Origin of the sequence: Enterococcus sp. SMC-9 (assembly GCF_021011285.1) — a bacterium.
In the GTDB taxonomy this organism is placed as follows: Bacteria; Bacillota; Bacilli; order Lactobacillales; family Enterococcaceae; genus Enterococcus_C; species Enterococcus_C montenegrensis.
Map to the genome: position 1 here is coordinate 1 of NZ_JAILYE010000004.1, position 57,069 is coordinate 57,069.

Sequence of the window (57,069 nt, forward strand, 5' to 3'; positions counted from 1 at the left end):
AGCAACTTCGTTAGTTTAACAGTCGTTGTAGCAACTGTCAACAACTTTTTTCAAAAATGTTTCAAGTTGTTTTCAATTATGTGACTGCCTTGCCAACGTTGATTAATTTACCACTTTAAGAAGTTCAGGTCAACCAAAAAGTTTAGTAAAATAAAGGAAGACTAACATACAATTTTCATCAAACGATTCAATCATTCGTATTTCAAATATCAAAAAGTGAATTTCACAAAAAAAATTATTATATTGATATTATTTACGAATTAAAATCCACCCTATTACTATTTTATCCGTTAAATATTTTTTTGAGTATTTATTTTTTTGTACAAAAAAAGGAGATTTTGATAATCTCCTTTTGGTCATTTAAAAATAAGGTACACCTTCAATATCATAATGCCTAATAATTTCCCGAAATCTTTGTGGTTCTTCCCAACGAAAATCTTCAGGTAAATCACCAACTAACTTTTCTTCACTCGTTTCAAAAACAAACAGTGGAACGTTCTCTTTTTCAATTTGACCATTCGTCAATTCTACTAAGTCAATATTTTTCACATCGAGCTTAACGCTTTCTTTTAATAAGCTCAAAATATTAGCCAAACCAGTACGTTCGTTTGAAAAATCAGTAGACGCCAACTCCATTGTATCTCCTACAGTATGAACTAAAAATCGTTTAGAGCCATTTTGTAAATGCAACATTACTGTTCCAGCAACTTTTTTATTAGTCACGATACCACCTCGGCTGTTTTATCTGCTTTTATGATAGCACATTTTCAGAAAACATGCATAATTATTTCGCGCGATTTTCAGAATGCAAATAGGCTACAGCCTCATCAATCCAGTCTGGTAATACTTTTTTAATTGAGGTAAAACCAATTTTTTTATTTTTATTTGTAAAGTAACGTTTTTTGTAATTGCGATTTGGAACATAATTTTTTTCTAGCGTTCGTTTAGATAAACTGATTTTTTGTGAATATTCATCAATATCAATAATTTGGACCTTTACTTTTTCCCCAACGGACAAAATATCATGGATATTTTTAGTATAACCAGACTGTACTTCAGAAATATGTATCAGTCCTTGGGTTTTATCATCCAAAGAAACGAAGGCACCATAAGGCTGAATACCTGTAACTTGACCTTCAAGAATATCGCCGATTTTATAAGACATTTGGTTTCCACTCCTTGCTTTATTCATTATACTGTAATTAGAGTTAAAAAAGAAGTTTAGAAATTTAGGAGGTCTTTTTATGTCAAGTTTTGATCAACGCAACGAACGCCGTCACACAAATAGCGTCAAATGGGATAGTATTGCAACAACTTACCACAAAGATGATCTATTGCCGTTGTGGGTAGCAGATATGGATTTTACTGCACCACCTTCTGTTAAACAAGCACTGCTTTCTTATGTAGAACAGGGAATTTACGGCTATACACTTTTTGGAGATGATCTATATGCTGCTATTATAAATTGGCAAAAAAAACGTCATAATTATGATATAAAAAAAGAGGATATCTTATTTTCCCCTGGTGTCGTACCAAGTATTGCTGTCAGTATTGAGGCTTTCACATCCAAAGGTGACAGCGTGATGATACACGATCCTGTCTATCCCCCTTTTGCCCAAATGGTAGAAGAAAACAAACGAAAATTAGTTCGAAGTCCACTTAAAGTAGTCAATGGGCACTTTGAAATGGACTTTATCACAATGGAAGCGCAAATGATTAAAGAAGATGTCAAACTCTTTATTTTATGTAATCCCCATAATCCAGGTGGACGCGTTTGGAGCAAGACCGAATTAAAACAATTAGGTGACTTATGTAAAAAACATCATTGTTTGGTTGTAAGTGATGAAATTCATCAAGATCTGATATTTGCGCCTTATCAACATGAAACTTTCCATAATATCGATCCAAGTTTTGCTGATTTTTCTATTGTGTTAACTGCTGCTACCAAAACTTTTAATTTGGCCGGCATTAAAAACTCGATGATTTTTGTGAAAAACCCCAAATTAAAAGCCGCTTTTACCGCTGTTCAAGCAAAAAGTGAACAAGATACGATTAATACATTTGGACTGATTGGTACTAAAGCTGCCTATGAAGGTGGCGAAACATGGTTAACTGAACTGTTAGACTATTTACAAAAAAACAGCGCCTTTACCATTGAATTTCTCCAAAAAAATCTGCCGCAAGTAAAGATCATGCCCCCAGAAGGTACTTATCTTTTCTGGTTAGACTTTTCTGCTTATAATTTAACGGATACTGCGTTAAACAAGAAGATGATTGATGAGGCTGGTGTTGTTTTAAATGGAGGTTTTACATTTGGACCTAATGGAAAACAACACATGCGTCTAAACATTGCTTGTCCTAAATCCACATTACAACAAGGATTAGAGCAAATAGCACGGGCATTTAAATAATAAAAACATTTTGACCGTATCTTTTGATGCGGTCTTTTCTTTTTCTTTCTTGTTTTTATTACATTTGCCATGAAAATTTTGTTACACTAAAATAAGACAATGATTAAAAATAGTATTTTACAGACTTTTTTTTAAAAAATTTCTCTGTAAAATAAAAAAGGAGGACAAAGATGCCTGATTTTGCAAAACGTTTCATTCAATATGTCCCTGGGATTTTCATTTTAGCCTTGGGAACTGTGCTTTTTTCAAGTTGCCAACTAGGTGTCAGTTCTTTAGTTTCAGTACCTTTTACGACAGCGACCATTACCGGTCTATCCCTAGGTAATGCCACGAGTTTAGTCTTTGGCTTATTGGTTATCGTTGAGATTATCCTGGTCAAAAGTTTGCCATTAAAAATTCTTTTGCAATTACCTTTTTCATTTCTTTTTGGTGCAGTGGTAGATTTTTACAATGTCGATTTAGGTTTGAAAGATTTTGTCGTGACAAGTCTAATTGGCAAAATTGCACTTTTAATTGCAGCCGTAATCGCTACTAGTGTGGGAGCCTTTTTGATGGTGAACTCCAAACTGATCTTAAACCCACCTGATGGTTTAGTAGAAATTATTGCGTTAAAAAAAGAAAAGCGCTTTGGTCAAGTCAAGTTCTATTTTGATTTAACGATGATTACCCTCGCCTTTTTATTGGGAATGATTTTTTTGGGCCAACCAAACGGGATTGGCTTTGGGACACTCACAGCTCTATTATGTGTTGGACGTCTCATTCATTTTATCGAAGTAAAAACCTCCAAACATCCAATTGAAGAAACCGACGAATATGCGCAAATGGTAGCCCCCGATGACCCAAGTGATGTTAAAACGCCTTAACAGACAAACAAATACCCGAATAAGACACTGTTAAAAAAAAACATTGGCTTATTCGGGTATTGTTTTAACTATTTTAAATTAGTCGGCTAAAATTTCAACCGTTTCAATGACCACATCATGAACTGGTTTATCTTGCGGGCCTCTTTGAACATTCGCAATTTCATCTACGACATCCATGCCTTCAACCACATGACCAAAGACAGTATGACGGAAGTCTAACCACGGTGTGCCACCTTGTTTATATGCTTCAATAATTTCAGAAGGATAACCCGCACCTTCTAATTGTCCCAGCATATTCCCTGGAACATTTTGGTTATTCACAATAAAGAATTGGCTACCATTGGTATTTGGTCCGGCATTGGCCATAGACAACGCTCCCCGAACGTTAAACAATTCTTTTGAAAATTCGTCTTCAAAATTCCCACCAAAACTGCTTTCACCCCCCATACCAGTACCGGTTGGATCGCCGCCTTGAATCATGAAATCTGGAATGACACGGTGGAAAATAACACCATCATAATAGCCTTTATTGGCTAATGCTTCAAAGTTTTGGACTGTTTTTGGGGCTAATTCTGGAAATAGTTGTACTAAAATGTTGCCACGGTTTGTTTTGATTAGTGCTTTGTGGCCAGTTTGGTTTTCTAATGTTAATTGTGGAAAATCGCTCACGATAATTCCTCCTTCTATTTAATGGATTAATTTCATGATAGCAGACTTCGCCTATTTTGCCACGTATTCTTGATTTTATTTTGCGATATTTGCTATACTTGCTGGAAACTAAACGCTCTACTAGGGGGTGCATCAATGAAAATTCGTCTAATCGAAAAAACAGATGATAAAACAATCGCTAAGATTATTCGTACAAGTCTTGAAGACTGCAACTTAGCAATCCCAGGAACTGCTTATTTTGATTCCGAACTAGACCAACTATCTACTTACTATGCTGCTTCACCTAAACGAAATTATTTTGTTATCACAGAAAAGGATGAAATTCTCGGAGGTATCGGGATTGCCGAATTTTATCCTGAAAAAAATATTTGCGAGCTGCAAAAGTTATACTTAACCAAAAAAGCACAAGGAAAAGGCTACAGCAATGAATTAATGGTTGCCGCTTTAGCCTTTGCAACAAAGGCTGGGTATCGAGCAATCTATTTAGAGAGCCACCACAGTTTACAAGCAGCATTAAGCCTCTATCAAAAATTTGATTTCAAAATGCTTAAAACACCCTTACTTCCCACTGCTCACAATGCAATGGATTGCTTTTTACTAAGAGAACTTTAAAAGATTTAAAGGTGTGAACGCTATAATGCCTTTTAATAGAAAAAACAACTCTTTGCCCTTATACTAGGAGCTATTGCAGTGGTTTACTGCGACAACATGCAAGGAGGAAACAAGATGGAAGTCTATGATATTACCATTATCGGTGCTGGTCCAGCGGGGATGTTCGCGGGTTTTTATGCAGGGATGCGCAATGCAAAAACAAAAATTATCGACAGTCTCCCCCAATTAGGCGGCCAGTTATCCACGCTTTATCCTGAAAAAAATATATACGATATTCCCGGTTACGTTCAAATAAAGGCCAATGACTTGGTGCAAGTTTTAGAAAAGAAGTTACAAACATTTCCCCATACTTATTGTTTGGGTGAAGAAGTGATTCACCTTGAAAAACAAGACGATGTCATTGTCATTACAACAGATAAAGATACCCACTACACCAAAGCCGCTATTTTAGCATTAGGAAACGGATCATTTCAGCCTCGTAAACTAACCGTGCCAAATGCCAAGACCTTTGAAAAGCGTGGTTTGGATTATTATGTCAATGATTTAATGAAATATGCTGGTAAAAAAGTCGCGTTAGCCGGCGGTGGCGATTCTGCCATTGACTGGGCCTTAATGTTAGAACCCATTGCCGCTGAAGTTCATTTGATTCATCGCCGCGACAATTTTCGTGCTTTAGAACACAGTGTTGAAAATCTTTACCAATCATCGGTTAATATTATGACGCCTTATGTGATTAACGACGTACACGGCACCGACTTTTTAGATGGCGTAAGTCTGCAACACGTTAAGACTAAAGAAAAAATTGAGCTAGCGGTGGATCACCTCCTGGTAAACTACGGCTTTACTTCTAACCTAAATGTGAAAGATTGGAATTTGGCTGGAACAAGACAAACCATCACAGTCAATTCTGACATGAGTACTTCTATTCCGGGAATTTACGCCTGTGGTGATATTGCCGGTTATGAAGGCAAAGTAAAACTGATCGCAACCGGTTTTGGCGAAGCCCCAACTGCTGTGAACAACGCTTTGCATTTTATCGACCCTAAAAATCGAACCCAACCTGCTCATAGTACAAGTTTATTTTAAAATCAAAAGACCTAAAAATTTTACTGCTTTTATACTAGTTGCTAAGCTAGTATAAAGCAGTAAAAATTTTTAGGTCTCATTTATATCAGAAAGTACAAATTTTGGACTTATGCCTTAGAGCTGAAGGTTTCCTTTAGCTTTTCTTATTTAGCTATTTAAAAATCATCCCACTCCGAAATAGCACCTTTGACTTTACTTAAAAGCTCTGACATCGTATCAGCTACAATGACTTCTCCTTCAACTATAACAAATAATTTTTTGGCACATAATTCACACATACTTAAACAACTGGTAATTAAAAAATCTACCTTTTCCTTTAGTTCTTCATCTTCTAATAAAAGGTTGCCCTGCCGGCTTAGGTTTTGTTCACAAAATTCGATTAAAGGTTTCATGACGGTCTTCCTTTTCTTTGCTTGATGCTTTCAGATAGTATAACATAAAAGATGAGCTAACCTTAGCAAGAAGAATTGGAGGGATTTGAATGGTAATTGAAACAAAAACACTCGAAGAAAAAGCCCGTGAATTATTGACAACTCGTGGTGTTTCCCTAGATGAAATTGGCGAGTTGGTAATGTTTTTACAAAAAGATTATATCAAAGATATCACCTTGGAAAAATGTGTTGAAAGCGTCAATAGTGTCTTAACCAAACGAGAAGTCCACAATGCGATTATCACAGGTATTCAATTGGATATTTTAGCTGAAGAAGGAAAATTACTTGATCCTCTACAAGAAATTGTGGCAGATGACGAAGGCCTTTATGGTATTGATGAAATCTTGGCGCTGTCGATTGTTAACGTCTATGGTTCCATCGGTTTCACGAATTACGGCTATATCGACAAAGTAAAGCCTGGCATTTTAAAAGAATTAAACAGCCACGATGGCAAACATGTCCATACCTTTTTAGATGATATTGTCGGAGCTATTGCGGCTTCTGCTGCTAGTCGTTTAGCTCACCAAAATCCCGGTAAGTCCCATTACATCACTCAATAAGAAAAACTAAAAGAATCCTTCAGCTCTAAAACATAAGGCAAAAAGCTTGATGAATTGTGCTTCAAATTTCTTAAGATTTTTGCCTTATTGTCACAAAGAGTTAGTGCATGAAGCTAGACAATATGAAAAGCTAAAGGCACTTGATCAACTCGCCAGCAATAAGGCAAGTTAGTTTGGAAAATCAGGCGTGGATACTCTTACTATCAGGCGTTTATTTCGCTGAAAAATTTATTCTTTTCTTATAGTCAAAAAAAACAACGACCCCTAGCTAGGATCGTTGTTTTTTTGCTTGAAACTTGTCCGTCCCCATAAAACGAAAGCTAAAAAGCACAATTCCAATAAAACAAACGCTAAAATAAAGCAGTGCATAAAAAAGCTTTCCGGTAAAACATTAATGATTGGATCTGTTCTGGGGTCAAATAACCAGTCATCATTTTGGAAAAACAATTTGTGAAATGTCACAAAAAAACGATCAAACCCGGTTGCCATCACAAAGCCAAAAACCACTGGAATTACCATCCCCAGTTCAAAGGGCAAGATTAAGCGCCATAAACTTTGTTGTCTTTTCAACTTTACTAAAAAGATCAAAGAAGGAATGAAGGTTACAAGTAAAACAGCATAATTTAGCATAAATAACTTTTTAACATCGATAAAATGTCCCCGACCAGCTTCAGACATCGGAAAGTCCGGCAAAGCCAATTGACTTGCAAAGGGATTGTTTAAAAAAGCCATTAGTTTGTCAAAATTTTTTAACAATGTCGTTTTATCAACAACTGTATAATCGAGGATATTCAAATAATGAATATCAAAGACATATAAAGGCCGAAAGTTAATCGCTACTGTGATAACCAACGTGATAATCGTTAAAAAAAGGCTGAAAAAACCTAACCGTCTTTGCCAAGCTGTCATCATCTTTTTTGAACCTCAAAATCCCACTCATCTAATGAATCCAATACAAAAGTCGGTGCCTCAGGTAAGGTAGCAACCTCTGCTTTTTGAGTAAAACCTGACAGCACCAACAAGGTATCGATGCCATTATTTAACCCAGAGCAAATATCCGTTTCGTAATTGTCGCCAACCATAATCACATCTTTTTTAGCTAAGCCAATTTTTTCCAGCGCTTTATCCATAATAATCGCTTCTGGTTTTCCAATGTAAATTGGTTTTGTTTGCGTGGCTGTTTCAACTAATGAAATCAATGAGCCCGCTCCAGGTAACAAACCGCGTTCAGTCGGAATGTTTTTATCTGGATTAGTTCCAATAAAAGTAGCACCTTTTTGAATGGCTAAAGTTGCCAATACAAATTTTTCATACGTTACATGATTATCCAACCCTACCACAACATAATCTGGGTTTTCTTCCTCCCAAGTAAAACCGGCCGCTAGTATTAAGTCAATCAGGCCTGCTTCACCAATGACAAAGACTTTATTACCGGCATTATCAGCTTTCATAAAATCAATGGTAGCCAAACTTGCTGTATAAATTGTTGCGGGCGCGACTTTGATATCAAATTCATTTTCCAAGCGCTCTGAAACTGTCTCAGGGCTACGGGTTGTATTATTTGTGACAAATAAAAACGGTAAATTACGGCGTTTTAATTCATCTACAAAGCGTTTTCCTGCTGGAATTGGTTCTTGACCACGATAAATCGTGCCATCTAAATCAATTAAGTATCCTTTGTACATTAATCTTCTCGCTTCCTAATGGTAAAGCCGCCTTTTCTTCCATCTTTTTTGACAGGTTTTGCAGCAGCTTCTGTTTTCTTAGTCGGCTGTTTTTCAACTTTTTTCTTTAATACCGGCTTTGTTTTTTTCTTTACCTCTGTTTTCTTTTCGGCAATATGTGCTTGTGCCGGCTGATTTGTGTAATTTTTCTTACGGCGTTTACGATTTTGTGTTTTCTCTCGCTTATTTCCTACGCGCTGGATCACAAAATAGGCACAGCCAAAATTACAGTATTCATATAAATAATCTTCTAAAGTATCAATGCGTTGTTCTGGTTGTGCTTTTTTATCATCAGCACTGAAAAAGCCTTTTAAGCGTAGCTGCTCATAGCCCCAATCGCCAACAATATAATCATAACGAGCCAAAACCTCGCTGAAACGTTCTCCTAATTTTTCTGCGTCAAAGCCTTCCCGGTGGTCATAAACAAGCTTATACTGACGTTGTCCGATCATAAAATCAGTCTCATTAATCGGTGTCACAAGCTCACCTTTTTGCGGTTTTGCCACTTCTTCGGTTGCGACTTCCTCTAAAACCGTCGTTAATTCTTCGGTTAGATTTTTGTTCTCTTTTGTCATTCTTTCACCACCTGTTTTTCATTATACCTTGTTTTTATTTGCTTGGATAGTGAGTTTGCAAATACGTCCCTAACACGCTACGGATAAACTCTGGAAATAAAAATTCGTATTTACCAGCAATCTCAATTGTAGGAAAAAACGGGACAAACATAAAATGATCCACTGTCGTAAATGTGTAGTCTTTATCATCTTGCAGTTTTTCTTTTAACCAATAAACTTCATGGTTCACACTGTCATAAAAAATACCATCATACGTGATTACACCAAAGATCTTCCCGCGAAATCCCATCCCCAGCATGGGAAAATTCCGTAAAAAGTTACGATTTTTTTCCATCTCTAAAACTAAACGGCGGACGTCAGCACCTTTTAACGTGACCTTTAAAAGATGCATTGGGTGGGGCAAAGTCGTATGGAGTTGATCTTGATTCACTTCACCTTTTGGCAATTCTTGCAAAAATAAACCACTATTTAAAATAGCCACATCTGTCTGCCCTCTTTTTTCTACCGCTTTTAAAGTTGCATCGATTAGGCGGTGCTCACCATTTAAATCCAGCGTTAAATCATAAGGTAAGTTCGCGACCTTTTGCGCTTTTAGTAAGTCATGCCCTTTTTGCAAATAGCCCTTAATTTCTTCTTCATCTTCTGGAAACGTCGTTAAAGTTGCAGTTTCAATGGTACGCGCCATTTTGGAAATAATTTTATGATTTTCGTCCAATTCCAGCCGAACCTCTCCAATATAATAGCCAAACTTTCCAGCGGCAGCTAATTGCACGCCATTGACCACTTTACCGGCTGGAAATAAATGGTGGGTATGGGACCCTAAAATCACATCGATTTCCGGCATTTCGCTGGCAATTAACTGATCGTCTTCAATTCCCAAATGACTCATTAATACCAAAACATCAACTTGCGGTCTTAAATGGGCAACTAAATTAGGCAAAATTTCTAATGGGTACCGAATATCCCAACCATTAGGACTATAGGTAAGGGGAAATGGTGCTGTCAGTGCAATTAGGCCAACTTTACTCCCAGCTTTTGTGGTGATAATTTTATACTCTTTGCTCCATTTGGGTGGTTGTAAAGTTTTTTTATCAAATAAATTGGCTAACAAAACATCAAAATTGGCTTCATCATACAGGTGATTTAAATCGTATTGGGAATTTCCGACCCCTTCATTATTTCCGATTGTAGCCGCATCATAATGAACGGCATTCATTAAAGCAACGTTTGCTTTGCCATTTGTCGCTTCTGACAAAGGATGCCAACGATCAATGAAATCACCTAAATCAACTGTAATAGCCCCATGACCTTTTTGGGCTAATTCTCGCTGGCGTTGTTCCAAATAGCGTCTGATTTTCGGCCAGTTTTCTAAATGGGAGTGTAAATCATTGGTATGCATAATGGTAATTTTTTCCATAATGAGGCCTCATTTCTAAAGGTAGGTAAATAAGCTAAACTTAGACTAGCACATTTTTTTCACAGCGTCTTATTTTGATACCCGGGTTTGAAATCTTTTACCCAATCACATGCATTTGCTAAAATAAAGCTAGCAGTAAAAAAGGAGGAACGCAGATGAAACACGCATTAAAAACTGAATGGGAAAAATTATTTAACAAAAAACACGACTTATCCCAATTAAAAAACCTTAATAAAAATGAAAAAGGACACTTTATTACACCAGATGGCGTCAAAACCGAAGTCTGGGAAAAGCATGATGAAGACGGTCTAAATGAATTAATGACTTCTGATTGGGAATCCTTCTTAGATGGCAATGACGTTTTCAGCGAACTAAGTTTAGGCGAACAAAACGAATTAAAAGCTAACGCCCCTCGTTACGAAGACTACCACGAATAATTCTTTGCGCTAGTAAAAAAGCTATGCTTGTAGATTCAAAACATCTACAAGCATAGCTTTTTTATTCTTCAAAATCAGTCTCTTCATATTTCCCATACTCACCATAAAAGCGATTATACCGCCCTTTTAGTTTGCGGAAGAAATAAATACATAAAACCTTTATCACAGCGTAAATAGGAATCCCAAAAATCAGACCAAACATCCCCATTAAATCTCCCATTACCAATAAGACTAAAACAATCGTAATTGGATGTACTAAAAGATGTTTGCCCATCACTGCTGGTTCAATCAGATGCCCATTGGACATTTGGACAATTACCCAAACCAGACACATTTTTACTAACATGCCAAAAGAAGACATCAATGCAACAATAAAAGCTGGGATAAAGGCAATAAATGGCCCAATATATGGAATGATAGCCGTCACACCAGTTAGTAAGGATAACGACCCGGCAAATGGCATACCAATAATTAAAAAACCAATAAAGGTCAACAAGCCAATCGCAATACTAACTAAAACTTGTCCTTTCAAATATGCTCCTACTTGCGTATTCATGCTCCCTGCAATCGCTTTGGCATCTTTACGAAAACGAGGAGGAATCAACTTGGTAACATAACTAAAAAATTTGCGATCATCTTTTAATAAGAAAAAAGTAATGATTGGTGCCGTCCCAATAATTAATACTGTGCTGGTAATAGTTGAAACAACATTGGAAGCCCCTTTAATAACCCCTGATAAATAATCGGTTACTTGGCTAGAAAGTCCCTCAGACCAATTCTGCAACTTTTCCATTGTTTGATCCAACGGTTCTTCAAATGGTGAATTATCAAAAAGCTTCGTGATCATTTTTATCGTCTTATCCATGTAATCTGGAAATGAAGAGACTAAAGAGAGAACTTGTTTTTGAATAATTGGACTAATTAAAACAACAGCAACTACGACTAAGCTAATCAAAACAATAAATAAAGCTGCTACACTAATTACCCGCTTCACCCCTTTACCTTCCAGCCAATCAATAATGGGATTAAATAAATAATATAAGACCATTGTTAGAATAAGCGGGCCACTAATGGCTTTAAAAATTGTCACAAACGGATCAAATAAGAAATCTAACTGGGCAAAGAGCCACAAAACAGCGCCTAATAAAAGTAACGCTACTAAAGTAAAAATTAAATTTTTACCACCTAAAAATTTTATCCAGCGACTGGTTTTTTTCTCCATCGTCACCACCTCCTACTTTGATTGTAGCTGACTTCAAAAACGGTGTAAAAGAATACGGTACTTTAAGCTGTTATTAAGCTTGCAGAATTATAGTTTTGCCATACCCAATAATTTTTTCATTTCTTCTTTTTCGATACCCTAGTAAAACTGCCAATTTTACTAGGGTACCTCTTTTGTCTCTTGTCAAAAAATGCTAAAATTTGGCGAGGTGAAAAATGTGGAAAAAAGCAGTAGCTTGGATACTTTAACAAAAGAAAAATATATGCTCTTGGCCTTAGAACAGGCAAAAAAAGCGCAAGCTATCGGAGAAGTACCGATTGGTGCCGTAGTTGTTTTAGACGGTAAAGTTATCGGTTATGGATACAACCGCCGCGAGGCAGATCAAGATGCAACTGCACATGCAGAAATGTTTGCCATTCGCGAGGCGTGTCAAAATATCGACAGTTGGCGTTTAGAGCGCAGTCAACTATTTGTCACATTAGAACCCTGCCCCATGTGTAGCGGGGCGATGCAATTAGCCCGCGTGGAAGAAGTTTATTTTGGTGCTTATGATCCAAAAGGTGGCGCAGCTGGTTCATTATTGACAATTTTAACTGATGAACGCTTTAACCATTGGTCTTATGTTGAAGGTGGCATTTTACAAGCGGACTGTGGTCGGATCTTAACTGACTTTTTCCGGGCATTACGGGCAAAAAACAAAGCCGAGAAAAAAATGCGTAAACTTACATTAGATCTTCCGACGGAATAAAACTTTAGAAAAAGACTAGCCAAATTTGACGAAATACGCTATACTAGTTCTTGCCGCAAGGCTAGGACAATGGCAGGCTTGTGAATTGTGTCAGATCTGGAAGGAAGCAGCACTAAGCGGGATCTGCCATGTGTCTGATTAAAAAGACCTTAAACGAGACTTCGGTTTCGTTTTTTTATTCCAAAAATTTACCAAAAGAAAGGCACGTCATTCTGACGTGCCTTTCTTTTTACTTTTTAGACAATTTGATCAATCAAACCACTTAATTTGTCTTTTAAACTTTCAGTTGTTTCCTTTAAAGAATCGCCATAGACAGAAATTTGTTTGCGACCGGATTTAATTTTTTTCATAACATTCATCAATGAATCCAATTCATCGTCTGACAAATTATCCACCACTGACATTAACTTTTCGTTGCCGTCAAACTTATCATCAACAAATCGTTTTACCTTGCAGCGATCTTTTTTATGGCGAATTTTATTAATTACCGCATCCGAAGCAATTACAGCTGTTGTAATACCAGCCACCGCCGCAATACTTAGTCCAATCGTTACTTTTGTCTTATTTTTCATCCTTTTTCAGCCCCTCTTTTAAGAACTTTTTCTACTACTTCATCATAGCACAGAGAAAAAAATAGCAAAACCAAAAGGGCTTTCACCCTTGTAAAAGTTAGGTGCCTTAACTAGATACATAAAAGCCAAAACACCTCGGGCAACTTTTCAAAAATAATACAAAGACTGACAAGGTAGCTCTTTTACCTTTTCTGTCTCTTGTTTATTTCTTGTAAAAGTTAGGTGCTTTGACTAGATACATAAAAGCCAAAAACGAGAAAGACTTAAACAATATTTTTTTGAAAAATGATTGCAAAAGCTAGTCTCCTTTGTTTACCTTCTTATTTTTTGGTTAAAGAATTGACGATGGGATGGGTGATTTTTTGGTCAAAGAAACTGATAAACGGACCTGTTAAAAAGGCACTGATAAATGTTCCAATACCAATTGGTCCGCCAAAAACAAAGGCTACTACACTGAACGTAACATCTTGGATCACTCGAATAACCCGGTAAGGGGCTCCTGTTTTGTCCACAATTACTGGTGCAATTGCATCGTATGGCGCATTGCCTAATTCTGCCCCCATATATAATGATGCACCAAAACTAAAAAGCAAAATACCAATTACCAAAAAGAGCAATTGCATCAAAATATTGTGGGCAACTAAATTTAGACTGGTAAAAATTTCCGTGTAAAAATCAATGAAAAAACCTGCCAGCACCATATTGATGACGGTACCGATGCCGATGTATTTTTTTTCGAAAATAAAGATCAATACCAAAATGATAATATTTACCATCAGTTGATAGACGCCTAGTGATAAACCAAGTTTGCCCCCGAGTGCAATATTTGTGGACGTATAAGGATCTAAACCAACTTTTCCCATGCGTAAAGTGGTCGCCCCTAATGCTAGTATCGCAACACCTATTAGCGCTACAAGAGAGCGGATACCAATTTCCTTTTTATTCATGTCGTGCCTCCAGCCTGATTTTAAAATAGCAATCGTTTCATTTAGTTATTATTTTGTCAAAATTATCGCAAAAGTGCAAAGATTTGCCTTATATCAAGTATCTTATCGGGTAAAAGCGCATAAAAAATACGCAACCAATCAAATTCGGTTACGCATTTAAATTTAGCAATCTTAATCCCGCCGATTACCACCAAAAATTAAAATCAAGCGCAAGAGTTGCAAGAACGTTGCTACAGCGGCAGCAACATACGTTAAAGCAGCGGCAAATAAAACTTTCCGCGCCATCGGCAGCTCTTCTTCTGTTAACAAATTCCCGTTACTCAAAATTTTCAATGCTCGAGCTGAAGCATTGAATTCTACTGGTAATGTTACCAATTGGAAAAGTAGTGCCAACGAAAAAGCCCAAAGTCCAATCGTAACCAGTTTTGGCGCACTTAAGAAAAAGCCAATTAAAATAATCGGAAATGCCAAAGTTGAACCAAAATTTGCTACTGGTACAATGGCAGCGCGTAAACGCAACGGTACATAACTTTTTGCATCTTGAACCGCATGCCCACATTCATGGGCGGCTACAGCAATCGCGGCTACCGAGGTAGATTGCGCCGTCGCTTCTGATAGACTTAACATTTTTGTTTGAGAATTATAATTATCGGTCAAATTCCCGGCAATTTTTTGCACCCCGACGTCGTTAATGCCTTGATCATTCAAAATATACTGGGCAGCTTGTGTCCCTGTAACATTATTGCGGCTTTTCACTTCATCGTACTTTCTAAAGGTACTATTTACATAAGCTGATGCAATCCCTGATAACACCAACCCGATAATCACTAAAATCATTGTTGGATCAAAAAACGGCATAAAGCCATAACCCATTCCATACATCGTCGTTTCCTCCCTCACAGAATCAAATAAGACTTGTCTATCTTTATTTTACCATTTTACTCATGAAAATATTGTGAAGAGAATCAGAAGGAATTTTATAATTTTTTGACGAATTCTGACTTTAATTTCATTGGACCAAAACCATCCACTTTACAGTCAATATTATGATCCCCTTCAACTAAGCGGATATTTTTTACTTTTGTACCTTGTTTAATGGGATTTGAAGCCCCTTTGACTTTTAAATCTTTAATAACAGTGACACTGTCGCCATCTTGTAATAAATTGCCGTTTGCATCTTTTGCAACTACGCCCTCTGCTGGTGACTGTGTTTCTTTTGCTGCGCTCCATTCATGACCACATTCAGGACAAACAAATAGGCCGCGATCTTCATAGGTATACTCAGACCCGCATTCTGGACATTTCGGTAATTGTGACATTTCATTTCTCCTTTAAAATTTTTTCGTAGCTTTCATTTTACCTAAAAAAACTGGTGGTGAAAAGACTTCATGAAAATTATCTCATCTGGAAAACATCACCTCATTTGAGCGTATAAGTTTTTTATCGATCAGGATCATATAAACTTTAGTTTTTTTTCGCACTGGCAAAGCGCTGCACTTTTCTTTTATTTCTTTTAGTAATCTTCTAATTTGAGGCCCCGTATTTTTATAGCAACACTAGCCGCCTAGAGCAATTCTTTATTAAAAAAACACTGAATAAGGGGAAAATTCAGCCCCTTTTATTCAGTGTTTTATTTCATATTAATAAGTAAACAACTTTAGAAACAATTTTTTAAAAGCACCTGCTTACTTTTAAAATTATCTATCATGACCTAGCTTTTTTTATAAGTCTTCTAATCCGTCTTTATTCAAAAGCTTAATCTGATAGCCTTTTCGCAAAATCAGCTGTCTTTTTTCAAGCAACTTCATTTTGCGGGAAAGAGTTTCTGGCGTAGTTCCCAAAAAAGCCGCCAATTCTTTCATTTTCATAGGAATTGTAACCTCATCACTATTTTCGGCAACGCTCAAATCCAACAAGTAGATAGCCAAGCGTTCTTCAATTTTCTCCATCGTTAAAAATTGACTTTGCTGTTCTACTTTTGTCATTTTCTTGGCATTAATTTCTAAAAGTTTCAAGCTGAGCTTTGGATAATCTATCAGTAACTGTTTAAAATCAGCTTGTTTCAAGATGCAAACTTCTGTTTCTTGCAGTGCTTCGCTAAACAAGTTGTCATTGCTAGCTCCAAAAAGCAGGTTCTCACCTTCATAGCCCCCAGGTTCTACCACGCGCAATAATTGTTCTCTTCCAGCTGCTGATAGTTGATAAACTTTTAAATTACCACTGGCAACAATCACCAGTTGCGCTTCACCAGTCGGTGTCGTGATTTGTTCGCCTTTTTGAAAAACTTGATGATGCAGGAGTTGATTAATTCTAGCCTGATCTTCTTTATCTAAATGATTAAATAAAGGCACCAGTGTAACACATAAGTGATCAAAAACCACGAGCTCTCCTCCTTTTTGGAGCTAATTAAACGTTAGTCGTCGTCATCGTCATCTTCTAGCAGTAAACCTTCTAATGCGTCATGACCGATAAAACTTTGAAAAAGACGACTCTGTCCTTTTAACCAACCGTATAAATCTTGCAAAAATTGCATTAAAGCAAATTTTTCTTCTTTTTCAGCCAATTTTATCCCACGTACCACAAATAAATTTTGCGTATTAAAATCTTGCACTGCGGAAAATAAAATGGAATCTATTTCTTCATATTTTAATTGTCCGCTTTCTTCTAACATCGTATATTGCGTAAATTCGGCTGTTGTCGTGGGAATAACTTGACCTTCATCTAACAACAATTGATTTAAACGGTCAAATAATTCGTCTTCTTTTTTGATAACAGCGGCAATTTCAACACTAAAAGCTTTGCCAGGCCCTTTTAAATAGTAATTTATTTGACGTAATTTATTACGTTGGATAAACAAGTTAGCTAAGATGTGGCCACTCATGGCCCCCGCTGTTGGTGTATGGTGATCTTTTTCACTTTGAATTAATTCTGCTTGATATTTTTCTGCTGCATTCATAATTTAGTCTTCCTTCACTTTAATAGATTGCACTTCATAGCCTAATTTTTCGATTGTATCTGCTAGTGCTTTGCCACTTACTGCTTTTGGATCAATTACTGCTTTAACTTTGCTGGCGTTAAATAAAACTTTTACTTTTTTTACTCCTGCCTTTTGACTGACCGCACTTTCGATTTTTTGTAGACAAGAGGGGCAAGTTAGCGCCCCTAATTGAATAATTACTTTTTCCATCAGACATTCTCCTTTTTATGTTTTATGGTACTTATTGTAAAACTTCTGTTGGATTAGAAACTTGATAGCTATCAAGTTTCCCCACTTTAAATGGTAATAGGCGCATACCATTTGCAATCACGACTAAAATACTTAATTCGTGAGCCAACATACCACTGGCCATGTAAATGTACCCAAAGATTAAACCGACTAATAAAAAAGCTACCGTTCCAATCGCAATGGCAATATTTTCCTTCATATTCCAAACTGTTTTTTTCGTTAAAGCATACGCATGAACTAGTTTGGTAAAATCAGAGTTCATTAAAACCACATCCGAAGTTTCAACAGCAACATCGGTCCCATTCCCCATTGCAATTCCAATATCTGCTAGGGCGATAGAAGGACTGTCATTAACCCCGTCCCCAACAAACGCCACCTTATGACCATTTTTTTGCAATTTGGTGATAAAATCTGCTTTTTCGGCTGGTAAGAGCTCGCCGTGAACTTCAGTGATTCCCAATTGTCTTCCGACAATCTCAGCCGCTTTTTTATTATCACCGGTCAACATGACTAAATTTTTTACCCCCATTTGCGTTAGCTGTGCAAGTGTTTTTTGGGCTTTCGGACGCACTTGATCTTTAATACCTAATAGCTGTGATAACTTTCCATCTTGTGCCAAATAAACTAATGAATGGCCACTTTCTTGTAAATAACTTTGATCTTTTGCGGCTGCGTCAATCCTTATCCCTGCTTCTTGTAGTAGTTGGGCGTTGCCGACTAACACCTCATGATTGTTTATCCTAGCTTTAATACCACGACCCTTTAAGACAACTGTTTTTTCCACCGGTAAATAACTTGCAAGAGCTGCAAACTGAATAACAGCTTGTCCTAGCGGGTGATCTGATTGTCTTTCAACGCTAGCTAATAGGCGCAAATTTTCTGCTTTATCACCATAATAGTTGTAAATCCCACTAACTGTGGGTTTTTCTGCCGTTAACGTGCCGGTTTTATCAAAAACAAAAGTATCTACTTTGCTAAAGGTATCTAAAACTTCGCCGCCTTTTAACAAGACCCCAAATTTGGCCCCATTGCCAATTCCAGCCACATTGGAAACGGGTACGCCAATGACTAATGCTCCCGGGCAGCCGAGTACTAAAATGGTAATAGCCAAGGATAGATTCCAGCTAATCAGTCCTACAACTAGAGCCAAAAGTAAAACAAATGGTGTATAAAACTTCGCAAAACGATCAATAAAGCGTTCGGCCTTTGACTTGGAATCTTGGGCTTCTTCGACTAATTCAATAATTTTGCCAAAGGTCGTATCTTCACCAATTTTTTGTGCTTCTATTTGCAACGTACCATTTTCTAAAAAGGTGCCGGCAAAAACAGTAGCTCCAGCTTCTTTGTGCACAAATTTAGCTTCGCCGGTGACACTGGCTTCATTTAAATAGCCCTCTCCTGAAGTGATAATGCCGTCAACAGGTACTTGTCCTCCTGTTTTAACCAATAACTGATCAAAAATTTCAACGTCATCCACATCCACTTCGCTAATTTCATCATTTTTTATGACAAAAGCTGTCGTAGGTGCCATTTGCGTGAGTGTTTTAATCGCCAAACGGGTCTTAGCCAACGTTTTTTGTTCCAGCCAACTGCCAAATAAGAATAAAAACGTCACAATAGCCGACTCATTATATTCTCCAATCAAAAAGGCACCGATAACTGCTATTGACACCAATAAATCGATGCTAATGACTTTTACCCGCAATGCTTGATACGCAAGGATAAAAATTGGCAAACTGCCTATAATCGCAGATAGTGCCATGAAAAGACTATAAGCGGTTGTAAAATGTGCGAGCTTACTAATAAAAGCCAGACTAATCAAAACGCCCCCTAAAAAAGCGAGTTGGTTTTTATGCTGCAAAACCTGTTGTTGATATTTCATACTCTCTCCTCCTATTTTGTCAGCAAAAACTAAACAACTTCCGCCAAATTTTCTGATGATAGCTTTGTTACAAGCAAAATTATAAAAGTGGTCCTAACTGACAAAAAAGTAAAATTTATTTTCTTAACTTGCCCTTAGTTTAACGGTTAAAATCACCAGCGTACTTGATGGCAATCAAGTTATCTTACTTTTTTTAAATAAAACTATAATTTTTGAGCATAACCTTTTTATATAACAAGGGTTCTTGCTAAGATAACAACAACAAAGGAAATTATTTTTTCATAAATTTATATAGGAGTTGATTTTTTTGAAACAAACAAAAACTAGCAAAGAAAAGCAATGCAAAACTTTCACGCCTCGAAATGAATTTGAAGCACGTCTTTTCAAACGCTTTGAAAACTATGTTGCAGCAGAAAATACAAATAAAAATAACACCGTATCTATTAAACAAGAACGACAAAAATAAAAAACGTAAGAATCGGCTGCTTAGCTGATTTTTACGTTTTTTTACATCCTGTGGTGATACGGTTGTTTATTTATGGAATTTTTGATAAATTTTTTGACACTTCTCATAATCCAAGTCTGAAAATGTCGTGACGATAAAATCAGAAGCTAAGTCCAATTGGGGATAATCTGGATTGGCAAACCCAATTCCCACCATTCCAGCTTTTTTTACGGCAATGCTGCCATTGGGTGAGTCTTCTAGCGCTACACAATTTTGTGGTGTGACGGCTAAGCGTTTTGCTGCTAGTAAGTAAACATCTGGTGCCGGTTTGGAATGTTCTACTTCTTCGCCACTTGTAATTACTTCAAAGTCCTGATAAATCCCAATTTCTGTCAACGATTTTTCTATCTCACTTAACGGTGAGGAAGAGGCCACTGCTAACTTCACTTTTGCCGTTTTTAATCCTTTAACGAAGGCCGCAGCTCCTTTAATTGGCTTAGTACCATCTCGTTTTACTATTTCTTGCCGACGCTTCACCATTTCAGCGCTATAATAAGCTGGGCTTTGTGGCAGTGCTAGTTCCTTTTTCATAGTTTCCCAAGTGTATTGGTAAGAAGTTCCCATGAATTTACTGTGATAGCTGCTGGGAACAGTGATTCCTTCATCTTTTAAAATACTGTCCTTGGCTTCAAAATAGCTATATTCTGAATCAATCAGTACGCCATCCATATCAAAAATAATTGCTTCTAACATATTCCACCAAATTTCTGTTTAAATTTTATCCGAACAAAGCGCTTCTTCACTTAATTCTCCTTTTGCGATCCAAGCTGCACCACCGGTTAGAAAAAGTTGCTTGGCTTGTACCTGCACTTCTAGCTTACCACCTAATGTTCTTAATGCAACCGGATTTTTAAACTGATTTTGCCGCTGTTTTACAACGTAGGCTACAGAAGCTGAACCTGTGCCGCAGGCTAAAGTAAAATCCTCTACCCCTCGTTCATAAGTACGAACCATTACCACATCTTCTACAATCTCATAAAAATTAACATTCGCACCTTTGGGCAATTCTTGCCAGTTGCGCAGTTGTTTGGCTAATGGTCGCAAATCAGCTAAGTCTTTTTCAGCTAAATTAGAAACAGCCATCACCAAATGAGGAATAGCTGGATTGCCTAATTCAACATAATATACCGTCTTTTTAGCAAAGTTTTTTTCTTCAAATCTCGTTACATCATTTAATTGCACTTTATAGGTCGTTTTATTTAAGTGCCAAGCAGGTACCATTCCGGCTATTGTTTCAATTTTCATTTCTGCTGGAGCTAAATTTTCTTCATAAGCATATCGGGCAATACACCGGGCACCATTGCCACACATTTCTGCTTCAGTACCATCAGCATTGTAAAAACGCATGCGAAAATCGCCCCCTGCTTTGGCTTTGTCTACTGCCATGAGCGCATCTGCTCCTAATGAAAGATGCGCACGACATGCACCTTTAGCAAGTTGGCTTAATTCGTTTTTACTTAAGTGTAGCGCAAGGTTATTGATGATGATAAAATCATTGCCCGCTCCTTGCATTTTGACAAAAGGAATTTCCATCTGCTTGCCCCCTTAGTTATCTTTTCACTTCATTTTGAATCATTTGAGCATAAGTTTGTCGTTTTACGACCACCTGTTCGTGGCCATCTTTAACAAAAACGACTGCGGGTAATGGTAATTTATTGTAATTACTCGCCATTGAATACCCGTAAGCTCCGGTTGTAAAGGTTGCAAAAATGTCGCCTGCAACAACTTCTGGAAGGGATAAATCTTTCACCAATAAATCTGTACTTTCACAGGCTTTACCAGAAATGGTTACTTTTTGGCTCAGTTTTTCGTCAACTTTATTGGCTACAATCCCCGTATACTCCGCTTCATAAAGTCCTGGGCGGATATTGTCGGTCATACCGCCATCGATACTGACATATTTTCTTAAACCAGGTAATTCTTTAATCGCGCCAATCGTATGCAATGTAATCCCCGCTTCGGCGACAATGCTACGGCCGGGTTCAATTACGATTTCTGGGACGACCAAATTATTTTCCTGACAAAATTCTTTGGTCAATGCCATGACTGGATCTAAAAAGTAATGATAGGGTTTGCGCACATCTTTTTTGGTATAACAAACGCCAAACCCGCCGCCATAGTTCAACTCTTTAATTTGATAATCGTAGCGTTTTTTCACTTCAAGCATTAAATTCAATGCAACTTTGCAAGCTGCGATATGAGCACTATTATCACTTAATTGACTTCCCACGTGAAAATGAAACCCGTAAAATTCCAACTCTTCTGAAGCGAACACTTTTTCAATTTGTGGGTATAAAATTTCTGGTGCTAAGGGAATCCCAAATTTAGAATCTTTTTGCCCAGTTGAAATAAAAGCGTGGGTCTTAACATTGACCTCTGGGGTAATGCGAAACATGATCTGTGCTTTCTTATGCAGCTTGCGGCAAATACTTTGAATCAAGTCCACTTCTTGTAAACTATCCACAATAATTCGACCCACGCCATAATCAATCGCCATTTCTAATTCTGCCACTGACTTATTGTTTCCGTTAAATTCAATTTTTTCTGCTGGAAAATCAGCAGCGATTGCCGTGTATAGTTCCCCCCCAGAAACCACATCTAAAGACAAATTTTCTTGATTGATTAATTGCAACATCGCAATCGTATTGAAGGCTTTACTCGCGTAGGCTACCCGCGTATGGGGATATTTATCTAAAAACTGTTCTTTTAGGGCCTGGCATTCTTTTAGAATTAGATTTTCGGAATAAACATATAACGGTGTGCCATACTTTTCAGCCAATTTAACCATATCACAGCCATCCCAATAAAGATGACCATTTTTACTTGTACCTAGAAACATCTTTTCACGCCCCTTTTTCATTTAAAACATTGATTAAATCCACGTAACATTGAATACCGCCTAATAAATTCTTTTCATCAAAACGCAATTTGTTACTATGCAGCGGATATATAGCATCTGTGGCTTCATTGCGAATACCGACAAAGAAAAAGAGACCGGGAATTTTTTGTTGGAACATTGAGAAATCTTCTGCTAATAAATAAGGCGCAGATTCAAGATAACTATCTCCTGCCACCACTTTTAAAGCGTCCACCATTTGGGCGTCATTATCTACGACGCGATACATATGATTAAAATCAACTTCAGCTTGGCAATCATAAGCTTGTGCGATATCGGTCGCTAAAGTTGTGACCCGATTGGTTAATTTGTCATAGACTGTATCTGAAAATGCGCGGGTTGTACCATGAAGTTCTACTTTCCCGGGAATAATATTCATTGCGTCTCCACCATGAATCTCGCCAAACGTTAAGACAGCTGAATCAAGTGGACTTAAATTACGTGAAACAATTGAATGCAGGCCTTGAATGATTGCCGAAGCTGCTAAAATTGCATCAGCTCCTTGTTGCGGCTGGGCACCATGGGCACTTTTACCATAGACTGTGATATTAACTTCACCATTGCGGGCCATCATACCACCTTTTTTACATGCAATAACGCCTTCTTCAAAATCTGGAAAAACGTGTAAACCTACAATTTGTTCCACTTTAAATTTTTCCAAAACACCCGCGTCAATCATCAGCTGCGCACCACCAGGGCCTTCTTCAGCCGGTTGAAAAATCAAAACAATCGTTCCGATTATTTCATCTGGATGCTCACTTAAATACTTTGCAAAGCCTAACATCGTCGCCATATGACCATCATGGCCACACGCGTGCATTCGTCCTTCGTGTTGGGAATAAAATGCGACGCCGCTTTCTTCTGTTATCGGCAATGCATCAATGTCTGTTCGAAAAGCTAAAGTTTTTCCTTGCCTGCCGCTACGAAAAACAGCCACTAAGCCCGTATCTAAAACTTCATGGACTTCCCTCACACCAAGACTAGCTAGTGCCCCTTTTAAATATTGACAGGTTTTAAATTCCTGTAAGCCCAATTCAGGGATTTGATGTAGATCTTGACGGAATTTCGTTACTTCTGGCAATAATGCTGTGATTTCTTTACGGATTTCCATTTTGACTCACCCTCTTTTGAAGTTTTAAACCTGACTTTTAATCAATCAATTCCACAGGTAGTTTTTCATGATCAACTTACTCGTTCACATTTTTAACTGTATGAATCATTTTTGCAATTTTTATCAAAAATGGTCTAACAGCTTAATTTTGATTGCTGTTTTTTTATTTGGCAAAAATTCACGTCATAGCAACTTTTATTCTCTCTTTTTTTAAAAAAATTGTTTTTCTGTCAATTTTCTTATTATTTACATTTGCAAAAATATTCATTATTTACAGAATAAACTTGGCTATTTCTTGCTATTATAGTATATTATTTTGTAAATAGTTGAAAATTCCGTATAAAAAATATTTTCTGAATATTTTCTTAATTTCTCTCTATTTTACCTAGAAAAAACTAGAAAGTAAATATTTTAAAAAAAGGATGTGTTAATATGGCAATTTTTACAGGAGCTGGCGTTGCCCTTGTTACCCCAATGAAAGCAGATCAAACGGTAGATTTCGATAAGTTAAAACAACTCGTGGATTGGCAAATTGCACAGGGAATTGACGCGATCATTGCCTGTGGCACAACCGGTGAAGCCTCTACTCTAGTAGATGAAGAACATATTGCAGTAATTGAAACAGTTGTAAAACAAGCTGCCGGACGCGTCCCTGTTATTGGTGGTACTGGCTCAAATAATACGCAACATGGCATTCACTTATCAAAAGAAGCCCAGCGTGTAGGCGCAGATGGACTGCTTGTCGTTACGCCCTATTACAACAAAGCCACAGACAGTAGCCTAATAAAACATTATGAAGCAATTTGCAACAGCGTCGACATTCCGATTATTCTATATTCCATCGCGGCAAGAACAGGATTAAATTTAAGCCCTGCTATGGTAGCAAAATTAAAAGAACTTCCAAATGTTGTCGGCATTAAAGAAGCCAGTGGCAACATCTCTCAGGTGGTGGAAATTTGTGGTCTGGCCGATGATGACTTTGCCGTTTATTCGGGCAATGACGATCAAGTCTTACCGTTTTTATCGGTTGGCGGTTTAGGTGTCATTTCAACTATCGCCAATATTTTACCTGCTGAAACTTCCCAAATGGTACATGACTTCTTAAAAGGCGATATAACAGCTGCTAAAAAAACCCAAATCGAGCAACTTCCTTTAATCCAAGCTATTTTTAAAGAAGTGAATCCTGTCCCTGTTAAGGCCGCCGTTAATCTTTTAGGAAAATGTGACCTGAATTATCGCCTTCCATTAGACAAACCCGAACCAGACACGTTACAATTATTAAAGACCGAAATGAAAAACTACGGTTTACTTTAACATGTCGATTACCAATTAAAAAAGCTGTGCCTTTTGGTTCAGCTTTTCTTATTTCAAGCTTTAAGATTAAATGTTGAAGGGAGTTTTCCATGAAAAATGTGTTATTGAGTGGCTGTCATGGCAAAATGGGTCAAGTTTTGCAAAAATTAATTACAGCACATCCAGATTTACAAGTTGTCGCAGGTCTTGACCACACCTTAGATAAAGAGGCCGATTTTCCCGTTTATGCTGCTGCAGCTGATGTAGTCGAAAAAATAGATATCGTGATTGATTTTTCTCATTACAGCGCCGTGCCTGCTTTAATCAACAGCTGTGTTGCTAAAAATTTGCCCATCGTTATTGCTACAACCGGGCTAACAGATGATACAAAAGCCATGTTGCCTGTAGCAAGTCAAATTATTCCGGTGTTTTATTCTGCCAATATGTCGTTAGGGATCAATGTTTTAATTAAAGCCTTACAGTCTGTGGCCCCTGCTTTAGAAAACGATTTTAATATTGAAATCATCGAAAAACATCATAACCAGAAAAAAGATGCTCCTAGTGGTACAGCACTTTTACTCGCCGATAGTATTAATGATTCCTTAACTAAACCAAAGGACTATCTTTTTGGCAGAGCTGGCAATGATTTAGAAAATCCTTTAAGTCAAATGGGAATTCACGCTATCAGAGGTGGCAGTATTCCAGGTGAGCATACGGTAATTTTTGCCGGTTCAGATGAGATTTTAGAGTTTACACATACTGCCTTATCCCGCGACATTTTTGCTAACGGTGCCCTAAAAGCAGCGGAATTTTTATTAAAGCAAAGTGCGGGCTTATATAGTATGCAAGATTTATTGGCCTAAAAAATAATTTATTAGGAGGTTAAAAAATGTCAGATTTACACTTTACTGATCCTTATGCACTAGCTAAATATATTAAAGATGCCGAGAAAAAAACGCCGGTAAAAGCTTATGTTCGCGGTAATTTTGGTGGTTTAAGCCACGACAAAATAAAAATATTTGGTGATTATAATTCTTGGGTACTCATTGGGGATAATCAAGACATTCAGGAATTCTTGAAAAAATATCCTGAAAAAATTGAAGATCTCTACATTGAAAACGATCGGCGCAATTCTGCAGTCCCATTACTGGACTTAACCAAAGTTGATGCCCGAATCGAACCTGGTGCTTTTATTCGCGATGAGGCGGTAATTGAAAAAAATGCGGTAGTCATGATGGGGGCTGTAATTAATATTGGAGCTGTGGTCGGCGAAGAAACTATGATTGATATGGGCGCAATCTTAGGTGCCCGCGCAACTGTAGGAAAACGCGCGCATATTGGAGCTGGAGCTGTCTTAGCTGGTGTTTTAGAGCCACCTTCAGCAGATCCAGTTGTAATTGAAGACGATGTTTTGATTGGCGCAAACGCCGTTGTCTTAGAAGGCGTTCGCGTTGGCAAAGGGGCGGTTGTGGCAGCTGGTTCAGTCGTAACAGCAGATGTTCCAGCTATGAGCGTTGTTGCTGGTTCGCCTGCAAAAGTCATTAAAACAAAAGACGAAAAAACTGTCAGTAAAACCGAATTTCTCGATGATTTACGGGGATAAATCGCCCTGTTTTACTGCAATAAAAATTTCTGCACTTTATTATCAAAAAGACACGTTAGTTTGATAATAAAGTGTCTTTTTGTGTACTTATCTTGTTTTATACTTAAAAATCCTTTGTTAATGTAATATTTCCTAACACAAACAGTAATTAATTTTCAGAAAATTTCTAAAATTGCTACGAAATACTGGAAATCAGTAAAATGACGTGTTACGATTTCTAACATAAAGAAATGGAGGAATGCAAATGAATACAGGAAATATTGCTTTTATCATTATTTGTACCGGTTTAGTTTTCATTATGACCCCTGCTTTAGCCTTTTTTTATGGTGGGCTTTCCCGTCAGAAGAATATTTTAAACACAATGATGATGTCGATTTGTACATTGGGACTAGCTTCAGTCATTTGGATTTTAATTGGTTACAGCCTTTCTTTTAGCGGCGCTGGCCTTTTTATTGGAAATTTAGATAAACTATTTTTCCAACATGTCTCCATGATAAAAGGTGACGGTATTCCAGAGGGTCTTTTCGCTGCGTTTCAAATGATGTTTGCTCTCATTACTTCAGCCATTTTAACAGGTTCCGTCGCAGGCAGAATGCGTTTTTCCGCTATCTTCTTATTTTTAGCTGTTTGGTTAGTTGTTGTTTACGCACCAATGGCTCATATGGTCTGGGGCGGTGGATTCTTAGATCAAATTGGCTCTGTTGATTTTGCTGGTGGGAATGTTGTTCATATCAGTTCTGGTATTTCTGGTTTAGTTTTAGCGATTGTTTTAGGTAAACGAAAGGAAGTCGAACATATTCCCCATAACATTCCATTTATTGTTTTAGGTACCGGCTTGTTATGGTTAGGCTGGTTTGGCTTTAACGCCGGTAGTGCTTTAGCAGCAGACAGCCTAGCAATTCACGCTTTATTAACCACCAACACGGCAGCTGCCGCTGCCATGCTTTCATGGATGGGATTAGAAAAATTAGTGAATGGCAAACCATCAATCGTAGGTGCATGTACCGGGGCTGTTGTCGGGCTTGTGGCTATTACCCCAGGTGCAGGTTTTATCTCCATGCAGTCGGCATTACTAACTGGCGTGTTAGTTAGCCCGGTTTGTTATTATGGTATTCGTTTTGTGAAAGAAAAACTTGGCTTTGACGATGCCTTAGATGCTTTTGGCTGTCATGGTATCGGAGGAATTTTTGGTGGAATTATAACAGGTATATTTGCTGACCCTAGTGTTGGCGGACGCAGCGGTTTAATTTTTGGCCAAACAGATTTATTCGTAGCACAACTTCTTAGTATTGTTATCACCATTGCCTTTGCAGGTACGATGAGCTTTATCATCATCAGTATTATCAAAAAATTCATCCCATTGCGGGTTTCTGAATTAGACGAGTTGCAGGGAATGGATCAATGTGAGCACAACGAAGAAGCTTACAATACGACTTTGGGATTAGATTTAGACTAATCAGCTAGCGCATATCAAAATTTTAAACAAAAAATACACCTGCAACTTTTATCACTCGGCCATTTGGTACGTAGCGATAATTAGCAGGTGTATTTTTTATTTGTACTAAAAATGAAGGTGATTCTTACTGTTTGATATACTTACGACAAGCAGCCTGAATTTCTTGATAAATTTCAGCAACTTCTGCTAAGTCTTTGGCGTTGGCACCGCTAGCTAGAGGATGCCCGCCACCGTGATGACGTTTAGCGATTTCATTAATTACTGGACCTTTTGAACGTAAACGTACCCGGTAATAGCCTTCTGGTTGTTGGACGAAAATCCCCCAAGCTAGCGTGACATCAATTGTTCCAGGTAAAGATACAACATGGGAAGTTTCTGAATCTACCACACTAAATTTATCTAATAACTCTTGGGGTAAAATAACCCGTCCTGCGCCGTTTTCATCCACTTCAATATTTTCATAAACATAGCCAGAAAGCTTCGCTACCTTCAGGGAAATTTGTTGCAACTCACGATTTAGCTTGGCTGCATCAAAACCAAAATCCAGTAATTTACCGGCAATTTCTAACGTATAAGAAGTGGTCGCTGGATATAAAAAGCGCCCAGTATCACCAACGATTCCAGCATACAATAATCGTGCCGCTGCCACACTAATTTTTAACACGTCAGGAAATGAAAAAGCAAAATCTGCAATCATTTCACTACAACTGCTGGCCTTGCTATTGACCCAAACTAAATCTCCATAAGGCTCATCATTAGGATGATGATCGATTTTAATTAATTTAGCACCATTGGCATAACGCTGATCACTAACTCGCGGAGAATTGGCCGTATCAGTGACGATTACCAATGCCCCTTCATAAAGCGCATCTGCTACTTCATCCATTTCTGCCAAATAGTTCAACCCTTCAACTGGACCACCGGCTTGATAAATTTCTTTTGTCGGAAAACTGGCACGCAGAACTTCCGCCAAACCAACTTGTGACCCTAATGCATCGGGATCTGGTCGCATATGACGATGGATAATAATTCGATCGTATTCTTCAATTGCTTTTAAAATTTCATGTCTGATATTCATTTTCTCACCTTAACTTATGGTCGCTCTAAAACTTGGCAAGTAACGATCGCCAAGGCCGCCAATGTATTTTCTAAATAAACTTCAATTTCCAACTTCGCGCTCCGCCGCCCCAACTCTAACATGCGGGTATGAATTGCTATTTTACTCTCCAATTGAATCAGACGCAAATAATGCATATTCACTTGTTCAATCCAGGTATTGCGCCGTTGTTGTTGCAGTAAGGCACGCTTTGCTGTATTAGCAACAATTTCATTTAAAACACCAAAAGAAATCGTTCCTACCTCATTGACCATTTGCGGCGTAACTGTAAAAGTATAATAGGGTTTATCCAATTTATGGCCTTCACTATCTTGGTCTATCAACTGAATATCGCCGGTAATTTGATCCGAAATGGTATCTGCGATTTGTGGTTGCCGCTGCACAAGTTGCATCGCCTTCATGACATCTTGGCGGGAAACAAGCCCTACTAACCCTAAGTCATCAGATACAACCGGCATAACTTCTAGGCCGTCCCAAATCATTTGATGACTGACAGAAGCCACACTCATCTCCCGCTTAACGTAACTGATTTCTTTTGTCATGACCCGTTCAATCGCTTGATTATCTTGTTTTTCCAAGATATCTTTTGGCGTAACAATCCCCACCAAGCGCATATTTTTATTAACGACTGGAAAACGAGAATGCGTTGTACTTTCGGCTAAACGCTTGTAATCTTTAACCGTCGCAGTGATATCTAAATAAGATGTTTTTTCTAGTGGTGTGAAAATATCACTCACTAACATAATATCTTTTTTAATCAATTGATCACTTAAAGCACGATTAATCATCGCTGCCACAGTAAAAGTATCATAAGTTGTCCGCAAGATTGGCATTTCCACCTCATCAGCTAGCCGACAAATCTCACTTGTAGTATCAAAGCCACCGGTAATTAAAACGGCCGCACCTTCTTTTAAGGCCAAACGATGCACACCTTCGCGATTACCAACAATCATCAAAGAACCCGGTGTGATATAACGGGCCATCGCATCTTCTTTCATGGCACCAATCACAAACTTATGTAAAACCTTATTTAAACCGGCTTTACCGCCTAAAACATCCCCTTCAATAATTTGGACAACTTCACCAAAGGTTAAGCGTTCAATGTTTTTCTTTAATTTCCGTTCAATTCTAATGGTACCAACTCGTTGAATCGTTGAAACTAAACCGATATTTTCAGCATCTTTGATCGCCCGATAGGCAGTTCCTTCACTAACATTTAGTGCTTTGGCAATCCCGCGGACAGAAATTCTGTCCCCCACTGGCAAGCTTTCGATATGAGCCAAAATTAAATCATGTTTTGTCGCCATTTTCCCACTCCTAGTTACGGTGTAAAATTTTCTACACAGCGCTTATTAACCTCTTTGTCATTTCTTATAAAGTCATACTTTCTCCCACTTCAAGCACCTTGCCCACGCCAGCTGGTAAAAGAGCTGCAAAGGCTTTAGGATCTTGTTCAATCAACGGAAAAGTATTGTAATGAATCGGCACTACTTGTTTGGCATTTAATCGTTTCGCCGCCGACGCTGCCTCAGTAGGCCCCATCGTGAAATTGTCCCCAATGGGTAAAAAAGCGACATCTATTGAAAAAGCGGCCCCAAAAAGTGCCATATCGCCAAAGTTTGAAGTATCTCCTGCATGATAGATCGTTTTACCCTCTGCTTGAACAATAAAGCCTGACGCTTCACCCAAGTAAAGCATTTGGCCGTCAACTTCATAACCGGAACTATGTTGGGCGTGGACCATCTTCACCCGACCAAAAGGAAAATCAAATTTGCCACCAATATTCATACCGTGCGTGTGCTTTACGCCATTCTTTTTGGCAAAAGCACATAACTCCACCATGCCAATAATAGTCGCATCTGAATTTTTGGCTATCGGTACCATATCTCCGACGTGATCTTCGTGTCCATGGGTTACCAAAATATAATCTGTTTTTACTTTTTCTGCTACTAAATCTGTTTTAGGATTACCAGTAATAAATGGGTCAAATAATAAATCCGTACCATCCTCTAGTTTGACAGCGATTACGGAATGACCGTGATAGGTGATTTTCATCGTTTCTCCCCCTTACTTTGTAAAATAAAACTAATACAGTTTTTACTTTTCTATTGTAACAGACTTAAACAGAAAAAGGCATGAAAAAAAATCGGAATTAGCAGAAATAGTCCTTTTGCATTCCGATTTTTTAAACTGGGAAAAGATCAGCTCTATGACCAAAGCCTTCTTGCCCCCTTAAAAGAGATAAAAAATTTTATCTGGCTTATAAAAAAGTACCACTCTAATCGCAAAACCAATAAAAAATATACGTCATCATTTTATTATCTGCTGTATTGCTGCGCTAATGTAAAATTACCCCTAATTAATCCTTCAAGCTAAAAATTATCCAACTGCATGAGTAAGTAATTTTCTACCTAGCTTATTCCTCTAGCCAAATTATGCCGCAAACTTTACGAAAGTATTTCAACTTAATGATGGCTATTTTCAGCTTTTTTTTCAATCGTTTCAACAAATTGTACCAATACTGCGACAAAACTTTCATCTGCATCCAGCATCGCATTTTGAAAATAACCCAACTGGCTCAAACTAACATAGCCATGAAGAAGACTACGAAATCCTCGACTTTCCATCAAAACTTCTTCTTCAGATAATCCAAAAGAGAAAAGGAGCTGGGACAATAAGACTGTATTTTTCCGCCCTGCTAAAAGGAGTGCGTCATTATTGAAGCTTGGAATCGTATTTAACAATTCATAAACCGCTTGATACTTCAAAGCAAAAGTCCGATAAGACTCACCATAGGTTAATAAGGCTGCTTCTTTTGTCTTCCCCATCAATTGCGTGGTCAAATATTCATGTAATTTTTCATGGAGAAAAATCGCAGTATGAACTTTTAAGTCCGTTAAATTCTTAAAATGATTGTATAAAGATGGTGGTTTAATCCCTAACGCTTCAGCTAAGCGGGGAAATGTTACTTGGGCTAAGCCCATTTTTTCTGCTAATGCAATATAGCTCAAAATGATTTTTTCGGGTGTTAAATCCCGCCGTTTCATAAAAGCCCCTCCTCGCGGCTATTTTACCATAAATCTGTTTAAACTACTAACAATAGTTGACAAACTACGAATCGTAGTTTAATCTATGGAACGAAAGTGAAGTGACTGTTTTGACAAAATTAAAAAATTATTTTGCCAGTGGTGAGCTCTGGCAACGCAACCTCCTTATTTTATGGTTCGGTAGTTTTATGACTGGAATTGGCTCTAGTTTAATTTCACCTTTTTTATCATTATACGTAGACACTCTAGGAGTCTTCACAAAAAAGGAATTAAGTTTCCAATCTGGTTTAATTTTTGCTAGCACGTTTATTACCATGGCGATTGTTTCACCTTTATGGGGCAAGCTAGCCGATCAAAAAGGGCGCAAACCCATGTTAGTTCGCGCTAGCTTAGGTATGGCCATTATGATTTTTTCCATGGGCTTTGTCACGAAGGCTTGGCAATTATTGATTTTACGCCTTTTATTAGGTGCTTTTTCTGGATACACCAGCAATTCAGTTGCCTTAATGGCTATTATTACCCCAAAAGAGCATTCTGGTCGTGTACTTGGTACTCTTTCAACCGGGACTGTAGCCGGCACCTTGTTAGGTCCGTTGTTTGGTGGTGTTGTGGTTGCCCATGCCGGTTATAAGATGACTTTTTGGATTACTGGTATCATTATGTTTTTTGTTTTCTTATTGACCTTCTTTTTTGTCAAAGAACATTTTACGCCAAAACCAAAAGACAAAGTTTTAAGTGCTAAAGCGTTAACCCAAGTGATTGACCATCCTAAAGTAATCATTGCCATGCTTTTGACTACGACGATTTTGCAATTAACCGATAAATCCATTAGCCCAATTTTAAGTCTTTATGTTCGTCAGCTCGTACATAATCCACAACTTGTTACCATTTACAGCGGTATCGTTGCCTCTGCTCCAGGGGTCGTCATGTTGTTTTTTGCTCCTTTATTCGGACGTTTAGGTGACAAAATTGGCCAATATAAAATTTTACTTTTTGGCCTTGTCTTATCTTTTACCATCTATTTGACATTAGGTTTTAGCCACGCAATTTGGCAAGTTATCTTGCTGCGGCTGTTTATCGGTGTGAGCGATTCGGCACTAGCCCCTAGTGTGCAAATTATCTTGTCGCAAAATAGCCCCCAAGAAGCAACCGGACGGATTTTTAGTTATAACCAAACGATGCAGTCTATTGGCGCTATTGGCGGACCTTTAATCGGTTCGACTGTATCAGCTTACTTTGATTATCGCTATGTCTTTTTTGTATCTGCCTTATTCATCGTTTTAAATATTTTGAACTATGCAACAAATTTCCCCCAATTAAAAGAAAGCAGGTATTAATATGATTGAAACCCTCAATTTAAAAAAATGCGCTTTTGTCGCGATTGATTTGCAAAAAGGAATTTTAAACAGCGGCACTTTAACTCCTTATTTGGCTAGTGAAGTTCTTCAAAAAAATGAGCAACTAGTAGCTGCGTTGCTTGAAAAACTTGGCTTGGTCGCTTTGGTTAAAGTAGACGCCACTACTTTTGGTTACTTGAATTTTGATTTAAAAAAGCGCCAACCTTTAAAGCTAGCCAAAGATTATGACGAACTTGCTCTTAAAATAAAAAATTCAACTAAAGCAAATGTCGTTACCATTACCAAACACAATCCGGGGGCATTTTTTGGCACAGATTTGGATTTGCAATTACGCCGACGGGGTATTGATACCTTAATTCTAACTGGCGTTGCAACAGAAAATGGTGTTTACGCTACCGCTTTAGATGCGTATCAATTCGGCTATCGTGTCATTGTAGTGGAGGATGCTTGCAGTAGCCGCGATGAAGAATTACATCGCATCTTCATGACAAAACTTTATCCCAAAATAAGCCTCGTCACTTCTAGCACCGAGCTATTGGGCACATTTGCCTAAAAATGTTGCGTCACGAAATTGATTTTTAAACTTCCAAAAAAATAGACGGGATAATCAATTTTGTGTAGCTAAATAGAAATCAATTTGTGCAACAAAACTAGCTACTATAAGAAAAAAGAAAAGCTAAAGAAATCTTTCAGTCCTAGACATCAGACTAAGATTTTGGCTCATGTCATGAAGAGCTTATGCGTAAAGTATGGCACTTAGAAAGTGGCAGGCAGTATTAAGGCAGTCAAATCAGTGTTTTTCTTAGGGAAATTTATACTTCCTTTCTAGATGACAAAAAGACCAGAAAATCCGAAAGTTGTTTTTCAAACTTTCGAAATTTCTGGTCTTTTACTTGTAGCTGCGTACTTCTCTCGGATATTTTTAGACAGCTAACCTTTTTATAATTTAACCGGTGTTGCAGTTGCTTGGAGTACTTCGTTTAATTCTTCAATATTTTTACGGCCTTGTGTTTGCATCCATTCTCTAGCTGCATCTTCTCCACCTGTGATAAAAGGTTCTACGCCGTTTGCCCAAGTTGCGCGACCACATAAAACACCGTTAAATGTTGAGCCTGCTTCTTTGGCGAATTTCAATGTTTCTTGGAACAATTCAGCTGTAACACCAGCTGATAAGAAGATAAATGGTAAGTCAGTTGCTTCTGATTGTTCTTTGAAGTAAGCCATAGCTTCTGCTTTTGTATACGCCACTTCACCTTTTGCGTAACCTTCTACATAGTTCATATTAACCGGAACTTCCATTTTTAAAACATCAACGCCATAACGTGGTTTTGAAAATTCTTTCATCATTTCAATTACTTTATGTGGTTTTTTAACCGCGTATTCTTTGGTGCTGGCATCCGCATCATTGGCATCATAAGAAACCAATTCCAAGAAGAATGGTAAATCTTCTGCGGCACATTCAGAACCAATTCGTTCCATGAAGGCTTTCTTTTGATCGTTGATTTCATCACTTTCATCTACATCGTAGTAAAGTAAGAATTTACATGCATCTGCGCCTGCTTCTTTTAGACGTTTCACTGACCAGATAGACAAAATGTCTGGCAAGCGTCCTGGGGTTGAAGCATCGTAGCCTGTTTTTTCATAGGCCAACAATAACCCTGCGTTTTCGTCGCGAACTTTAGCAGCTGGTAAGCCGTATTCTGGGTCTAATAAAATAGATGAAGCATATTGGGTTAATTCAGAAGACACGATTTTTTTGAAGTCTTCGATTTGAACTGCTTGTGCTTGTGTATCTTGGTATTTATTAATCATTTTCTTTAAAGCACCACGTTGGTCGATCGCAAGGGCAGAGATCACACCATTTTTGTCACTTAATTGTTTGATAAAGGCTTTTTTTGCTTCTGTTGTCATGAAATACGCTCCTTAATTTTCGGCTAATTTACTATTTAAGAGATTGGCAATTTCTTCAGGTGTTGCCGCTGCTTTTAATCCTTTGGTTACATCTTGATGCATCAAAAGACGCGCGACACTGGATAAAAGTTTTAAATGCGTGGTTCCAGCTTCAGAATCTGGAATAAATAAGGCAATAATAAAATCTGTCGGACTGCCATCTAAACTTTGCCAGTCAACAGGATTAACTAAGCTGACAATTATAATATCCGCGGCTGTAATAGTCGTATCTTTAGCATGGGGAATCGCAAAACCATCCATCATACCAGTTGTTCCTTCTGCTTCACGTTCTAATAATTTAGCATAAACTTTGTTTTCATCATTTGAAAGACCAAGAGAAGCTGCCTGATCAGCTAAAAAATGCATGACTTCATCTTGGGTTGTAAAATTTTCTTTTAAAAAAATATGGTCTGTTTTAATTAGTGCCATGGTTTTCACCTTTCTTTAAAAAAGCTGCAGCAGTATTTTTTACTTACTACAGCTTTTATTTCTTATGCTTGTACTTCGATTTTTGTTTCAGTCGTTTCTTTTGTTGCGGCTTTTGTCACACGATTTTTCTGAATGAAACCTAAAATGACACCACCGACAATGGAACCAACTAAAATAGCAAAGACCCATTGTAATTTACCATCCACCACTGGTAAGACCAAAAAGCCACCATGGGGCGCTGGTACTTTTACGCCAAACATATACGTTAAAACAGCTGCGATAGATGAGCCCAACATCATTGTTGGTAAAACCCGTAATGGATCTTTTGCCGCAAATGGAATCGCGCCTTCTGTAATATGGGTTGAACCTAAGATAAAGTTAACTAAACCGGCATTGCGATCATTTGTTTCGAAATATTTACCAAAGAATAATGTAGCAAAACCTGTAATTAGCGGCGGCGCGATACAAGCTGCTGAAACGCCTGCCATAAAACTACTATTACCTTGCGCTAATAATGCTGTCCCTGTCACATAAGCAGCCTTATTCACTGGACCACCCATATCAAAGGCACACATACAACCAACAATAATTCCTAATACTAATGGTGAAGAATTTTCAAAACCAGATAAGAAACTCATCATGCCTTCATTGACCGTTTTCATTGGCCCTGCAATCAAGGACATGATTGTCCCCACAACCGCTACTCCGATTACTGGATATAAGAAAATTGCCTTTAGACCATCCAATTGTTTTGGTAAAACTTTTAACAAACGTTGTAAAAGTAAAACGAAGTAACCGGCTAAGAAACCGGCAAAAATACCACCTAAGAAACCAGCACCACCAGAATTTGCTAATAAGCCCCCGACAAAACCAACGACTAAACCAGGACGTTTGGCGATTCCTTCTGCAATATAAGCTGCCATTACCGGTACCATCATTCCCATCGCCGCATCGCCGATTGATTTGAACATCGCCGAAGTGGCATTATATGTCGCATCGTTTGGATCAAAAGAATAAACACCCCAAATGGCAAAAGAAACGGCAATGATAACCCCGCCTGCTACTACAAAAGGTAACATGTGGGAAACACCATTCATCAAATTCTTATAAATACTACGTCCGATATTCATTTGTGATGCCTCTGGTGTAACTTCTTCGACAGTATTGGCGACTGCTGCAATTTGACCTTTACCTGCTAGGGCATCTTCAATTAATTGATCTGCTTCTTTAATCCCTTTACTTACCGATACGTCAATAATTCGTTTACCAGCAAAACGTTCTGCATGCACGTCTTTGTCTGCTGCGATAATAACCGCATCCGCATCTTTGATTTCTTCTTTTGATAACTCATTTTCTACCCCAACTTGTCCATGAGTTTCGACTTTAATCGTAATTCCTTTGCGCTTTGCCGCTTGTTCCAATGCCTCTTGAGCCATATACGTGTGGGCAATACCGGTCGGACAACCCGTTGCTGCAATAATTTGATATTTTGCCATTTTGACACTCCTCATTTCTTTGAATTTGTTTTTTTGAATCGTTCATTAAGCTAAAATTTCGTCTTTGTTGCGCTGTTCTTCAATATTGATTTGCTCTTTAAGGTCACTAACATCAGAAAAATCTGTTAAACCTTTACGAAAAGCGGTTGAACTGCCAGCTGCAATAGCTAACTTTAAGCTTTCGGCTAAGGGTTGTTCTTTTAGTATTCCCGCAATAAAAGTGCCCAATAAAGTATCCCCCGCACAAGCTGTATTCACCACTTGTCCTTTTGGTGAATTGCCAACTAAGACAATATCTTCACTAATAAAGATTGCTCCCTCACCACCTAAAGAAAGTAAAACATTTTGTGCACCTTCTGCCAAAAGACGCTTGCCATAGGCTAGATAATCTTTTTTTGTCTTTAGTGTGACACCATACCAAGCTGCTAATTCTTCTTCATTTGGCTTTAGCAAAAACGGTTTGTATGAAAGACAATCCAAAACTTCCTTATAACTGCTGTCAATAATCAGCTTCACTTTCTTTTCATGACAGATTTTACTAATGGCTACTAAAATTTCTGGTGCAACACCTTGGGGTAAACTACCAGAAACACATAAATAATCATCTTCTTGCAATAACTTTTCTAATTCAGTCAAAAATTCAGTTGTTTTTTCAGCTGGAATTTCAGGTCCTTTATTGACTAATTTAAATTCTTCTTTTGTTTCATTAACTTGGGTGAAGACATTGATACGTGTCATACCGGGAACTTCGATAAAATGAGTGCTAATTGCCTTTTTCGTTAAAAAATCGTTAATATATTGGCCCGTAAAACCAGCTTGAAAACCTAACGCTGTATTGTCTATTCCCAACTGTTTTAAAATCAATGAAACATTAACGCCTTTTCCATTGGCTTGGATATCATCATCTTTGGTTCTATTTACTACTTGTGGCTGCATTGTATCCGTTTCGATAAACAAATCAATAGCTAAGTTTAAGGTACAGGTATAAATCATCTTGTCCCCTCCTTTCATTTTTATTATGCACGAATAATTTATGTAAATGTTTTCAAATGAGAGCAAAATAGTTGAAAATTTTTTCACTTTCTGAACCCTCTGTACATCAAATTGGTAAAAAGTTACAATAATAACAAATATCAGTTGGAAAGGATAACATCATGGATGTAAAATTAAGCGAGTCAGAACAATATCTATGGGATTTCATACAAAAAAACATTACGAGTATCCCACATTATTCCATCGTTAAATTAAGTGAGTTGGCGAATGTTTCCACTGCTACGATCGTTCGAACAATGAAAAAGAAAGGGTATGAGGGCTTTACTGCGTTTAAACACTCCTTAAAGGAAAAAGAAAATACCAACATCAACTTCTCTCATTTAGATAAAATTGATGAAGGCATTAAAATGGCGATTTTAAAAAACGAACAAGAAGTGATTCGAACCATTAATATGATTGAAATTGGCAATATTGAAGATGCCATTCAACGTATTCATGCAGCCAAACGCATCATGATTTTTGCACGGGGGTTTTCTGAATTAATTGCACAAGAAATGATGGTGAAATTGCAATTAACAAATAAATATTGCGAACTTCATACCGATCCGAATATCATTCGCAACATCTCCCGTAAACTTACAAAAGACGACGTCGTAATTTTCGTTTCATTAAATGGCGAAACAGAAGAATTAGTGGTGGCTGCTAAAAACTGTTACGAAGCCGAAATTGGTACGGTTTTACTAACCGCTAGCCGATACTCTTCTATTATGGAGTATATCGAAATTCCTTTTATTGGCTTTAAATCAGAAGGCTCCTTCTTTCCTGATTACGAAGTGCGCTCTCGTTTACCTTTATCGATTATGGCTAGGATACTGTTAGATTCATACGCTCTGCGAACAGCCAAATAACTAAAAAACACAACGTTTATTGCGCCTATGCGTGTTTTTACTTGGTGTTTAGCAAATTTTTGGAAATTTCGCCTTATTTTTTGGAGAGCTAGTTTGTGTAGCTAGTTTGTGTAGCTAATTTGAGCAGCCCTGATTTAAAACGATTTGTTCATGTTAAAACGTGATACTTTCCTTATAAAAAAAGCAGATACAAAGGTAGTTTAAAAACGACTACTTTTGTATCTGCTTTTTTAGGCTTACACAGCCAAAATATCTGCTTGAATTGGTTGAATCAATGCAATTAAATCTGCAACTTTAACTTTAACACTATGACCCAACTCGCCACTTGAGACAATAACTTCTTCGTGATTCAAAATACTCGTATCAAAAACTTGGCTATATTCTTTATGTTGCATGAAAATCCCGATTGGCGTATTGGCACCATGGGGATAACCAGTTACATCCATTACATATTCCATCGGGGGAAAGCCGACTTTGCGGTTACCAGAAGCTTTCGCCGTCTTTTTATAATCTAGGCGTCCGTCAAGGGGAACTAAGGCAATCACCGTTCCCGTTTTATTGCCTTTTAAAACCAAGGTCTTATAAATGGTGGTAACAGCTAATTGTAATTTTTCTGCTTGGGCGCGTCCTTCATCTTCATCACTTACATCAAAAGTAAAACTTTCAAATTGCATCTGGTTTTTTGTTAAATATTCTTCCACTGCATTAGACATGTTTTCTGATGCCTCCTTGTTTTTTCACCCGATAAAGCGTTAAAAGTAATGCTGCTAAACAAAGTAAAAACGAACCTAAAAAAGTAATTTTCATTCCATAAATGAAAACATCTGGCCGCTTGGCAATGTACGTTGTCACCCGTTCTCCCATTTTCGAACTCATGGCGTCATACAAGATAGTTGTCGCTAGCGAAATCCCTACGACCATGCCCAAATTACGAGCAAAAGAGTTCAAACTGCCAGCAACCCCCAGATTTTCTTTGGTAACACTACTCATAACCATTGTATTGTTTGGTGATTGAAATAATGAATTGCCTAAACCCATGATAGCAGTTGCCACAACGTAATACCACAAAGGCGAATCCGCGTGCATAAACATATACATTAATTGGGTCACTGATAACATCACAAGCCCGATTAAAACTAAGATTTCTGGACCCACCCTGTCAGTTAAATAGCCGCTTAAAGGCGAGCCGATTACCATTAAAAATGGAAAGACCATCATTAAAAGTCCAGCATAACTAGGTGAAAGGCCACGGGCACTTTGAAGATAAAACGGAATAACGACATTGACAAAAAAGTTTGAAGAAAAAATCAATAACGCCGTAACTAAACTCATAGTAAAAACTTTATTTTTGAAAATACTAAAGGTAATTAAAGGCAATTTCACTTTCTTTTCCACATATAAAAAGATGAAAAAACTAATGACGGCTAAGACAAACAAGGCTAACGGAATTGGGGTTAAAAAACCGTGTTCTTGCCCTAAAAAGACACCGCCAAAAAAGGTCATAATCGTCGCTGCAACCGCGGCAAAGCCACCCATATCAATTTTTTCTGCGCTTAGTGTAATATCTTTTGGTAAGAATTTTTCACTAATTAACATGGTGATAATCCCAACTGGGACATTGATCCAAAAAATATACGCCCATGAAAAATGCGCCAAGATCAAGCCGCCTAAACCAGGGCCGGCAATTGAACCTAAAGACACAAAGGCACCAATCATCCCAAGCGCCCGTCCTCTTTCATTCATAGGGAAAACTTCGGTAATAATACCTGTGTTGGTCGCCATCGTCATCGCAGCTCCTAAAGCTTGGATAACGCGGGCAAACAGTAGAAAAGTTAACGAGTGATTAAAACCACAAAGTAAAGATCCAATCACAAAAATCAAGGTTCCAATGCGATAAATTTTAATTTTTCCCCAGCTATCGCCAATTTTCCCAAATAATAACAAACACGCACAGACCATCATTAAATAAATGGAGACGATCCATTCTGACTGATTCATTGGTACTTGCATATCCTTTGAAATAGTTGGCAACGCGATATTTACAATACTACCATCTAAAGTAGACATAAAAGTAAACATCGAAACTGCAACCAATATCCACCAACGATTTTTTTGAACAACCTTATCTTCTTGGTATGTATGCATACAAAACTTCCTTTCGTAAAAGAATAAAAACTCTTTTAATAAACCATTATTCTATTTTATTTTCCATTTTGACAAGTCCTTATTGCGATTGTCCTTTGCCAAAAATAGACACTAAAATAGTATAATCGTTTTTCAGAAAGATTTCATATGTTTTGTTTAAAAAATATAAAATAGACTACAGCTTAACTTGTATGACACTTTTTTCAAAGCGATGACCTGCTAAAGGTAAAAAATTGGCAAAAAATCCGTGGGCGCAAATAGCTAAAATTTATTTATTACAAAAAAAGACACCAAAACGAAAAGTTTTCGTCTTGGTGTCTTTGGCCTATTTTCTTTTTTGTCGTTGGGATGACTCCATAATAACTGGCAAAATAACCGGTCGACGCTTTGTTTGTTCAAACAAGTAACGGCTTAAACGATCGCGGATATCTTGTTTTAATTTACTCCATTCAAACTCTTCGTCTTGTAAATGTTTTTCAACAATTTCACTCACCATTTCAGCACTTTCTCGAATTAAATCACGGCTCGCCTTTACATAAACGAAACCACGGGAAGTGATTTGTGGCGGAGATACAATCTTTTTCTCACGGCGATTAATTGTAACCACTGCGATGAAAATGCCATCTTCTGATAAAACTTTGCGATCTCGCAACACGATATTGCCGATGTCGCCAACACCAATACCATCAATCAAAACATTTTCCGCCGGTACAGAACCAGCTTGAGACATTTGACCGTTTTTGTATTCCAAAATATCACCACGAGCTGTGATAAAGATATTCTTCAACGGAATTCCAGTTAATTGAGCCAGTTGCGCATGGGCCGCTAATTGACGGTATTCCCCCTGAATTGGAATTAAATATTTTGGTTTTAATAAATTTAACATTAATTGTAAATCATCGGGATTGGCATGACCTGAAACCCGCATATTATCAGAAATTTGTTTTACGACGCCACCAGCACGAAAGACAATATCTTCGGTTTTGGCAACCGTGGTTTCCATTGCGGTAGTTGGCGTAGTCGTGATATACACTAAATCCCCTTCTTGAATGCGCAATGTGCGGTGGGAACCATTAGCCATCCGTTGTAGTGATTTAATCGGTTCACCCATTCGACCTGTCTCTAAAACGATAATTTCTTCTGGTGGATAGTTTTTCATTTCTTTTTGTGTGATGAATAAATCTTCATCTGGCAATTCTAATTTGTTTAACTTCATTGCCGTCCGAATAATTCGGCCAAAATCTTGCCCGGTTAAAACGACTTTCCGGTTGCAACGATACGCAGCATTTAAAACTTGCTGCACCCGTTGTAAATTACTTGCTACCCCGGCTACAATAATGCGGCCTTCCCAATACTTAATGGTATCGTAAACTTCATCGGCAATTTGCCGTTCTGAAGCGACTGGCGTCGGATTTTCAGCATTACTAGAAGTACTTAATAGCGCTAAGACACCCTCTTTACCAATTTCAGCAATCCGCGCAAAATCGGTTTGATACATTGGCACGGCAGCCTGATCAAACTTAAAATCACCAGTATAGACAATATTGCCTACTTTGGTTTTCAAAGTGATCCCTACTGAATCTGGAATTGAGTGGGTGGTTCTAAAAAAGCCGACTGTCGTTGTCCCAAAATCAATCTCCGTATGTTCATCAATAATATGAAAATCCCGGAATTTTTTGGTGGCATCATTTTTTTGAACGCCAATTTTTGCCAACTCAATTGTTAGCTTTGTTCCAAAGACAGGTACATCAACTTTTTCCAAAAAGTAAGGTAACGCCCCAATGGCATCCGCATGTCCGTGAGTCAAAAAGACACCGACAACACGATCTGCATTTTCTACTAAATAAGTAAAATCAGGAATAACTGTATCAATTCCCAATAATTCATTTTCTGGGTATTTCAACCCGCAATCTAATACATAAATATCATCTTCCACTTCAGCGATGTACATATTTTTACCGTTTTCACGGACGCCGCCTAATGGAATGATTTTGATGTTACTCAAAAACATTCACCTCTCAAATTTTTTCTATATAAATATAATATTTTCTTTTCTGTGCCCAACTAGCCACTGTCCATTATACACTAAAAAGTGGCAAAAAGCGGCGACGAACTGCTAATTTATCATGGAAGCGGTTTGCAGCAAAAAATCTTTTAGTAAAATTAACGAATTTAAGTGCCCGCTATAAAAAAACTGCACGAACTCGGTTTGCTTTTAAGCATTAAGGCAGAATTGCAATAAATCGTTTTCCTTTGACTTATTGCACAGCGCGTTAGATTGAAAGGCTGACTATAAAAAAGTTAGATAAGCTACACACTCCTAAAAATGAAAGTGCGATTTTTAAAACACGCACTGCATTTTAAAGCTCAATAAAAAAGTACAAAAAAACGTTCCAAGTTTACCTGCATAAAGTCTAAAAGCAAAAAGCTTTAACACGTTATCAGTTACTTGCAACGTTTTTTAAATTTTTCAAAACAACTTTATTTGGGTACGCGAACTAAGTCCATCTCATGTAAGGTTTCTGCAATTTGTACGGAATTCCAGGCCGCACCTTTTAGCAAGTTATCCGATACGACCCACATGTGTAACCCAGTTTTGACATCTAAATCGCGGCGAATCCGACCGACAAATGTATCTTTTTTATCAACGCTGTTTAACGCTTGGGGATAAATTTGTTGGCTTGGATCATCTTCTAGTGTCACACCGGGTGATTTTGCTAATAAATCTTTAACTGCTTGGGGTGACATTTCTTTTTTTGTTTCAATATAAACAGATTCAGAATGTCCACTGACTACAGGAATCCGAACACAAGTTGCAGCAACTTTTATAGTATCGTCTTCCATAATTTTATGGGTTTCATTGATCATTTTCCACTCTTCATACGTGTAATCATCCTCAGCAAAAACGTCGATTTGTGGCAGCGCATTAAAAGCGATTGGATAGTGTTTTTTATCACTTCCGGCTGGCAAAATTTGTGGATCTAATTCATCTTTTGATTTTCCGGCTAAGAATTCTTTGGCTTCTCGTTTTAATTCTTCAACCGCTTTTGCCCCTGCCCCTGAAACAGCTTGATAGGTGGATACGATGATCCGGTTTAGCCCGGCTTCTTTGCGAATTGGCTCTAATGCTACCATCATTTGAATTGTTGAACAATTGGGATTTGCGATTATTCCTTTGTGCCGTTTTAAAGCAGCCGGATTTACTTCTGGTACCACCAATGGCACTTCTTTATCCATGCGAAAATAACTCGTATTATCCACCACAACTGCTCCGCGTTTCACCGCTTCTGGCGCGTAAATTTTTGAAATTCCCCCACCCGCAGAAAACAAAGCAATATCTACATCGTTAAAAGAATCAGGCACTAATTCTTCAATTGTTAAGGTTACACCATTAAATACTCTGGTTTTTCCAGCCGAACGTTTTGAAGCCAGCAGTTTGATACTTTCAATTGGTAAAGTGGTTTCTTCCAACATCTCGATCATTTTTGTTCCTACAGCTCCTGTTGCGCCCACAACAGCAATGCGATACCCTTTTTCCATCAGCTACACCCCTATGACTAAATTTGAACCTGTCTGCGACAAGAATTTGATATTTTTGCTATTTTAGCACAATCTGAAATAAATTTCAGTAAATACTAGAAAATGATTCAGAAAATTACGACAATTATCAAAAAAAGCCGATAAAGTTAAACGATGTAAAACTGTCCAAACTCTATTGACACCAAAAAATAAGGAGGAAATTTTCAAAAATTGTTTTTCGCTTTTAGCTTCATGCACAAAAGAGCTGACTCAAAAAACAGCTGGCAATCATGATCTTAAATCACAAGAACTCCTGCAAAAAAATTTATTCTCCCTTTGAATATAAAAAAGCAGCCCGCAGTCAATCCGTCGAAATTTACCTACAACTATTCAAACATTTCTTTAAAATTTCGTCTTATGACGTAAGGCTGACTATTTTTATTTTAAAATCTTTTTTACATTGGGAGCTGGTGAAGCCAATTTCGGGCCTGGTTTACTTCATCTGCGGTTAATTGATGACCTTGTTTGGTTTGCTTAATCGTTAAATCTGCCCCCCGACTATCAAATGCTTCTGCAAGTTCGTTAAAGGACTCAGGCGAAACAATTGGATCGCCTTGACCAAAAGAAAGCCAGATTCGTTTATCTTTTAGCTCAAATTGTTTTTCATGCACCCCCAGTGACATGGGATGAAAAAATAAGCCTTGGGTTAATGGCGTTTGCCGCTCTAATAACAGATGGGCCGCGATGTTAGCACCATTGGAATACCCTACTAAAACCCAGTCACTTAAAGGCACATTTTTCTCTGCGCTAATTCGTTTGATTTCTTCATATAGATTATCTGTTTCTTTTTCCAAACTAGCTAAATCAAATTGATTTAAGCCATTGCGCTTGAAAAAGCGATTCATCCCGTCTTCTTCTACTTCCCCGCGAAAAGATAAAACCGCACATCCCCCATCTAAAAAACGGGCAATATCCACTAATGAATTTTCATCTCCGCCCGTACCATGTAATAATAATAACTTCTTACTACCTGCAGTTCCAGCATCGTATAAGTATTTCATTGTTCTCCCTCCGTTTTAGCCATTTTAATAGCGTGTCTTAAAAATAAGTTTAAGATAAAAAATTCTATTTGTGTCGTATCCAGCAAAAATCACCTGAACCATTCGATTAACCGCTCATAATGAATAACGCTTTACCTTAAAAGGGTTTTTGCATGTCTAGCATCATAAAGGACCTTGCGACACAATAAGTCAAATTTTGAACAAATCTAAAAATCCCTTTAGCAAAATTCTGCCTTATAGCTGGCCTATAACCAGTTGTTTTTTCTAATTAGACTCAAAAAATTGCAATCAATCTCAAAACGTCTACAGCTTACTATTTGTAAGTATAGTAGCAAATAAATTCATTTCCTTCAATTATTTTATTCTTTTTCGGAAAGTCACTTTATTTAACTTTCTCTTCATCCTATACTATAATAAATTCAAAGGAAATTTTGGGGAAGATTTCCGACAGCGTGTAGGGGAGAGTGTTATTCCTTACGTTATTATGGCTAGAATCTTAGCAAAAATAAGACTTGGATGAATTCATCCAAGTCTTATTTTTTTATTTTATTCCACCGTGTGCTGTTATTTTTCCTAAAGCTAGATAGCCTTTTCTTCCTTTAGCTCGCGGTTGCACGCCCCATAAATAACCTTGGTTTAAAATAATATCATCAAATTTTATCTGGTCGCCTTTTTGAAGTAAGGCAATCACACCAGCTTTAGTGTCTGCTTTTTCTCGCAAGTAGACAGCCGTATTTAAAGTAAATGTTTTCAATTTTTTTAATCCTCCTGAAACTGAATTAGTTGGTGGTAAGGTTGGCTTTTGGTCTTCAAGTAATTTTGTATCAAAAAGTACTCCAAAATCTTTACTGCCAGTTAGCCGATTTAAATCCATCGCTCCTTTGTAGCCAGAAATGCGACCATTTGACGTATATTGATGCAGATCATACCGCGTGGTACAAGTCGGGTTAAAGCCTTCATAACGGCCATTATTCTGACCATAAGTTGGAATCCAAATAGCATCGAATTTTTCGACAGCTAAATTAAATTGATGATACAAGTGATTGGCAATATAGACACCCACCTTTTTTGCTCCCAAACGCTTCAACTCTTGACGGTAACTTTCACAGCCATTACGCATATCAGAATATGATTTTTCTTCTACATCTAACCACCAAAAAGTTGGTTGAAACTTCTTAGCGCGTTGATAGAAATCGCGGGCTTCTTGTTTCATGTCGGAGATACTGGTACCTCTCACCCATGCATAAACTGCCACCGGAACTTTGTATTCCTGCAATTTTTTAAGATGTGTTTCAAAATGCACATCCCGATGTAATGAACCGTATTGTACCCGAACAATCGCTCCGGCAATATTTTTTGCTAAGATGTTGTAATCAATCGCCTCTGGTAGTTGCCATTCACTAATGTCAATGATCACTGGTTTTAAAATCATAATAGCCTCCTTCTTGTAAAAAAATGTAAAAAAGACTGCACCAAAGTTTTACTAAGGCCTAGGCTGGGACATAACTTCAGCTATCCTTTACTTTTTAGTGCAGTCTTTTTACCTAACGATGTTTATCCTTCTGTATCAAAAAGCTCTGTTTCAATGGTTTCAACATATTTTGCACTGGCTGGGGCAACAAACAATGTTACTCCTTTCTTGACAAACAAAGCCGACCCACTGATTTCTTCCATTACTTGCTGAATTTTTGTGGCATCCAAATTTTCATTTGCAACCCGGGGAATCATTTTGTGTTTTTTCCCCTCACTATTAAAAAAAGTCAAATGCAGTTTTTTCATCTTGTTTTTCTCCTTTCAAAATTTCAATTTTCTAGACTCTCTTGCCTACTATTTATTACGCGGTATATTCGATTTCTTTTGTCTCTACGACACTGTTATAACTAACATCAGTTGGTAACAACTGACTAAAGGCGCGCCCGAAAGCTAACACGTCAACTTCAAGGGGATTTTCCACGCTATTTGAAAACTTCTGTTTTGTCAGACTTTCTTTCCCCGGTTCTAAAAATGTAACTGTCAAATTTGTGCTAACATGTGTTTTCATTTTGTTGCCTCCTTATAATTAATAATTTGATTGACAAACTACCTTTTTACGGCCGTTTCAAAAGCAGTTTTTGATTTAGTATCGTAAGTAGCGCCCTTACACTTTAACAACGAAACTTCACCGGAAAATGTCAAAGGATTTTGAAAAAAATTTTAAATAATTTTTTCGTTATTTCATTTCAAACATTTGTGATTATCTTCACTTAACTACTTTGTTAGTATTTTTTTAAGTTAACAATTGCGTGTTGTTTATTTGCAATTTTCTGAAAAATTACTTTAAAAGCTGAAATTCATCTGTTACAATAGGCGATAACTCATTTAGAGTTAAAATTACTTTTTCAAAGGAGAGAATAGTTATGACTGTTTACAATTTTTCAGCCGGTCCTGCCGTATTACCTACACCCGTTTTGGAGCAGGCCCAATCCGAATTTACGGATTACAAAGGTAGCGGCATGTCCGTGATGGAGTTGAGTCATCGTTCCTCCCTTTTTGATGCGATAATTAAAGACGCCGAAAAACGCTTGCGGGAATTAATGAATATTCCGGACAACTACCATGTTTTATTCTTACAAGGTGGTGCAAGCTTACAGTTTTCAATGGTGCCATTAAATTTAGCGCAAAATAAAAAAGCCCTGTATGTTAATACCGGCTCATGGTCTAAAAAAGCAATTGCAGCTGCCAAAGAATTAGGCAACGTTGAAGTTGAAGTGATTGCTTCTTCAGCAAAAGACAACTTTACCTATATTCCAGAAATTACCCCTGACATGATTGATCAAGATGCTGCTTACTTGCACATTACAACCAACAATACCATTGTCGGAACAGCTTATAAAAGTATTCCCAATGCCGGGAATGTCCCGATTGTAGCCGACATGTCCTCAAATATTTTAGCCAATGACTATGATGTAAAAGACTTTGGTATCATCTACGCCGGCGCACAAAAAAATATCGGCCCTGCTGGTTTAACCGTTGTGATTATTCGCGATGATTTGCTAGGTTTGTATGAAGTAAACGAGCCCATGTTAGATTATAAAACGCAAGCAGCGGCAAACTCTTTATACAATACGCCCCCAACCTTTGCCATTTACATTGCACAATTGGTTTTCAAATGGTTGCAAGAGATTGGAGGCCTACCTGAAATCTTAAAACAAGATCAAGAAAAAGCTCAATTACTTTACGATGCAATCGAAAAATCGCATTTATTTACCAGTCCAGTGCGCCCAGATAGCCGTTCTCTAACAAACATTCCGTTTGTAACCGGCAATGCCAAATTAGATCAAAAATTTAATGTAGAAGCATTAGCAGCAGGCTTTGAAAACTTAAAAGGCCATCGCTCAGTTGGCGGTATGCGGGCAAGCCTATACAATGCCTTTCCAAAAGAAGGCGTACAAGCGCTCGTGACTTTCATGGAAAAATTCGAAAAAGAAAATGGAGGACTGTAAGATGTTCCATATTAAAACATTTAACGCAATTGCCCCAGAAGGAATGAGTCGCTTTGATAAAGATAATTACGCCATTAACGAAAGTAAAACTCCTGATGGTATTATTTTACGCAGTCAAAAATTACACGATTACGCTTTTCCTGAAAGTGTCGTTGCTGTTGCCAGAGCAGGCGCGGGTACCAACAATGTGCCGGTTACACAATGTACCAAACAAGGGATTGTGGTCTTCAATACCCCAGGCGCAAATGCCAATGCCGTCAAAGAATTGGTTATCGCCAGCTTATTGTTATCCGTGCGCCCAATTTTACAAGGCGCCCAGTGGATTCAAACCTTGACCGGTGATGATGTGGAAGAACAAGCCGAAGCAAATAAAAAGCAATTTGCGGGCCATGAATTAGAAGGAAAAAAATTAGGTGTCATCGGCCTTGGGGCCATTGGTGCTATGATTGCAAACGACGCTTACCGATTAGGCATGGAAGTTGTGGGTTATGACCCTTACGTTTCTGTTGATACCGCTTGGAGTATTTCACGACGCGTGACCCGTGCCAATGAATTGGCAGATGTGTTGACAACTTGTGATTTTGTCACCGTCCATGTGCCGTTAACCGAGCAAACCAAAGGTATGATTGGTGAAGCACAGTTGGCAAAAATGAAAAGTGGTGCCAAACTATTTAACTTTGCTCGCGGTGGTATTGTTGATGATACTGCCGTCTTAAACGCATTGAAAGCAGGACAGCTGGCTGGTTATACAACCGACTTTGCGGATGAAAAATTATTACACAACGACAAAGTTTTAGTCTTGCCACATTTGGGTGCTTCAACCCAAGAAGCTGAAGTGAACTGTGCCAAAATGGCTGCTAGAACACTAAAACGCTTTTTAGAAGAAGGCACTATCAAACGCTCTGTTAACTTTCCAACCGTTGAGATGGCCTTTCACTCTCCATATCGGATCACGATTATTAACAAAAATATTCCAAATATGCTAGGCCAAATCTCTTCAATCATCGCGGATATGAATATCAATATCGACAATATGGTCAATCGTGGTCGAGATGATTATGCCTATACTTTGGTGGACATTAATTGTGACGAGCAAGAAAATGCGCAAGCTGTTGCCGCGCGCTTAGAAGAAAATCACGACATTATTCGCGTGCGGGTGATTAAAAACCCGGGGGTGGGGTATTAATGGTTGATATTCGTCCCTTTAAAGCAATTCGTCCGGCTGAAAACTTAAGCGCAAAAGTTGCCGCCTTACCTTATGATGTCATTAATAGTGAAGAAGCCCGGGTAATGGCTTTAGGAAATCCTTATAGCTATTTTCATATCGATCGCGCTGAAATTGACTTGCCACCAGAAGTGTCACCCTATGATCCAGCCGTCTATCAAAAAGCTGCCACTAGTTTAGCCGACTTTTTAAAGAAAGGCTGGCTAAAAAAAGACGACGCACCTTATTTTTATCTCTATCAACTAACAATGAATGGTCGCAGCCAAACAGGTTTAGCCCTATGTGCTTCAATTGATGATTATGTCGCAGGTAAAATTAAAAAACATGAATTTACCCGCCCAGAAAAAGAAGTCGATCGGATTAACCACATCAAAGCTTGTGATGCCAATACCAGCCCTATTTTCTTAGCTTATCGTCATGAAGACGAAATTCAAAAAATTATGAAAGCTTGGCAGGAAAATCACGAGCCTACTTATAATTTTGACAGCTACCACGATGTAAATCATAAAGTTTGGGTAATTGATGATACAGACAAAGTTGCAGCCTTAACCAAATTATTTGCAGCAGTCCCGGCCCTTTATATTGCAGACGGCCATCACCGAACCGAATCAGCAGTTAAAGTTGGCTTAGAAAAACGGGCGCAAAAAAATAGTAATCCTGAAAGTGATCACTTTTTAGCTATCATCTTTCCAGAAAATGAACTCGACATTTGGGAGTACAATCGTGTTGTCAATGTTCCTGTTACAGATACTTTTTTAGATCAGCTCAAGTCTAGTTTTACAATTGAAAAAACAACGAAAACAAAACCCGATGCACCAGGTCAAATTCAAATGTATTTAGCTAGACAATGGTATACGCTAAGTGCAAAAGAGACAATCAAAAACACCGATCCGGTAAAACGCTTAGACGTATCTTTATTGCAAGACAATGTTTTTGACCCAATCTTTGGAATTAAAGATGTTAGAGTCGATAAACGAATTGACTTTATCGGCGGTATTCGCGGCCCTGAAGAATTAGTCAAATTAGTCGACAGTGGTGCTTGGCAAGTCGCCTTCTCCTTATACCCGACAGCTATGACAGATCTTTTAGATGTTGCTGACGCTGGGAAAATCATGCCGCCAAAATCAACCTGGTTTGAACCAAAATTATTAAGTGGTCTCTTCTTACATGATCTAGAAACAAAATAAGTTGTTAATTTTTTTATTAGCCAGTTGTGCCCCCTCTTCAACTGGCTGCAAAAAATGAAGCATATAAAAAGCGACTGTTGGTACGTCTAAAAGACGCCACCAACAGTCGCTTTTACTTTTTAAAATTACTTCACCATGAGCACCGTACAGGGCGCGTGATTCACAATATATTGAATGGTTGAACCCACTTTTTCGCGCGTTAAGGAGCCTTTTCCTGTCGCACCAGCAACGATTAAATCAAGCTCATAATTTTTCGGGATTGTTTGGGTAATGTAGGTTTTTGGCTCACCCACTTCTAAAATCTCTTCAACATTTTCAATCCCAGCATTGCGAGCCTGCTCCACTAAATCAGCTAATACCATCTTTGCCTTGCTTTGCTCTTCTTTTAAAATTTTCGAAACAGCAAAGGAACTCGTAGACAGTGATGCCTCATCAATAATCCAAGCCAGATACAACTTACTATTATTTGCTTTGGCTAAAGCAACAGCTTCAGTAAAAGCCTTCTCCGCATTTTTTGAACCGTCAATCGCTACTAAAATATTTTGGTAATGACTCATTTTATCCCCTCCTAAGCACTCTTAACTAAAAAAGCATCCATATAAAACCCTTTTCTTTAATTCAAAAGTACCATAAAAGCGGCTATAAAACCAACGAGAAGCCAGAAAATAGGAATTGGCTAAAGCCATAAAAATACTGACACCCAAAAGTTAGATTTTTTATCTAACTTTTGGAAATCAGTACAAAATGCAACTCTAGCCAATTATTTTTTTAAAAATTTTCGCCTTTACGCCCCATTAACAAGTTCTGAATATACAATACAGTCAAAATTCCCAAATGAAGAACAAAGAATAATAAAACAAATTCCAATTTTTTCTGTGACCACTGCAAAAAAACAATATCGAAAACTTTTAACGGATCGGTCAGAAAATAGATAGAATGTAAGCGCGGCGGAAATCTCCCCGCATAAATTCCCATTGAAGAAAGAAAACAAATCGCACCAATGATAAAACGAATCACATACCGGTGCAAGTTCAGTCTATCTTTGAAATAACGGGCCAGCTTTAATAACTCAGAGAATCCCCACAAATTAAAAGCAAAAATTACTAAAAACAAAGCAATTAACAGCGCCCACAACCGCACACTTGGCAAACTGCTACCATCAGCATAATTATATAACTGCAACATATCCGAGTGCACAATATCGGTCACTAAATAGGGAATGTTTGGAAAAAATAGTAACCAAATACCGCCTAAAATAACTTGTATCACCGGAAAACGGGTATCTTTTATATGAAAAGATAACTCTAGTGGAATATAGGCCAGCAAAGTATTGAGTGATAGAAAATAAAATTTTGTCGTATACATTATAGCGATGATAAGTAGTGCTATTAGGCGAATTGCGTTTTTGTAGATGGGAATCACCTCCAAGGTTAATGAAAATGATATCATACTCGTTAAAAATACTCTATTTTAAACCTAACCAAAATTAAATAAATTCTATACTCGTTATATACTATTTATTAAGACCATATTAATAGCCGAAAAAAATATATGCTCTTCTTATCACGTATCAAATGGCGATTTAAAAATGAGAAAAGATATATGCACGAAATATTTTACTTTATGTAAAAACAAATTTTTATACGATTCTCATCCGCTATATTTTAATTTATCAATCAATACATCAACCCCGTTCGACGATAGCTGCATTTTACTTTTCAAAATTAGTGGTAGCTTTTTACTTTTCACTAATCATATATGACAACTCTATTTACGACGATTGACGAAGAACACAAAACTTTTTCACTACCATTATTATAATACGGAAAATAATTTTTATATTTTTGTTACATAGTTTCATTAAAAATACATTATGATATTTTTTTAATGCTCAGATAGTCCATTTATCGCCCTGGGGATGACTAGTCACTTTATGCTACTATACTGCAAGTACCTAATTACTAGTCCAAAATTCTAAAAATTATTTACTTAAAATAAATCTTTTTTCTTAATTGCGGGTACTCCAGCATAGACGCTATTTGGCTCACAGTCGTGACCAACAACTGATCCTAACGCTATTATACTTCCACTAGAAACCACAATATTATTGAAAAATTTAACCGAACCACAAATCCAACATCCATCTTCTATTTTAATTTTATACGTAGTTCCTTCACCAGCCCTTCTAGTGCTCATCCCAACAATATGTCCTCCAGTGTAAAATGATACGTCTGGAGCCAAATCACAATTTTTCCCTATTATAACAGAACCATTTCCATAAATTTTTAAATCGCGTCCAACCCAGCTTTCATCACCAATCTCTAGCTCCACACAATTTCCCATTATTATTGGCCCAACAATTTTTACATTATGACCCAATTTTATACCTGAAAAAATGGCTAATTTATATTTTATAAAAAAAATCTTGTACCCTTAAAAATCTTATTAATAAAAAAAAGACCAATGAATCTTCTTACTTTCATCATAACCACCCTTTTAAATTTTTTTCTAGATAACATAATTATTTATTCAGATTTACTCTTTCTTTAAGAATTTTAGGTAAAAATAAAATTGTTACACCGAAAATAGCAATGATTCCATAAATAATAAAACCTGATAAATTACTTTCAAGATTAATATTCATTTTCAAAATATAAGTATCCGCAAAATACCAAATAGCTATAACAACAATTGCGTATATCACGTGGTTTAATACCTTCGTGTTGGAAATATCTAACCTCAAGAAGAAGAAGATAACAACAAAATACACAATTGATGACAAAACAAACGAAAGAGATGCACCTACTGCTCCATAAAAGGGCACAAACATTATGTTAGAAATTGACAATACTCCCGCAGAAATATATGTAGCAATCCTAAATTGCTTGTCTTTTGAAAAAGACAAGAGAAGACCTTTTCCTAAAAAAAAGCTTAGTCCTGTGAAAAGAAGCGAAATGGAAGAAATATCCATTAAACAACTCACAGATGCATACCCTGGGCCAAAGAAAAGCGGAACAAAATAACTTGATGTACTAATTACTCCACATATTATGATAGTGATAACAAATGTGCTCACTTTCACAAAATAATCAACCAATTTAAAAACTTCGGAATAGTTTTTCTCGGCAACTAAAGAAGTTAATCGTGGCATAATTGCGGTAGTTATTGATTGTAATACACCGTTCAATACTTGAACAATTTTAAGACCTTGATCAAATAAACCTGCATCTTTGTAATTTCCAAAAGTAGCTAAAACTACTCTAGAAAATGCATTCTTAGCGGAATCAGTCATTATGGGAATTAACAAGCCAAAGCTCTCCAAAACCATTGATTTTTTTAAAACTTTTTTTTGTGAAGTTACAATCAAAAAAGGCTTCAACTGAACTACCATAGATATATTTCCTAAAAAAACACCAAGAATATTAATCCAAGTATACAATAACAAATCACTTTTTTGTCTTATAAGTAAGAAAATAAAGACAATCGTCACTAACTTACTTAAAAAATTACGAATAATATTTTTCTTAATTTCTTCAATTCCTATGAAAAACCAAGAAATATCTGTAATACAAGCAAGTATCAAAAAAGCTTGAACAAAATATATTTTATTATCTCTAAAGAAAATAAAGATGAGTAATAGATAACAAAGAAAAAAAACGACAGTCGTAACTAATTGTAAAAACCAAATTGAAAAAAAAGTAGTTGTCCTCAATTCACTACTTTTAATTTGAGCAATTTTTCTTGAACCATATATTGGTATTCCAAAAGAAGCTAGCTGGACAAAAAACATAGCTATTGAATAGGAAGTTGCATAATATCCTAACTCAGTGGCTGAAAATATCCTTGCGACGTAAGGTGTTGTTAACAGTGGGGCAATAAAAAATAGAAGTTGTGCCACACCACTGTAGATTACATTACTTAATAACTTTTTATTTCCTCTATCCATTTATATCTCCATCCATTTTACCGTATAGTAAGTAATTACGCTCTACTCATTGGTCCTTCGTTATACACATTATTTTCGGAATCTCCAAACTTCATATTATCTACCACTTTAATTAGACGCTCAACAGCTACACTACCTGACCATTCTTTATAGATAGTACTATATGCTAAGTACTTAATATTCTCTATATCTACTTCGGAGAGAGTAAATAAGTTTTTTAAAGCATCTATAAATGATTCCTGAGAATTATTATAAACAAATCCATTAATTTCATTCTTCACTAGATAGTTCGTACTACCTGCGTCACTATTAGCTATAACAACACAGCCATTAGCCATGCCCTCATTTAAAACAGCTCCCCAGCCTTCACCAATATCACTACTAAATATGAGAACATCTGAATCTTTCATCTCATTTTGTACTTCAATATTAGTTAAACTAGATTTAAATGTCACTATAGAGTCAAGTTTTCTTCTAATAACTTCGTCTTTTATATATTGTAAACGAGGTCCATCCCCAATAGCAGTTATGCAACAATTATAGTTCAAATCTCGTATAATTTCTCCAGTGGTTATAATTATCTCAGGATGTTTCCATTCAATCATTCTTCCCACCCACAATATTTTTTCTACTCTTCCGTTAACTAAATTTTTATTATTTTTTATAATCTCTGGAAAATAACCCCACTTATACATTTTATTTTTAAAAGAGAAACATTTTTTCATATCGCTACTAACGTGAGAGCTCGCGCAGAGGAGATAGACTTCTTTATTTCGAATTTTAATATTTCTTAAAAAGTATTTTACTATTCTTAAAAAATCAAATTTATTTCCTTTAAGGATATGTTCAGAAATTCGGAAAGTTAATTTATTTTTTTCAAATCTTTGTTTAAAAAAAATATCTTTAGCGTCGCCTTGAATCGCAAGATCACATTCTGCAACTAAATTATATAAATTTTCG

General features: G+C 37.3%; 61 protein-coding genes and 1 other RNA gene (1 of these 62 only partly in view). 20 read left to right on the plus strand and 42 right to left on the minus strand.

Features of this window, described 5'->3' with window-relative positions; translation table 11 throughout:
• Positions 1–360 precede the first annotated feature (360 nt).
• Positions 361–723: a hypothetical protein gene (locus K4422_RS06550; protein ID WP_206905881.1), complete on the minus strand. Its 363-nt coding sequence runs from the start codon at positions 721–723 to the stop codon at positions 361–363.
• Positions 724–784: 61 nt separating this feature from the next.
• Positions 785–1,165, minus strand: coding sequence for a CvfD/Ygs/GSP13 family RNA-binding post-transcriptional regulator (locus tag K4422_RS06555; RefSeq protein WP_230709946.1), 381 nt, complete (start codon positions 1,163–1,165; stop codon positions 785–787).
• Between the two features lie 79 nt (positions 1,166–1,244).
• On the opposite strand from K4422_RS06555, the gene K4422_RS06560 reads away from it, so the two are divergent.
• Positions 1,245–2,411, plus strand: coding sequence for a MalY/PatB family protein (locus tag K4422_RS06560; RefSeq protein ID WP_230709948.1), 1,167 nt, complete (start codon positions 1,245–1,247; stop codon positions 2,409–2,411).
• A 170-nt stretch (positions 2,412–2,581) separates the two neighbouring features.
• Positions 2,582–3,274 carry a YczE/YyaS/YitT family protein gene (locus K4422_RS06565; protein WP_230709950.1) on the plus strand — a complete coding sequence of 231 codons (693 nt, stop codon included), beginning with the start codon at positions 2,582–2,584 and terminating at the stop codon, positions 3,272–3,274.
• Positions 3,275–3,352: 78 nt separating this feature from the next.
• Here the strand turns inward: K4422_RS06565 and K4422_RS06570 are convergent, their stop codons facing one another.
• Complete coding sequence (locus K4422_RS06570) at positions 3,353–3,943, minus strand: peptidylprolyl isomerase (RefSeq protein ID WP_206905870.1); 591 nt, start codon at positions 3,941–3,943, stop codon at positions 3,353–3,355.
• Between the two features lie 135 nt (positions 3,944–4,078).
• Between K4422_RS06570 and K4422_RS06575 the strand changes: the two genes are divergently transcribed.
• Both K4422_RS06575 and K4422_RS06580 read left to right on the plus strand, forming a co-directional pair.
• A complete protein-coding gene (locus K4422_RS06575; RefSeq protein WP_230709952.1) occupies positions 4,079–4,555 on the plus strand; it encodes a GNAT family N-acetyltransferase in 477 nt (158 codons plus the stop codon).
• Between the two features lie 114 nt (positions 4,556–4,669).
• Positions 4,670–5,641, plus strand: coding sequence for an NAD(P)/FAD-dependent oxidoreductase (locus tag K4422_RS06580; RefSeq protein ID WP_206905865.1), 972 nt, complete (start codon positions 4,670–4,672; stop codon positions 5,639–5,641).
• Positions 5,642–5,796: 155 nt separating this feature from the next.
• Here K4422_RS06580 and K4422_RS06585 read toward each other — a convergent pair whose 3' ends face one another.
• A complete protein-coding gene (locus K4422_RS06585; protein ID WP_230709954.1) occupies positions 5,797–6,033 on the minus strand; it encodes a DUF1450 domain-containing protein in 237 nt (78 codons plus the stop codon).
• A gap of 89 nt (positions 6,034–6,122) precedes the next feature.
• Here K4422_RS06585 and K4422_RS06590 point away from each other — a divergent pair, with 89 nt between their 5' ends.
• Entirely contained in the window at positions 6,123–6,632 is a 510-nt protein-coding gene (locus tag K4422_RS06590; RefSeq protein ID WP_230709957.1) for a phosphatidylglycerophosphatase A family protein, read from the plus strand.
• A 264-nt stretch (positions 6,633–6,896) separates the two neighbouring features.
• On the opposite strand, the gene K4422_RS06595 is transcribed toward K4422_RS06590, so the two are convergent.
• From K4422_RS06595 to K4422_RS06610, 4 genes are read right to left on the minus strand one after another with little or no spacing between them, the layout of a single operon-like run.
• On the minus strand, positions 6,897–7,544 hold the full coding sequence (locus tag K4422_RS06595) for a TIGR01906 family membrane protein (RefSeq protein ID WP_230709959.1): 648 nt from the start codon (positions 7,542–7,544) through the stop codon (positions 6,897–6,899).
• Complete coding sequence (locus K4422_RS06600; protein WP_206905858.1) at positions 7,541–8,317, minus strand: TIGR01457 family HAD-type hydrolase; 777 nt, start codon at positions 8,315–8,317, stop codon at positions 7,541–7,543. The genes K4422_RS06595 and K4422_RS06600 overlap by 4 nt, the downstream gene beginning before the upstream one ends.
• The gene (locus tag K4422_RS06605; RefSeq protein ID WP_206905856.1) at positions 8,317–8,931 is read right to left on the minus strand and encodes a YutD family protein; all 615 of its coding nucleotides are present in this window, start codon (positions 8,929–8,931) and stop codon (positions 8,317–8,319) included. Before K4422_RS06605 ends, K4422_RS06600 begins: the two co-directional genes overlap by 1 nt.
• A gap of 34 nt (positions 8,932–8,965) precedes the next feature.
• Positions 8,966–10,348 carry a bifunctional metallophosphatase/5'-nucleotidase gene (locus tag K4422_RS06610; RefSeq protein ID WP_230709961.1) on the minus strand — a complete coding sequence of 461 codons (1,383 nt, stop codon included), beginning with the start codon at positions 10,346–10,348 and terminating at the stop codon, positions 8,966–8,968.
• 155 nt (positions 10,349–10,503) lie between these two features.
• Here K4422_RS06610 and K4422_RS06615 point away from each other — a divergent pair, with 155 nt between their 5' ends.
• Entirely contained in the window at positions 10,504–10,785 is a 282-nt protein-coding gene (locus K4422_RS06615; protein WP_230709962.1) for a hypothetical protein, read from the plus strand.
• A gap of 61 nt (positions 10,786–10,846) precedes the next feature.
• On the opposite strand, the gene K4422_RS06620 is transcribed toward K4422_RS06615, so the two are convergent.
• On the minus strand, positions 10,847–12,007 hold the full coding sequence (locus K4422_RS06620) for an AI-2E family transporter (protein ID WP_206905852.1): 1,161 nt from the start codon (positions 12,005–12,007) through the stop codon (positions 10,847–10,849).
• A gap of 190 nt (positions 12,008–12,197) precedes the next feature.
• On the opposite strand from K4422_RS06620, the gene tadA reads away from it, so the two are divergent.
• Both tadA and ffs read left to right on the plus strand, forming a co-directional pair.
• Positions 12,198–12,755 carry a tRNA adenosine(34) deaminase TadA gene (gene tadA / locus K4422_RS06625; RefSeq protein WP_230709964.1) on the plus strand — a complete coding sequence of 186 codons (558 nt, stop codon included), beginning with the start codon at positions 12,198–12,200 and terminating at the stop codon, positions 12,753–12,755.
• Positions 12,756–12,813: 58 nt separating this feature from the next.
• Positions 12,814–12,900, plus strand: an RNA gene (gene ffs, locus K4422_RS06630) — signal recognition particle sRNA small type.
• A gap of 91 nt (positions 12,901–12,991) precedes the next feature.
• Here ffs and K4422_RS06635 read toward each other — a convergent pair.
• Together K4422_RS06635 and K4422_RS06640 are read right to left on the minus strand one after the other, a co-directional pair.
• Positions 12,992–13,327, minus strand: coding sequence for a hypothetical protein (locus K4422_RS06635; protein WP_206905849.1), 336 nt, complete (start codon positions 13,325–13,327; stop codon positions 12,992–12,994).
• A gap of 320 nt (positions 13,328–13,647) precedes the next feature.
• Positions 13,648–14,274, minus strand: coding sequence for a YczE/YyaS/YitT family protein (locus K4422_RS06640; protein WP_230709967.1), 627 nt, complete (start codon positions 14,272–14,274; stop codon positions 13,648–13,650).
• On the opposite strand from K4422_RS06640, the gene K4422_RS06645 reads away from it, so the two are divergent.
• On the plus strand, positions 14,273–14,434 hold the full coding sequence (locus K4422_RS06645; protein WP_230709969.1) for a hypothetical protein: 162 nt from the start codon (positions 14,273–14,275) through the stop codon (positions 14,432–14,434). The genes K4422_RS06640 and K4422_RS06645 overlap by 2 nt on opposite strands.
• Positions 14,435–14,445: 11 nt before the next feature.
• Here K4422_RS06645 and K4422_RS06650 read toward each other — a convergent pair whose 3' ends face one another.
• The 6 genes from K4422_RS06650 to K4422_RS06675 all read right to left on the minus strand — a co-directional run bounded on the left by K4422_RS06650 (position 14,446) and on the right by K4422_RS06675 (position 19,382).
• Complete coding sequence (locus K4422_RS06650) at positions 14,446–15,156, minus strand: zinc metallopeptidase (RefSeq protein WP_230709970.1); 711 nt, start codon at positions 15,154–15,156, stop codon at positions 14,446–14,448.
• Between the two features lie 95 nt (positions 15,157–15,251).
• Positions 15,252–15,593, minus strand: coding sequence for a zinc ribbon domain-containing protein YjdM (locus K4422_RS06655; RefSeq protein WP_230709972.1), 342 nt, complete (start codon positions 15,591–15,593; stop codon positions 15,252–15,254).
• A 402-nt stretch (positions 15,594–15,995) separates the two neighbouring features.
• Positions 15,996–16,655, minus strand: a complete 660-nt coding sequence (locus tag K4422_RS06660) for a Crp/Fnr family transcriptional regulator (RefSeq protein WP_230709973.1) — start codon at positions 16,653–16,655, stop codon at positions 15,996–15,998.
• A gap of 32 nt (positions 16,656–16,687) precedes the next feature.
• Positions 16,688–17,230, minus strand: a complete 543-nt coding sequence (locus tag K4422_RS06665) for a DNA-binding protein (protein WP_230709975.1) — start codon at positions 17,228–17,230, stop codon at positions 16,688–16,690.
• 3 nt (positions 17,231–17,233) lie between these two features.
• On the minus strand, positions 17,234–17,461 hold the full coding sequence (locus K4422_RS06670; RefSeq protein WP_230709977.1) for a heavy-metal-associated domain-containing protein: 228 nt from the start codon (positions 17,459–17,461) through the stop codon (positions 17,234–17,236).
• A gap of 31 nt (positions 17,462–17,492) precedes the next feature.
• Entirely contained in the window at positions 17,493–19,382 is a 1,890-nt protein-coding gene (locus tag K4422_RS06675) for a heavy metal translocating P-type ATPase (protein WP_230709979.1), read from the minus strand.
• 307 nt (positions 19,383–19,689) lie between these two features.
• Between K4422_RS06675 and K4422_RS06680 the strand changes: the two genes are divergently transcribed.
• Positions 19,690–19,848 carry a hypothetical protein gene (locus K4422_RS06680; protein ID WP_230709981.1) on the plus strand — a complete coding sequence of 53 codons (159 nt, stop codon included), beginning with the start codon at positions 19,690–19,692 and terminating at the stop codon, positions 19,846–19,848.
• A 66-nt stretch (positions 19,849–19,914) separates the two neighbouring features.
• Here the strand turns inward: K4422_RS06680 and K4422_RS06685 are convergent, their stop codons facing one another.
• From K4422_RS06685 to K4422_RS06700, 4 genes are read right to left on the minus strand one after another with little or no spacing between them, the layout of a single operon-like run.
• Positions 19,915–20,580 carry an HAD family hydrolase gene (locus K4422_RS06685; RefSeq protein ID WP_230709983.1) on the minus strand — a complete coding sequence of 222 codons (666 nt, stop codon included), beginning with the start codon at positions 20,578–20,580 and terminating at the stop codon, positions 19,915–19,917.
• An 18-nt stretch (positions 20,581–20,598) separates the two neighbouring features.
• Positions 20,599–21,420 (minus strand): diaminopimelate epimerase, encoded by an 822-nt coding sequence (gene dapF / locus K4422_RS06690; RefSeq protein ID WP_230709984.1) that lies wholly within the window; start codon positions 21,418–21,420, stop codon positions 20,599–20,601.
• Between the two features lie 16 nt (positions 21,421–21,436).
• Entirely contained in the window at positions 21,437–22,726 is a 1,290-nt protein-coding gene (gene lysA, locus K4422_RS06695; RefSeq protein WP_230709986.1) for a diaminopimelate decarboxylase, read from the minus strand.
• A gap of 4 nt (positions 22,727–22,730) precedes the next feature.
• Positions 22,731–23,894 carry a M20 metallopeptidase family protein gene (locus tag K4422_RS06700; RefSeq protein WP_230709993.1) on the minus strand — a complete coding sequence of 388 codons (1,164 nt, stop codon included), beginning with the start codon at positions 23,892–23,894 and terminating at the stop codon, positions 22,731–22,733.
• Positions 23,895–24,326: 432 nt separating this feature from the next.
• Here K4422_RS06700 and dapA point away from each other — a divergent pair, with 432 nt between their 5' ends.
• The 4 genes from dapA (at position 24,327) to K4422_RS06720 (ending at position 28,246) form a co-directional block, all read left to right on the plus strand.
• Positions 24,327–25,208: a 4-hydroxy-tetrahydrodipicolinate synthase gene (dapA, locus tag K4422_RS06705; RefSeq protein ID WP_206905814.1), complete on the plus strand. Its 882-nt coding sequence runs from the start codon at positions 24,327–24,329 to the stop codon at positions 25,206–25,208.
• A gap of 89 nt (positions 25,209–25,297) precedes the next feature.
• Entirely contained in the window at positions 25,298–26,050 is a 753-nt protein-coding gene (gene dapB / locus K4422_RS06710) for a 4-hydroxy-tetrahydrodipicolinate reductase (RefSeq protein WP_230709995.1), read from the plus strand.
• Between the two features lie 26 nt (positions 26,051–26,076).
• Positions 26,077–26,790 (plus strand): 2,3,4,5-tetrahydropyridine-2,6-dicarboxylate N-acetyltransferase, encoded by a 714-nt coding sequence (gene dapD, locus K4422_RS06715; RefSeq protein WP_206905808.1) that lies wholly within the window; start codon positions 26,077–26,079, stop codon positions 26,788–26,790.
• A gap of 244 nt (positions 26,791–27,034) precedes the next feature.
• Complete coding sequence (locus K4422_RS06720; RefSeq protein ID WP_230709997.1) at positions 27,035–28,246, plus strand: ammonium transporter; 1,212 nt, start codon at positions 27,035–27,037, stop codon at positions 28,244–28,246.
• 124 nt (positions 28,247–28,370) lie between these two features.
• Here the strand turns inward: K4422_RS06720 and K4422_RS06725 are convergent, their stop codons facing one another.
• The 4 genes from K4422_RS06725 to K4422_RS06740 form a co-directional block, all read right to left on the minus strand.
• Complete coding sequence (locus K4422_RS06725; RefSeq protein WP_230709999.1) at positions 28,371–29,324, minus strand: DHH family phosphoesterase; 954 nt, start codon at positions 29,322–29,324, stop codon at positions 28,371–28,373.
• 14 nt (positions 29,325–29,338) lie between these two features.
• Complete coding sequence (locus tag K4422_RS06730) at positions 29,339–30,670, minus strand: DRTGG domain-containing protein (RefSeq protein ID WP_206905799.1); 1,332 nt, start codon at positions 30,668–30,670, stop codon at positions 29,339–29,341.
• 64 nt (positions 30,671–30,734) lie between these two features.
• Positions 30,735–31,418, minus strand: coding sequence for a metal-dependent hydrolase (locus K4422_RS06735; RefSeq protein ID WP_230710001.1), 684 nt, complete (start codon positions 31,416–31,418; stop codon positions 30,735–30,737).
• Positions 31,419–31,828: 410 nt separating this feature from the next.
• Positions 31,829–32,410: a TetR/AcrR family transcriptional regulator gene (locus K4422_RS06740; protein WP_230710002.1), complete on the minus strand. Its 582-nt coding sequence runs from the start codon at positions 32,408–32,410 to the stop codon at positions 31,829–31,831.
• A gap of 110 nt (positions 32,411–32,520) precedes the next feature.
• On the opposite strand from K4422_RS06740, the gene K4422_RS06745 reads away from it, so the two are divergent.
• Entirely contained in the window at positions 32,521–33,747 is a 1,227-nt protein-coding gene (locus K4422_RS06745; protein ID WP_268991005.1) for an MFS transporter, read from the plus strand.
• A 1-nt stretch (position 33,748) separates the two neighbouring features.
• The gene (locus K4422_RS06750; RefSeq protein WP_230710011.1) at positions 33,749–34,321 is read left to right on the plus strand and encodes an isochorismatase family protein; all 573 of its coding nucleotides are present in this window, start codon (positions 33,749–33,751) and stop codon (positions 34,319–34,321) included.
• Between the two features lie 386 nt (positions 34,322–34,707).
• On the opposite strand, the gene lacD is transcribed toward K4422_RS06750, so the two are convergent.
• The 4 genes from lacD to pfkB all read right to left on the minus strand — a co-directional run bounded on the left by lacD (position 34,708) and on the right by pfkB (position 38,636).
• A complete protein-coding gene (lacD, locus tag K4422_RS06755) occupies positions 34,708–35,679 on the minus strand; it encodes a tagatose-bisphosphate aldolase (protein WP_230708532.1) in 972 nt (323 codons plus the stop codon).
• Between the two features lie 12 nt (positions 35,680–35,691).
• The gene (locus K4422_RS06760; protein WP_230710013.1) at positions 35,692–36,147 is read right to left on the minus strand and encodes a fructose PTS transporter subunit IIA; all 456 of its coding nucleotides are present in this window, start codon (positions 36,145–36,147) and stop codon (positions 35,692–35,694) included.
• Positions 36,148–36,209: 62 nt separating this feature from the next.
• On the minus strand, positions 36,210–37,643 hold the full coding sequence (locus tag K4422_RS06765; protein WP_230710015.1) for a PTS fructose transporter subunit IIC: 1,434 nt from the start codon (positions 37,641–37,643) through the stop codon (positions 36,210–36,212).
• Between the two features lie 45 nt (positions 37,644–37,688).
• Positions 37,689–38,636, minus strand: coding sequence for a 1-phosphofructokinase (gene pfkB, locus K4422_RS06770; RefSeq protein WP_230710017.1), 948 nt, complete (start codon positions 38,634–38,636; stop codon positions 37,689–37,691).
• 161 nt (positions 38,637–38,797) lie between these two features.
• On the opposite strand from pfkB, the gene K4422_RS06775 reads away from it, so the two are divergent.
• The gene (locus tag K4422_RS06775; protein WP_206902399.1) at positions 38,798–39,544 is read left to right on the plus strand and encodes a MurR/RpiR family transcriptional regulator; all 747 of its coding nucleotides are present in this window, start codon (positions 38,798–38,800) and stop codon (positions 39,542–39,544) included.
• 236 nt (positions 39,545–39,780) lie between these two features.
• Here the strand turns inward: K4422_RS06775 and K4422_RS06780 are convergent, their stop codons facing one another.
• The 8 genes from K4422_RS06780 to K4422_RS06815 all read right to left on the minus strand — a co-directional run bounded on the left by K4422_RS06780 (position 39,781) and on the right by K4422_RS06815 (position 48,310).
• The gene (locus tag K4422_RS06780; protein WP_230710019.1) at positions 39,781–40,257 is read right to left on the minus strand and encodes a YbaK/EbsC family protein; all 477 of its coding nucleotides are present in this window, start codon (positions 40,255–40,257) and stop codon (positions 39,781–39,783) included.
• Positions 40,250–41,689: an MFS transporter gene (locus tag K4422_RS06785; protein WP_206902397.1), complete on the minus strand. Its 1,440-nt coding sequence runs from the start codon at positions 41,687–41,689 to the stop codon at positions 40,250–40,252. Before K4422_RS06785 ends, K4422_RS06780 begins: the two co-directional genes overlap by 8 nt.
• Positions 41,690–42,014: 325 nt before the next feature.
• On the minus strand, positions 42,015–43,694 hold the full coding sequence (locus tag K4422_RS06790; RefSeq protein ID WP_230710021.1) for a ribonuclease J: 1,680 nt from the start codon (positions 43,692–43,694) through the stop codon (positions 42,015–42,017).
• 476 nt (positions 43,695–44,170) lie between these two features.
• On the minus strand, positions 44,171–45,229 hold the full coding sequence (locus tag K4422_RS06795; protein ID WP_230710029.1) for an aspartate-semialdehyde dehydrogenase: 1,059 nt from the start codon (positions 45,227–45,229) through the stop codon (positions 44,171–44,173).
• 434 nt (positions 45,230–45,663) lie between these two features.
• Positions 45,664–46,269, minus strand: a complete 606-nt coding sequence (locus tag K4422_RS06800) for an alpha/beta hydrolase (protein ID WP_230710034.1) — start codon at positions 46,267–46,269, stop codon at positions 45,664–45,666.
• 541 nt (positions 46,270–46,810) lie between these two features.
• Positions 46,811–47,701 (minus strand): GH25 family lysozyme, encoded by an 891-nt coding sequence (locus K4422_RS06805; RefSeq protein WP_230710036.1) that lies wholly within the window; start codon positions 47,699–47,701, stop codon positions 46,811–46,813.
• 122 nt (positions 47,702–47,823) lie between these two features.
• Positions 47,824–48,048 carry a DUF2922 domain-containing protein gene (locus K4422_RS06810; protein ID WP_206902391.1) on the minus strand — a complete coding sequence of 75 codons (225 nt, stop codon included), beginning with the start codon at positions 48,046–48,048 and terminating at the stop codon, positions 47,824–47,826.
• Positions 48,049–48,103: 55 nt separating this feature from the next.
• On the minus strand, positions 48,104–48,310 hold the full coding sequence (locus K4422_RS06815) for a DUF1659 domain-containing protein (RefSeq protein WP_206902390.1): 207 nt from the start codon (positions 48,308–48,310) through the stop codon (positions 48,104–48,106).
• A 355-nt stretch (positions 48,311–48,665) separates the two neighbouring features.
• On the opposite strand from K4422_RS06815, the gene serC reads away from it, so the two are divergent.
• The 3 genes from serC to K4422_RS06830 are packed head-to-tail and all read left to right on the plus strand — an operon-like array spanning position 48,666 to position 52,163.
• Entirely contained in the window at positions 48,666–49,751 is a 1,086-nt protein-coding gene (gene serC, locus K4422_RS06820; protein ID WP_230710037.1) for a 3-phosphoserine/phosphohydroxythreonine transaminase, read from the plus strand.
• 1 nt (position 49,752) lies between these two features.
• Entirely contained in the window at positions 49,753–50,937 is a 1,185-nt protein-coding gene (locus tag K4422_RS06825) for a phosphoglycerate dehydrogenase (RefSeq protein WP_230710039.1), read from the plus strand.
• The gene (locus K4422_RS06830; protein ID WP_230710041.1) at positions 50,937–52,163 is read left to right on the plus strand and encodes a DUF1015 domain-containing protein; all 1,227 of its coding nucleotides are present in this window, start codon (positions 50,937–50,939) and stop codon (positions 52,161–52,163) included. Before K4422_RS06825 ends, K4422_RS06830 begins: the two co-directional genes overlap by 1 nt.
• A 125-nt stretch (positions 52,164–52,288) precedes the next feature.
• Here the strand turns inward: K4422_RS06830 and K4422_RS06835 are convergent, their stop codons facing one another.
• The 5 genes from K4422_RS06835 to K4422_RS13620 form a co-directional block, all read right to left on the minus strand.
• The gene (locus K4422_RS06835) at positions 52,289–52,720 is read right to left on the minus strand and encodes a universal stress protein (RefSeq protein ID WP_230710043.1); all 432 of its coding nucleotides are present in this window, start codon (positions 52,718–52,720) and stop codon (positions 52,289–52,291) included.
• Positions 52,721–52,931: 211 nt separating this feature from the next.
• Complete coding sequence (locus K4422_RS06840) at positions 52,932–53,528, minus strand: DUF1361 domain-containing protein (RefSeq protein WP_230710045.1); 597 nt, start codon at positions 53,526–53,528, stop codon at positions 52,932–52,934.
• A 624-nt stretch (positions 53,529–54,152) separates the two neighbouring features.
• Positions 54,153–54,542 (minus strand): acyltransferase, encoded by a 390-nt coding sequence (locus K4422_RS06845; RefSeq protein WP_230710047.1) that lies wholly within the window; start codon positions 54,540–54,542, stop codon positions 54,153–54,155.
• Positions 54,543–54,684: 142 nt separating this feature from the next.
• Positions 54,685–56,109, minus strand: coding sequence for an oligosaccharide flippase family protein (locus K4422_RS06850; protein ID WP_230710049.1), 1,425 nt, complete (start codon positions 56,107–56,109; stop codon positions 54,685–54,687).
• A 35-nt stretch (positions 56,110–56,144) separates the two neighbouring features.
• A protein-coding gene (locus K4422_RS13620; protein ID WP_230710051.1) for a glycosyltransferase crosses the window boundary here: on the minus strand, positions 56,145–57,069 show its 3' portion. 209 nt of this gene lie beyond the right edge of the window; the window shows 925 of its 1,134 coding nt (coding positions 210–1,134); its start codon lies off the right edge, out of view; its stop codon occupies positions 56,145–56,147.

Coding starts and splice junctions, on each gene's coding strand:
- K4422_RS06555 (WP_230709946.1), bottom strand. CDS start 1,165: ATGTCTTATAAAATCGGCGATATTCTTGAAGGTCAAGTTACAGGTATT.
- K4422_RS06560 (WP_230709948.1), top strand. CDS start 1,245: ATGTCAAGTTTTGATCAACGCAACGAACGCCGTCACACAAATAGCGTC.
- K4422_RS06565 (WP_230709950.1), top strand. CDS start 2,582: ATGCCTGATTTTGCAAAACGTTTCATTCAATATGTCCCTGGGATTTTC.
- K4422_RS06575 (WP_230709952.1), top strand. CDS start 4,079: ATGAAAATTCGTCTAATCGAAAAAACAGATGATAAAACAATCGCTAAG.
- K4422_RS06580 (WP_206905865.1), top strand. CDS start 4,670: ATGGAAGTCTATGATATTACCATTATCGGTGCTGGTCCAGCGGGGATG.
- K4422_RS06585 (WP_230709954.1), bottom strand. CDS start 6,033: ATGAAACCTTTAATCGAATTTTGTGAACAAAACCTAAGCCGGCAGGGC.
- K4422_RS06590 (WP_230709957.1), top strand. CDS start 6,123: ATGGTAATTGAAACAAAAACACTCGAAGAAAAAGCCCGTGAATTATTG.
- K4422_RS06595 (WP_230709959.1), bottom strand. CDS start 7,544: ATGATGACAGCTTGGCAAAGACGGTTAGGTTTTTTCAGCCTTTTTTTA.
- K4422_RS06600 (WP_206905858.1), bottom strand. CDS start 8,317: ATGTACAAAGGATACTTAATTGATTTAGATGGCACGATTTATCGTGGT.
- K4422_RS06605 (WP_206905856.1), bottom strand. CDS start 8,931: ATGACAAAAGAGAACAAAAATCTAACCGAAGAATTAACGACGGTTTTA.
- K4422_RS06610 (WP_230709961.1), bottom strand. CDS start 10,348: ATGGAAAAAATTACCATTATGCATACCAATGATTTACACTCCCATTTA.
- K4422_RS06615 (WP_230709962.1), top strand. CDS start 10,504: ATGAAACACGCATTAAAAACTGAATGGGAAAAATTATTTAACAAAAAA.
- K4422_RS06620 (WP_206905852.1), bottom strand. CDS start 12,007: ATGGAGAAAAAAACCAGTCGCTGGATAAAATTTTTAGGTGGTAAAAAT.
- tadA (WP_230709964.1), top strand. CDS start 12,198: ATGCTAAAATTTGGCGAGGTGAAAAATGTGGAAAAAAGCAGTAGCTTG.
- K4422_RS06635 (WP_206905849.1), bottom strand. CDS start 13,327: ATGAAAAATAAGACAAAAGTAACGATTGGACTAAGTATTGCGGCGGTG.
- K4422_RS06645 (WP_230709969.1), top strand. CDS start 14,273: ATGTCGTGCCTCCAGCCTGATTTTAAAATAGCAATCGTTTCATTTAGT.
- K4422_RS06640 (WP_230709967.1), bottom strand. CDS start 14,274: ATGAATAAAAAGGAAATTGGTATCCGCTCTCTTGTAGCGCTAATAGGT.
- K4422_RS06650 (WP_230709970.1), bottom strand. CDS start 15,156: ATGTATGGAATGGGTTATGGCTTTATGCCGTTTTTTGATCCAACAATG.
- K4422_RS06655 (WP_230709972.1), bottom strand. CDS start 15,593: ATGTCACAATTACCGAAATGTCCAGAATGCGGGTCTGAGTATACCTAT.
- K4422_RS06665 (WP_230709975.1), bottom strand. CDS start 17,230: ATGAATGCAGCAGAAAAATATCAAGCAGAATTAATTCAAAGTGAAAAA.
- K4422_RS06670 (WP_230709977.1), bottom strand. CDS start 17,461: ATGGAAAAAGTAATTATTCAATTAGGGGCGCTAACTTGCCCCTCTTGT.
- K4422_RS06675 (WP_230709979.1), bottom strand. CDS start 19,382: ATGAAATATCAACAACAGGTTTTGCAGCATAAAAACCAACTCGCTTTT.
- K4422_RS06685 (WP_230709983.1), bottom strand. CDS start 20,580: ATGTTAGAAGCAATTATTTTTGATATGGATGGCGTACTGATTGATTCA.
- dapF (WP_230709984.1), bottom strand. CDS start 21,420: ATGGAAATTCCTTTTGTCAAAATGCAAGGAGCGGGCAATGATTTTATC.
- lysA (WP_230709986.1), bottom strand. CDS start 22,726: ATGTTTCTAGGTACAAGTAAAAATGGTCATCTTTATTGGGATGGCTGT.
- K4422_RS06700 (WP_230709993.1), bottom strand. CDS start 23,894: ATGGAAATCCGTAAAGAAATCACAGCATTATTGCCAGAAGTAACGAAA.
- dapA (WP_206905814.1), top strand. CDS start 24,327: ATGGCAATTTTTACAGGAGCTGGCGTTGCCCTTGTTACCCCAATGAAA.
- dapB (WP_230709995.1), top strand. CDS start 25,298: ATGAAAAATGTGTTATTGAGTGGCTGTCATGGCAAAATGGGTCAAGTT.
- dapD (WP_206905808.1), top strand. CDS start 26,077: ATGTCAGATTTACACTTTACTGATCCTTATGCACTAGCTAAATATATT.
- K4422_RS06720 (WP_230709997.1), top strand. CDS start 27,035: ATGAATACAGGAAATATTGCTTTTATCATTATTTGTACCGGTTTAGTT.
- K4422_RS06725 (WP_230709999.1), bottom strand. CDS start 29,324: ATGAATATCAGACATGAAATTTTAAAAGCAATTGAAGAATACGATCGA.
- K4422_RS06730 (WP_206905799.1), bottom strand. CDS start 30,670: ATGGCGACAAAACATGATTTAATTTTGGCTCATATCGAAAGCTTGCCA.
- K4422_RS06735 (WP_230710001.1), bottom strand. CDS start 31,418: ATGAAAATCACCTATCACGGTCATTCCGTAATCGCTGTCAAACTAGAG.
- K4422_RS06740 (WP_230710002.1), bottom strand. CDS start 32,410: ATGAAACGGCGGGATTTAACACCCGAAAAAATCATTTTGAGCTATATT.
- K4422_RS06750 (WP_230710011.1), top strand. CDS start 33,749: ATGATTGAAACCCTCAATTTAAAAAAATGCGCTTTTGTCGCGATTGAT.
- lacD (WP_230708532.1), bottom strand. CDS start 35,679: ATGACAACAGAAGCAAAAAAAGCCTTTATCAAACAATTAAGTGACAAA.
- K4422_RS06760 (WP_230710013.1), bottom strand. CDS start 36,147: ATGGCACTAATTAAAACAGACCATATTTTTTTAAAAGAAAATTTTACA.
- K4422_RS06765 (WP_230710015.1), bottom strand. CDS start 37,643: ATGGCAAAATATCAAATTATTGCAGCAACGGGTTGTCCGACCGGTATT.
- pfkB (WP_230710017.1), bottom strand. CDS start 38,636: ATGATTTATACCTGTACCTTAAACTTAGCTATTGATTTGTTTATCGAA.
- K4422_RS06775 (WP_206902399.1), top strand. CDS start 38,798: ATGGATGTAAAATTAAGCGAGTCAGAACAATATCTATGGGATTTCATA.
- K4422_RS06780 (WP_230710019.1), bottom strand. CDS start 40,257: ATGTCTAATGCAGTGGAAGAATATTTAACAAAAAACCAGATGCAATTT.
- K4422_RS06785 (WP_206902397.1), bottom strand. CDS start 41,689: ATGCATACATACCAAGAAGATAAGGTTGTTCAAAAAAATCGTTGGTGG.
- K4422_RS06795 (WP_230710029.1), bottom strand. CDS start 45,229: ATGGAAAAAGGGTATCGCATTGCTGTTGTGGGCGCAACAGGAGCTGTA.
- K4422_RS06800 (WP_230710034.1), bottom strand. CDS start 46,269: ATGAAATACTTATACGATGCTGGAACTGCAGGTAGTAAGAAGTTATTA.
- K4422_RS06805 (WP_230710036.1), bottom strand. CDS start 47,701: ATGATTTTAAAACCAGTGATCATTGACATTAGTGAATGGCAACTACCA.
- K4422_RS06810 (WP_206902391.1), bottom strand. CDS start 48,048: ATGAAAAAACTGCATTTGACTTTTTTTAATAGTGAGGGGAAAAAACAC.
- K4422_RS06815 (WP_206902390.1), bottom strand. CDS start 48,310: ATGAAAACACATGTTAGCACAAATTTGACAGTTACATTTTTAGAACCG.
- serC (WP_230710037.1), top strand. CDS start 48,666: ATGACTGTTTACAATTTTTCAGCCGGTCCTGCCGTATTACCTACACCC.
- K4422_RS06825 (WP_230710039.1), top strand. CDS start 49,753: ATGTTCCATATTAAAACATTTAACGCAATTGCCCCAGAAGGAATGAGT.
- K4422_RS06830 (WP_230710041.1), top strand. CDS start 50,937: ATGGTTGATATTCGTCCCTTTAAAGCAATTCGTCCGGCTGAAAACTTA.
- K4422_RS06835 (WP_230710043.1), bottom strand. CDS start 52,720: ATGAGTCATTACCAAAATATTTTAGTAGCGATTGACGGTTCAAAAAAT.
- K4422_RS06840 (WP_230710045.1), bottom strand. CDS start 53,528: ATGTATACGACAAAATTTTATTTTCTATCACTCAATACTTTGCTGGCC.
- K4422_RS06850 (WP_230710049.1), bottom strand. CDS start 56,109: ATGGATAGAGGAAATAAAAAGTTATTAAGTAATGTAATCTACAGTGGT.